Source organism: Cyclobacterium sp. SYSU L10401, assembly GCF_010993705.1.
Classification (GTDB): Bacteria; Bacteroidota; Bacteroidia; order Cytophagales; family Cyclobacteriaceae; genus Cyclobacterium.
Window position 1 is genome coordinate 433,014 of the sequence record NZ_WOFO01000001.1, and the last position, 53,490, is coordinate 486,503.

A 53,490-nucleotide genomic window follows, 5' to 3' on the forward strand; every position below is an offset into this window, starting at 1 on the left:
GAACTGGTATTGGCCGCCAATTAACCCTAGGTAGATTCTAAGTTTCCCAGGATTTTCATCAAAAAATATATTTTGATCCCTTTTCAAGGAAATTTGGACAGAATGAATTATCGGTCACGGGTATTACCGGTAAGTTTTTTCTGGCCATTTCAATGAAACCAATTGAGCTTAAACCGAGTCATTCGGCAAATCACCCTTTAAGGGCGTAGGGGATTTTTTCGTTTGTTTTTATGATTAACTCAAGTTCCGAAAAACGTGCTCTATTGAGCAGATAGGGCCATTAAGTTTGCTATGTTAACAGCTTTTCACCCCATTTTATTCAAAGTGAGGTGAAAAATTAACAAGGATTGCTCGTTTACAATACAATAAAGCCAAATTCGTAGCAACTATATTGCTGTTTTGAGGAATATGAATTAAGGGGATAGCGTGTGCGTATCCATTCAGACTGCCAGGGGTGCCTGGGATGTTTTCAATAGGTTTTATTATTCAAAACGGCACTCAGCGTGATCTTGTCTTCAGATAAGCTACTATTCTGGGTGCAGATTGCATCTTCCACACTTTTATCAGGAATAAAGGTATCTGCGGCATTTGTAATGCCGGTACCCATTAGAAATACGTAATGAACCGTTTCTGGACACGGATACAATTGGCCATAGGACAAGTTTTAGCTGTTTAATGTGCCGAAAATATTTGGGTGTATTTTCAACACCCTTTCCCGCCCGGCCTTAAAATGGCAAAAAAATAAAAAAATCCGTGAAAATCTGTGCGAATCTGTGGTTAAAAAAAAGGATGCACCACAGATTACTCAGATTAACACAGATAAATAATAGAAAAATGGGTCGATTTTGGAGCCAAAAAAATCTGTGAAAATCTGTGCGAATCAGTGGTGAAAAAGCTTCACAAATAAAGCACAAACTCCGTCTCCCCCTAAAAATACAATACATGCTTAAAAAAAGATTGTTTTTAATTTTTTTTATATTTTTTTAAAAATATATTTGCAACTAATGATTTTTTTTTTGCAGCTTAGCCTCCATAAAATATTTAGTTTACAAAAACCTAAAAAATTATGGAAAGATTATTTAAAAATTCCAGAAAATTATTGGCTTCTTTTGGAGTGGTGGCTTTTTTGATGGTAGCCGGCTGGCAGTTTGGTGTCGGTGCAACGGGTGCTGTGTTCTCGGAGTCGGAACTGGCATTGGAAAATGCGGTGGCGGGGAGTGATACTATTTGCCAGTTTATTGACAAAAAAAATATGACATTTAAAAAAGGATGTAAACCTGCTCCAGGATGGGTTTGTCACCCATGCTAGATGATTATTATAGAACTGTCTTAAAAAGGCAGTTCTATATTTTTATAATTATAATTATAATATGAACAAGTATATTTCAATATTTTTAATTATTCTTTTAATTAGCTGTCAAACCAATAACGACGGAAATTCGAGATCGCTTAATTCAAAAAACTCAGAAATGGTGGTGAATATTAATATTAATAATATTGCCAAACCATTGAAATTTTCAAAAATATTTGACTCTCTTTATTATGTACCTATAGAAATACCTAAGAATATTCCCGAAATTGCTGAAATATATAAAATCAAAGTTTTTGATAAAAAAATTGGGATTCTTGATGATTTTAATGCTGCACTTCATATAGTTGATTATTCAGGGAATTTAATCAATGCATTCTATGCTGATGGAAGTGAAGGTAAAGGTACATTTCAGGATTTGGAAGATTTTGAGATTTTGGGGGATACATTATTTTTATATCAAAGAAGTACTCAGGTAATTCATAAGTATAATATCTATAGCAAAATTTATTATGGAAATTTACCAGTTAATTTGTTATTAATTGAATTGAATTTTTTTCAAGACAAATTTTTTGTTTATGCTGATGAAGATCGTTTTGGACTTTCAGATCAGAGATCTAACAAACTACAAATTTTTAACAAAAGTTTTGATCATTTAATTTATTCCTCAATCCCGTATGTTCCTGGTAGAGATGAATTTGATACTCCTCAAAGGTTTTATAAATACGCTGACAGGATTTATTTTTCGGACATATTCAATGATACAATTTATTCTTTTAAGGGAGATGATATCTTAGCGGAATATGTTATAAATTGGGGTTCCTACCATATTCCCAAACAGCTTCTATTTACTAATGATCAAGAAACTATAGCAGGAAAATTTTTTGAACAGAAATATAGGGGATTTAAACATTTTTTGATGGCTACTGAAGATTGGTTGTCCTTTTGGTATCGACAAGGATTGGATCAGAATTTTTTTTTCTATGATAAAAATTCCGAAAAAGAATTTAACATTTCTTCCTTTGTTGATGACAAAAATGGAGGTACACTTCCATTTCCCATGACGTTTGATTTTAAGAATGACTTGTTTATATCCGTAATCCCAAAAGAATACATAGAGTATGAACAAAAAGAATTTGACGTTAAGTCTAACTTAGGAGATGTATTTAGTGAAGAAAATTTAAATTACTTGCTTTTCTATCAGATTAAAAATTAAATCATGAAATTATTGTATTATTTAACGCTATTTTTTCTTGGATTTTCGAGTGCTTATTCTCAATCGATCAAAATTAAACTGGTTGACGATACTACAAATGAAGCTTTACCTAATCGTAAGATTTCGTTTTTTCCAAGTAAAGAATTTTTAATAACCAATTCCGAAGGTATAGTAGGATTTAATCCAGACAGTATAGTTACTGATGAAATTTTAATTTCAGGGTTTGCTATTGATGACACACTTATTTCTATTGATAAAATAAGTAATTTAGGTGAAATAAAGATAAAGGTTAATGATATATTACTAGAAACTTTTGAGGTGAAAACTAAAAGATTGGAAACATTATTAGTTGGAGATTCAAGCTACTTAGTGAAAGAAGAGAAAAGAGCAAGAAAATTAGGGTCTTTTAGTGATTCGGGTGAAATGTATTTAAATGATATGAGGTATGGTTCATTTGTAAAAACTCCTAAAAGAGAAGAAATATTCATTTCTAAATTATTTTTTCATGTAGGATCTTCATTTATAAAAGACAGTATTTTGATTGATATAAGAATATTGGGTAATAAAGAAATGCTTCGAATTAAACCAATGAAAGTCTATACCCTTGATAAATTTATGGATTTGGCACCCAAAGCAATGTTATTTGAAGTTAATCAGATTGGGTGGAACGAAGTAGTATTTGAACCACCCATATCTATTCCTGATTACTTGGATTCTATATTTATATTACTTGATCAATGGGAAGAATCTAATTCATTCACCATTTCAAAACAGAATTTCTCGAAGTCTGGGATAAAATCAATTTTCTTTAGCCACCCAAACAGGGTGTGGGTGGCAGATCTTCCTGATAACAGTTTTGCTGCGTTCATGGTAGAGTTTTTGGTTGATTAGATACTTTAAAAAATCGTATATTGTGGACCGAGAACTCTAGACCAAACTGCTGCAATTCTTATCGAAGGAGAACATATTTAATCTCCTAGTTTGTTATAAAAGTTGTTAACAAACAATGAATAGCTTCATTCATGCTGCTTCACAATTTTTGTGTCTGGTTAAGAAACACAGGAAACATGTTAGAAATATTTGGTGTTTATTTTTATTCTAGCCTGTACGTCTGAAATACCCTGTATCTACGAACACGGATACTAAACATCTCCGGCTGATCAAAGGGAAACTCCCCCCGGGTAAATTCCCGGTATTCCTGCCCGGACCGGAAATTAAACAAGGTCACGAAAAATTGCGCCTCCTCGATGCGGTCTACAAATACCAGCCTTTCAGCTTCTTTTTTGGGAAAGTTCATCGTATTGATCTTGCCGATAAAATCCCGGCTGTAGATCCGGAGTTTCCTTTCCGGATATTTTTCCAAAAGCCGCATCAGCCCCTGCCGGTAGGATACCCCGTAGTAATCCCGCTCAAAGTTGCGTTCCACATCGCCTGCCAAAGCGTTGAAGTAGACGCTCTGATGGGGATGGTAGCGGACTATTACGTAGACGGTATGTACCAGGTCTATTGCCAGGAGCAGGAGTAATCCGGCCAGCAACAAACGGACGGAGCGCAACCGCTTTTTTTTCCGGTACCAAACCCAAAATATATGCATCCCCCATACACCGGCATAGACTAGAAAAGGGTACACAAAATACAGGTGCCTCCAGCCATTGTAAAGCACAGAGCCCAAAACGATCACCGACCCCAATGGGATCGCCAGTGCGCCCATTGCGACCAGGTCAATTCCCGCAGTCCGGTTTTTTAGCCACCTCCATTTCCACTTCAGGTTCCGTTTTACCATCCCTGTTATACCCAATGCCATCAACACCAAAAAGGAAAGCGGCGTGGTAACACCTATCCATACCGGAATGTAATGCCAGGGCAGGTCAGTAGATCGCACCAGCTCCCCCATGTACAGCATCTCCCCATACCAGCGGAAACGTTTCATGCTGTTGAAGGAGTGCAGAAAGCTTCCTACCGGATCCTCCCACAATACCGGCCATAGCAGGAAAGTGAACAGCAGCAGAAAAATCAGGTAACTTGCCGTGCGTTTCAGAAAAGCGAACAGGTAGCCTTTTTCATTCCTAAGGACCAATAAATGCAAACTCAGGTAGCCCAGGCTTATCAGGGGCCATACCACTCCTACTACCCTGCTGCCTATGGCCAGCCCACAGGCAAGGCCGTGGAGCACAGGACCGTAGCGGTCCCGCCAGTCTACAAAGCGGATATGGGTGTAAAAGGCAAACACAAACCAGCAGAGCAGGGGAATGTCCTTGGGATTGTACATGCTGTCCCCAAAGATGCGGGGGCTGAGGATGAACATCAAAACCCCCGCCATCGCAAGGGCGACGGACCCAAACCTGCGGTACAGGATCCGGTAAAAAACCACACAGGCAGCCCAGAACAACACAAACACCATCAGGTGCCGGAGCCGGAATACGTCCCGGCTATTGTCTATACCCAGGGCAAGCTCCAGGCCGTAAGCCAGGGTCTGAAATAGCATCCCATAATCCCGGTGGTCATAGGTAGGCAGGTGCGCCCCGGTCTGGTTGGGCACATCCGGAAATAAGCCTGAGAGGTCCCTGATATATTCAAATGCCACCATGCCATGCCTGCGTTGTATGGGTTCGTCCATGCTGATTCCGTAGTCGGCTATCAGCCAGGTGCCCAGCAGCAGGTAGGCAATAAAAAACAACCTGAGCCAATCATTCATCGGCAATTACGGGAGAAGGTCCGCTTTCCGGCAGGGGCAGCAGTGAGAGTGCCAGGCCGGCCAGGGAAGAGACTGCCAGGGTGCTGAAAAACAAAAAAGTAAAGGCAATGGCAAGCCGCTCTTCTATAAGCAGGTACTGATAGCCGTAAAGGAAAACGAGCTCCCTGGCGCCCACGCCACCCAGGGTAAAAGGCAGTACCGCTACCACGGAGGATACCATAAACAAAATCAGGTAGTCCAGATATCCTACTTCAACACCAATCGCCAGCAGAATAAAGAAAGCACAAAGCAACTGCCCCAACTGTACCCAAAAGGAAAGGTGAAGGGTAGGCAATATCACGGTAAACAGCTCCGGAAAAAACCGGCGGTTGACAATCCAAAACAGGGGCAGGGTAAGCAGCAGCCCGGAGAAGCTGAGCGGTCCGATATAGGGCATGTCCATCAGCCGGCTGCTGAACAAAACCAGGCCAAAGGTAAGCAGCACCAATAAGGCCAGACCGCTCAGTCGGTCCATGAGGGTGGCCAGCAGCAGCTTTTTGGTGCCTCCGAGGCCCTGCTGACGCAGCAGGTAGACTTTGTAAGCATCTCCACCCACGCTGCCGGGAAGAAAGAGATTGTAAAACATCCCGATATAATAGAGCAGCAGGTTGTATTTTTGGGAAATCTTCACCCCAATGGCGGAATAGTAATGGTTTAACCGAAAAGCGGACAAAACTTTGGAAAGATTAAAGGCCAGAAAAGCCAGGAGCAAATAAAAAGGATCGGCTGAAAAAATGGCGTCAAAAATAGCATCCGGATCTACGATACGGAAAACAAAAAAAAGTGCCGTGGCTGAGAGTACAAATTTCAGCAGCCACTTGGCAATATCCTTCTTTTTGAGTTTATTCATGCACTAACTAAACAATAAATATGATAAAATCCAATAGCCTGGCTGTATTATTTGTTTATTTTCTGATCCTATTTTGCCCGGGCTGTGGGGATAGCTGCCTGTCCTATGCCCATTTTACCGGCGGATTTTCCGAATTGACACCTCTTGAGAGCCGGCATATCGTTTTACTTTATACCAAAGGAGATTATGCTAAGGATACTTTGGCCTCGATGTTAGAGACCTATGACAGGGCCTATGCACTGGCGGCTGCGCTCATGGGCAGGGAACCGGCACCCGCTGCCTTTAATACAGAGAAATTGCCGCTGGCCATTGTTCCACTGACCTGTGGCCCGGGCTGCGGCAGGATCGGTCAGAAAGGCATGGAGATTACCGAAGAAAAATTTGAGCGGGTCTACAGGGAATTTGTAACCAGCGGCCGGCATGACCACCTTTTTTTCTATGAACTGGGGAGGAATTTTTGGTTTTTTGATTCACCATCCGAAAACCCGGGTCTGTCGGATATTCGTACGGGCTTTGCGGTATTTTTCAGGGACCTGCTGCTTCGTGAGCTGGAGATAGAGAGGGCACCGATAAATGGAGATCCATACGCAGCCTATTTGCGCAAGAAACGAGAAAAATGGGAAGCCTTCCGGGCCGGGGCTGCTGACCGGGACTGGGAGGAAATGCAAGAGGCTGTGCAGCGGCATTTTCCGCATGGACCACTTTTCTGGTCTTCGCTATGGGAGGAGGCCTTTCTCAGGCGGGAAGATCTGATACAGGAAACCCTACAGGAAGGAAAGCCCCATCCCATGAAGGATGAGGCATCCTGGTGGCGGTTTCTAAATCGTGGGTACGAAGCGGACGAGTAACTGTCCTTAAGAAAAAAGGTGCACCACAGATTACGCAGATTAACACAGATAAAAAAGACAAAAAAATGGGTCAATCCTGACACCTAAAAAATCTGTGAAAATCTGTGCGAATCCGTGGTAAAAAGACTTCGAAAATAAGCACAAACTCCGTCTCCCCCTAAAAACACAATACATGCTTAAAAAAAGATTGTTTTTAATTATTTTTATATTTTTTAAAAAATAATTTGCAACTAATAGTTTTTTTTTGCACATTGTCTCCTGTAAAACAGTTAGTTAAATTAAACTCAAAAATTATGGAAAGATTGTTTAAAAATTCCAAAAGACTAATGGCCTCACTGGGAGTGGTAGCTTTTTTGATGCTACCCGGCTGGCAGTTTGGGGTCGGTGGTACTGAGGCGCAGTTTTCGGAGACGGAAGTGGCTTTGGAAAATGCTTTAGAAGGAAGCGGAGGATCAGGAAGCTGGACGTGCTATTCTACTTATAGTGAATGTTGGTTTTGGGGTTGTTCTACAATTTATCGATGTGGAAGTACCTGTGACACAGTGAGTGCAGATGCTTTCATGGATGCTTCGACTTGCCAATAATATTTTTTCAACAAAAGAAAACCTGTAGATTTTATTTAAGGTTTTCTTATATCATAAATTTATTTTTCAAATAGCTTGATATTTTGATGAAAAAAATAGTGTTTTTAGCAGGACTTTTTCTGTTTTTTATTTCGTGTCAATCCAAGGATTCAAGTAAAAGGATACTGGATGAAGTTCCTAATGCTGTTGGCCTTGAGTCCAAGGAACTTTCTTTAGATAATTTTCCTTTATTACCGTCCAAATTAATATTATTGTCGGAAAAAGCTGTCATTTTTAACAATGCTAAAAAAGACCTTTTTAAAGTATATAGTTTACCCTCCTTTGACTTTCTTTTCAGTTTTGGTGAAATAGGAGAAGGGCCGAATGAATTTAGTTTTGTTGATCCAAATTCCGTGCAGACTTTGAACGAAAATTTAGTTATATTTTCCGGTTCGCAAATCACTAAGGTTAAACTTGAAAACGAAAAGGAGAAGTTTACTGAACGGATAGAGGTACTTGAAGGAAGTTCATCGCCCATAAACAGACTTGTTTTAATCAATGACTCCATTTATGTGTCAGATATTTGGGAAGCAACTCCTGGGGGAGAAGAACACCTATTGGTGAATTTGGTGAGCAATGAAGAGATAGATAAATTTGGGAGATATCCCCAAGATCCTTCTGGTGATCAATTGAAACCTGGTGAGAGGTACCGCCAGTATATGAAGACATTAGTATCCCATCCCGGAAATGGTAGGCTGGCGACTTTTTACATTTATCAAAACTTAATAAAATACTATAGCGAGGATGGAGAATTGCTTCAAGAAATAGAGGTGAATAGTGACTACGCTAATGATTCAGACGGTGATGACTTTACATACCGTGTGGAACCTTTTGCTACCAAAGAATTTATTTATGTCCTTCATGTAGGAAAAACAAAGAAAGAAGCAATTGAACAACCTGATGCTTTTCGACCGCATTTGGAAATTTGGGATTGGGACGGGAACCTAGTAGAACGTTATTTACTGGATCAACCCATTACTACATTTGCCGTCTCCCCAAAATTTGAGAAATTATATGGGATGTCCTTTTTTAAGGAAGATGTTATTTTTGAGTATAATTTAAAAAATAGTAAGAATTTAAATTTGGGAGACAGTGAAAAGAATCAAATTGAAAATGATTATTATCAGATTGAATTGCCAGCTGGATGGAATTATGCAACCAATATTGCTGAAGAAAAAAATGTAATTCGAGAAAAAAATGACTTTTATATAAATTATGGTGGCTTTGTCAGGGAAAGGACTAAAGATTCTTCTGGCTGCGGTGCTTCTATTCAATTATGGCTTTCTAAACCAATCAATGAAGATTTTGATATTTCCGCGTATATTGAATCAAAGTTTGCTGATTTTAAGTCAAATAGCGATCTAGAAGAATTGAGCGTTCAGCAATTTTCTAACTCCATGGGGAAGGGGTATATTCTCAGATATGATACCCGGTCTGTTGATCCAAAAGGTAGAGAAAATCACCATAAATGGGAAAGAACTATCTACGAAAAAGAAGGGATAATAATCGAGACTTCATTCGGCAGTTGCGACTTGTTTGAACGTTATTATGATGAGGTGCAATTGGCTTTCGCATCTTTGAACTTGAAGGGAGAATTACCTTGAAAAGAAATTCGTCCTTTCGTTCATTCTCAATTTCAAAATGAAAAGTTTTAGGGTCTTTTGTCTAATAATAGGCGTGATTTTCGCTTGTGCCGACGACAAGCCATTTGAACCCTATTTTCAGAAGGAAAACGCCTGGGAATGCAACAAGTCCAGGGACCTAATATCCCGGGAGGTACTGGAATTCCCCCTGGATTCCAGCCTTCGGTTTTCAACCAATTCTCTTGGAGTAACGTCTATCAGGGGAAGGGAATATTTGAGCTTTCTGGATGCCGATCTAATGACACTGGTGATATTTGACTATAAGGATCCCGATAAGTTACGTAAAGTCCAATTCGAGTACGAAGGGCCAAATGGAGTGGGGAACTTGTCTAATTCAGCGCATTACCTCCATACCTTTGACTCCATTTACCTTTTCCATCACTGGTCGGGAGCTTTATTGCATATGACGGATTCCGGTAAAGTCGCCAATCGCTATCCGCTTACAGATTATAGTGATCCTGCTAATTTTCCTATGCCCTTCCCTTCCACTACCTCCCCTATACTATATTCACAGGGAAAACTATTGATTCCCTGCACAACTACACTGTATCAAAGTGATTACCGGAACTATCCAAGCTCATTAAGCGTGGATTTGACGACGAATAAGGTTCAATTCCTTAGCCTGTTTCCGGAATTATATAGCAAGGCACATTGGGGGCCGAAATTCAAATACGAACCAGGTATGGCCTATAATCCTGCCACTGAGGAATTGGTGCTGAGCTACCCCGTGGATCCTTTTCTCCAAATCGTTAATCTTCGGACAAAGGAAGTAAGCCAACACTTTGTAGGCTCTGAGTACTTTGAGGCCATTCCCCCTTTCAAGCAAGACCCCTCTCACTATCTCAAGAGGGTCAAGGGTACCATATACCCGGAAGAAGACGACCATGGCTTGTCTACCTCTGATTATAGGGGAATATATTATGACCAAAATCAAAATCTCTTTTACAGGGTGGCGCTAATCCGGCCTTCGTTGGAAAAGCTATCCGTGTCCAGGGCACCCGACTTTTCGATTATCGTTCTCAATGAGCGTTTCGAGAAGTTGGGAGAGCGTTTATTTTCCTCAAAAGTCTATGATCCGTCAAAAATTTTCCTTTCTTCCACCGGGATCAACCTTTTCCGCAGGGATATGTACAATGAAAACGAAAACAAAATAGCCATTGAGGTATTTGGGCCGGCTGAAATCCGGGATAATTAGGACTCTATTTTTAACAATTCATGCTGGTGGAAAAACAGGAGCACCACAAATTACTCAGATTACCACAGATAAAAAATGCTACTGGGTGAAGTATGTCACTTCACCCTGCTATCTTCGCCTTCGTAAATAGAAAAGAGCCGGTCGAAAGCCATTTGAAATGGCTAATCGTGCAGGTTTTATATAACCATTTTTACGATCTAACTTTAAGAAATGGCATTATAAATACCTAAGGTTTCGTATTGCATGGTATATTAGGGATGTAGTTACAAACTCGAGCATGACTCAATTAATCTTGTAGCACTTCACATCGATCGTATTGTGGATCAATATCTATAAATACTTCTTCCTTTGCCAAAACAAACCAGTTGGATAAAATTTCTTCTTCTTTTTTTCGGCGGGCCGCTGCCTTTAATTTCTCATAATCATCTGAGAGATTGGCTCGGTGGGCAGGAAACCGCTCTTTATAATACAAGATGCGTACACCAGGTTCGGATCGGTTGGTTCGCTGGTCCACATCCTCGTACCTGATGGGTTGGGTGATATCGCCTATTTCCATGCTGTCAAGGGTGAAATAAAGCACCGGATCTTCCAGTGTCCGTAAGGTTAAACGATTGGAACCGGTACCGGGATCGGTAAAAAAACCTCCATTGTCTGAAGTTTCCCTGTCGTCAGAATGTTCTTTGGCAGCTTTGGCAAAACTTATTTTTTCATCGACGATTTGCTGGCGGAGACTGTCCAGGTACCTTTCGGCTTTCTTGATGTCATTTTCCGAAGGGGTCGGAATGATCAGAATATGGCGGGAATTGAAGGTATTTCCACGTGTTTCCAATAGCTGTATCATGTGAAATCCAAACATGGTCTCCACAGGATCACTGATTTCTCCCTGTTTCAGGTTAAAAGCGGTGGCTTCGTATTCCGGTGCAAGCTCACCCCTTCTGAAGAAACCCAGGTCTCCTCCCTGAGCTGCCGATCCGGGATCATCTGAATATTGCCGGGCCATGCTGGCAAAGTCAGCATCTCCAGAAAGTATCCTTTCTTTAATCGATAGCAATTGTTCTATTGCCTTGTCTTTTTCTTCCTGGCTCACTTCCGGTTTTTTGACAATCTGACCAACAGATACTTCTGCAGAGAAGAAGGGCAGGGAATCACTGGGTATGGAACCAAAAAACTTCCGAACATCATTGGGAGAAACCTCCAGGCCTTCGGTAATCACTCCCTGCATTTTTTGCACAACCAACTGCTCCTTAACGGCATCCTGAATTTCACTTTTCAGCTGGTCCCCGGTTTTGCCATAGGCCTCGATTAGGGTTTCTTCGTCTCCTCCGAATTGCTGCAATACCATATTGAATCGCTGGTCGGTCTGGATAATCACTTCCGCTTCCGAAACGACTACTGAATCTATTTCAGATTTGGCCATCATCATTTTGTTGATCAGCAAGGATTCAAAAATTTGGCAGCGGCTGGGTGTTTCCACTCCTTCCTGGGCCTGGGAAATGGCCTCCAGATAAGCTTTTTGAAGGTCTGATTCCAGGATGATATAATTATCTACCTTGGCGATTATTTTATCCAATACCTGTCCGCTGGGCTTCTCTTCCGGCGTTTCGGGACTGCTGGAGGCAGTAGCTAGCGAATCCTGGGCAAAGCCTATCTGTTGACACAGCAGGCCGAGGAGTATAAACAGGCTTACCTTTTTTCCCCATTCATTCATATATGGTAAATTCATTGTTTTCAAGTGCATCGTTGTAAATATCTCTTTTTAGTTTTTCTGCTATTTCCACCCTTCTTTTGTTAACGATAATTTTGGAGATTTCGTCTCTGACAAACTCAAGCGGAGGTACCTGATCCCTCAAGCGGTATTCCAGGATTTTGAAATAGTAGGAAAAGGTTTCATCATCCACACTGATCAATTTTTCATTCCGGAGTAGCTGAACCTGATTGTTGTTTTGGGTAAGTGGGGTATTGATGATAATGTCATCAAATTTTATCCAGGTAGAATCTTCGATAAAGTAATTGTTGGCATAACGAATAGCGAAGTCTTTTAGTTCTTCTTTCTGACCTTCCTGTTCGCTGTTCAGCAAGCGCTCCAATTGCCTTTTTTGCGGGAGTGTTTTTTCCAGTTTGATGAAATTGGTCCGCACAATGATTTCCTTCAAGGCGAAGTTTTCCTTATTGGCCTCGTAATAGGTTTGTATTTCCGATTGGGTCACCTCATTGTCCAGGCTCTTTTCTACAAAATTTTTCTCATACTCATAGGCAATCAGGGCATACCGGTAATCCAGTAATTTTCGGTTGATTTCCGCTTCATTCAATGTGAGGTTTTTTGATGCCTCTCTGATCATCAGCTGTTTTTTGACCCAGCTTTGGATGTACCTGCCAACCAATTCCGAGGAATCCAGGGATGATGTTGTCATTTCCTTACTGATATGGTCAATGTCTGCATGATACAGGTTGGCTGTTCCCACTGTGGCTACAATGGGATTGTCAGGGTCCTCCTCTTCAGTTTTAATGCTAAAAAGGTCACAGGAGGCCATCAACAGCACCGTGCCTATGGCTAATAGGGCCTTACTTTTCAAGGGATTGATAAATTTTTTCTTTTTCATCCTCATTGATTTGGATGGTGTATTTTTCATTTAAGCGTGACAGCAGTTTTTTTTCCAGGTATTGCTGGTAATCCTGAATCAATTTGCCCCTGGTTTCTTCAAATTTTTTGGGAGTCGAAGGAATAAGCTCCCCTATTAAGACCAAAGTGGTTTCTCCCCCTACTTCTGTTTTATGAAAGGACTGGTCCAGATCAAGGGAAGCTAACCATTCATTTTTATGGATTTCTACATCCTTCTGCTCAAAGGTAAACAACAACGGATCATCCTGTAGAAATTTTTCTTTTAATGTTGATGCCATCTCTGGTTCGTAAGTGCGACCGGAAAGCCAATCGGCTACTCCTGAAAGGTCTTTTCCGGGCTGTGCCTTTAAAATCAATGCCGGTACACGCTCCTCCCAAATGTAATCGTGACTGTTTTGCCGGAAATAGTCCTGCTGACCAGCGCTGTCTTCCACTGCTTTTTGCCAAACCTCCTGATTCATCAGTTCAAAAAGCAACATGCCGTTTTTGTACTCATTGATCAGTTGCCGGTAGTCTGCATTATGGGCATACAAATACTCTTCCTCCCAGGTGGCCAGCAAATCCTGTAGGTAGGGGTTATACATGGCTTCAAACGTATCATTCAATGGGCGCTCTTTATCCGGAAAAGCGGACTCCATGAAGGAAATAAAGTTTTTTAGCCCCGCTGTTTTCCAGTCGGAGTGAATCAGTTGATCGCTATTCCATGCTGCTTCAGATAGTTCGTTTAATAATTCCCGTACAGGCTTGCCCTGAAAGGTGTTAAACAACTTATTGAGCCCGGCTAGCAGGGATTCATTTTCTTTCACCTGTAGCTTGTCTTTTTGCAGTGCCAGGACCTTGTCCCGGAGCATATTTGATTTACTTCCCCGAATGATCCTTGACTGTATCACAGGCTTTACTTCTTCAAAGGAGGGGACAGGCCGACGTCCTTCCAGCCGTATGATGTGGAACCCATATTCCGTTTTGACCGGAGGGGTAAAATCACCTGCTTTTTCCAGAGAGAAAGCAGCTTTTTCAAATTCAGGAACGATGGAGCCTACACCAAACCAGGGGATCAGCCCCTGATCGGCTTTACTGCCCTGATCCTCGGAATAGGAAGTCACCAATTCCGACCATTGCTCCGGGTCAGCTTGTAAGGTTTGGTAAAGTTCGACTATTTTTTTTTCGGCCATGGATTCACTCTCCGGTTGCTCCGCATGGGTTCTGATCAGCAGGTGAGAGACCCTGATTTGCCCCGGATTCTTTTTCCGGTCTTCCAGCCGGATAACATGGTATCCAAAATCAGATAAGACAGGATCAGATATTTCTCCTGTTGAAAGCCCAAAAGCGGCTTCTTCAAAGGGTAAAACCATCTGAAGGGCTGTGAAATACCCCAAACTGCCTTTATTGCTTTCCGCTGAGGGATCTTCTGAATACTCCTGTGCCAATTGGCCGAAATCTGCCCCATTTTCTGCCTCAGCTTTTATTTTATGAGCCATTCTGAAAACGGCCAGGGAATCCTCTTTGCTGGCATTGGGAGGAAATTGCAGCAAAATGTGGCTGGCTTTTACCATTTCATGCATCCGCTCGTAGACCTTTTGCATTTCTCCCTCTTCCAGCTGGTTTTCCAACAGGTATGGTTTGATGATATCCGCTTTAAAAGTGTCGAATTCATCACGGAATTCCTTGGATTTATCCAGACCCAAATCCATGGCATATTTTACCTTGAGCTTGTAATTTACAAAAAGCTCGAAATTCTCTTCAAATTGGCTTTTAGATAAGGGTCCTTCAGCTCTTTGGCGGTTCTTATTCAATATGTATAAAAACTCTTCCCTATCTGAAACGGTGCCATCTATTCTGATGAGGTAGTCTGTCCGGGACTGACTTACCTTGTTTTGATCAGTAACCTGAAAAGCACCTGCAAATAAAATTCCCGACAAAAGGAAATATATATGCTTCAAATTCATAGGACAATGGGTACAAATTAGGCTGCAATGTTACGAATTTTACCCCACAATTCTGGAAGAAGCTGTGGATAAGTAAACGGATTTAACATTTATTTGGATTTCAGCTTTTTGATCAAGCGGCAGGTATTGAAAGTAGGTTCGGTTTCAAATTCGATTTTATCCATGATTTTTCTGACCAGAAGTAGTCCCAGCCCTCCTTTGCGCTTCTCTTTGATCACCGCATTGATTTCCGGGGATTTATATTCTATGATATTAAAAGCTTTACCCGAGTCTTTGATTTCAAAAATAATGGTGTCCTGATTGATGTGGACTTCCAGCAGAATATGATTCAGAGGATTACAATCATGGGAATGAATGATCAGGTTGGCGCAGACTTCTTCCACTGCCAGGATCAACTGATTTTGAATGATTTCACTCAAACCGCTGGCTGACAAAACTCCGGATAAAAAACCCCTAAGCTCCGCCAGTCGGCTTTTCTCACAATATAGCTTCAATTCATGCTTCATAAAGCGCTTTTTCGGCTTCCTCCCTGGTGTTTTTGATGCTAATCAGTTGGTCCAAACCAAGTATATGGAAAACATTCAATATTTTTTCATTGAGTCCGAAAATAACGAAGGCAACCTCTTTTTCATGAAAATCTTCCAGATAAGACATGAATACGCCCAAGCCGGCGGAAGAGATGTATTCCAGTTCCCTGCCATCCACCAAAATTTTGGCTACATTTTCAGAAATAGCCTGCTGGATAACTTCGTCCAGTTCTACCGAATTGCTGGCATCTACCTCGCCATTCAATGCAATCACCAGGTGATCTCGCTCAGACGCTTTATTGATTGATAACATACCCAATTATACGCTTTAAATGTTTTTAAGTTTATGCTTTAAATTTGATCACCAACAAAGAATAGTCGTCATCTGGAAGTGTTTCCTTTCCCACAAAGGAATAAACCTCTTCGATGATTTTTAAGCGGATCTCCCGTGCAGGTAATTCGTGAAAATTACCCAAAAGCATCCGAAGATTTTCGTACCCAAATTCTTCTCCTTTTGCATTTTTGGCTTCCACAATCCCGTCGGTATACATGACCAGGACATCTCCGGTATGGTAAACCAAAGTCCCCTCCTCCAGGTATTGGTCAAAGGTGTCATTCCTGACGATACCCAGTCCCATCCCCTTGATATCCAGGAATCGGGAGTCTCCCATTTTCCAGTCAAAATAGAGGGTAGGGCAATGTCCTGCACGGGCAAAGTGGATTACTTTTTCTTTGGTGTTGACCGTGTAATACGTGGTGGTGATAAAATTGTTCTTTTCCAGGCAACGGCTCAGGGCACTGTTGGCCTTGGATAAGAAGACTTTGGGGCTGAAATTCAACTGCACCAGGCTGTGGAATACCCCTTTCATCTGGGACATGTTAAAGGCCGCAGAGGTCCCCTTACCGGAAACATCTCCAATGATCAAGGCGAAATTGTCCTTGTCAAACCTAAAAGTTTCATAGTAATCTCCTCCGACCTCATCTGCTGCTGCCGAGAAACCGTCAATCTCAAAGCACTTATTGTGGTGCAAGGCAGAAGGCAACAAACTCCTTTGTACACGCTGGGCGATTTCAAGCTCTTCCCGATATCGCTCGTTTTTAATCGCCTGATTGAGCAGGCGATAATTTTCAATGGATATGGACGTTTGTCCTACAAAAGTGGAAATGATGTTGATCATCTCCTTATTAAACCCATCTTTTACCTCCTTCAGCAAAAACATGTCTCCAAGTATTTTTTTATTGGCCCTGACGGGAATGATCAGAACCGATTGGTAGATTTCATGAGCTATTTTTCCATACAGGTATTCTATTCTGGCATCCGTCTGACTTTTGAGGTAACCTGAAAAAGGTTCCGTCTTTTTCAGCAAGCCCATGATTTCCTGCCTTTCTGCATTGCTGATGAATTTTTGGTAAAGCACCGTTCCTGTCCGGCGGTCCTCCTCATCGGCATGCAATTCCAGCCAGGCGGCATCCACATAGGCTGCACTCATACAGCTGTCCATTAAAATGTCCAGCACCTGGTCCTCATTCTCTCCGGGCTGTATGGACTGGCTCAATTTTTGGAAACTGATGGCTTCGGTCAGCTTTTGCTCGAAGACAGAGGAAGTGGGCAGGTTAAATAAAGTGACCAAAAAGCTGAATACCGCATAAATCAGTACAAAGGCAAAAAGGCCCAGCAAAAAGAGGTTTTCGCTCAGGTTGACAAAATGGACATTTTTCTGGGTATAGGAAACCAATTGAACCAGCAGATAAATGGTGCAGGATACGATGATGGCGAGAAATAATATGGACTTCCATTTCTCCCGGAAGGTCAGGTAAGGGATCCATTTTAAATTTACCGATAATATGATACCGTAAATGATCAGGAAGATCAAACCAAACATGAAACCATAGTTGAAGCTTTCCTGATTGATCAATACGAAAAACATGCTGATCAGCAAAATGACTTCATAGGCCTGCCATTGCTGAACGACTGCTTTGTTTTTTTGATAAAGGATGAGATGCTTCCAAAGTAGTGCGGTAGAGATAAGGAAAATCGCTGTCAGGGCAAAATTCACATGATAGAAAAAATTTCTTAACAACGGATCATCAGACAAGCGGGTATCCTGAAGGATCTGGTAAAAGTAAATGATCAAAAATGAGGTACCCGTCGCGATCAATCCGGTTGAGGCTGCCCTCCAGATCAGGTTGAGAAAATTGCTGTTTTCCTTCTTATTGATTGAATCATTGAAAAAAAGGTAGAGCAAAATAAAAAAGATAATCTCCAGTATCCAGGTAATTTCCCTGTTGATCACCCCTTCCATTTGGTTGATTTCACCGAAAATCCTTACCAGGTCTACAAACAACAAGGCAAACCAGGACAGGATGCTCAGCAGGATATAGATTTTGCCTCTTTGTATGTTGGGTGGTTTTATCATAGAAAATCATACAATAATAAAAATAGAATGGCAGAATTCATTGAACCATTCAAAAAAGAATGGAGAACATAAGATTTTAATTCGGTGGAAGGTGTCCCTGATGCATATGTTTCAGGGATTTTACTCCTTTTATGCCAATTACAGATCAAATTTTTTAATTTCGTCTCATGAATTTTAACTTGATCACTATAAAGCCAGGGCTAAAGTTATTCCTGGCAATTATTGTAGCTACAGGCCTGATGGCAGAGGGATATGGCCAGACCAAAGCTTACCTTAGGGTAAATCAGCTCGGTTACCTGTCAGCTGATGAAAAGGAAGCCCTGATATTCAGCCAGGCCCCATTCCGCGGAAGGGTTCAACTCTTGCGAGCTTCTGATGATAAGGTAATGATGGAGTTAAAGCCGGAAAGGAGAAGAACTTCCAATTGGGGAAAATTCGACTATTATTATACCCTCAATTTTTCCTCCTGGACGGAGCCGGGGGAATATTACCTGCAAACCGGAAAAACACTGGATGCATCTGACACCTTTACCATCGGTCCTGAGGCCTATGGACATCATCAGGAGACCTTGCTGACTTTCATGCGGCAGCAGCGTTGTGGGTACAATCCTACCCTGGATATGGTTTGTCATGAGAAAGATGGACGGAGTTTTTATGGTCCCATGCCGGATAGTACCTACGTAGACCTGAGTGGGGGCTGGCATGATGCAGGAGATCAACTCAAATACCTGATCACGGGGAGCTATGCAACTGCCCATATGCTGTTGGCCTTCGAGTTGTATCCCGAGAAGTTTGCGGATCAATACAATGTCCTGGGACAGCCAGGCAGCAACGGTATCCCGGATGTATTGGATGAGGCGAAGTGGGGGTTGGATTGGATCCATAAAATGCACGCTACTCCGGAAATGCTTTTTCATCAGGTAGCAGATGACCGGGATCACAGGGGGTTTAAGATCCCCAATCAGGATAATTCAGATTATGGCTGGGGAGAAAACAGCTACCGGACAGCTTATGTGGCTACGGGAAAACCCCAGGGTTTGGGCCAGTATAAAAGCCAGGCAACCGGATTGGCCAACCTGGCTGGGAGGAGTGCTGCAGCCATGGCCATTGCCGCCAGGATATGGGAGGAGCATCTGGATGATCCCATATATGCTGCAAAATGCAGGAAAGCTGCTATTTCACTTTACAGGCTGGGCAGGGAGCATGAGGGATACCAGCAGGGTAATTCCTATGGAGCCCCTTACCGGTACAATGAGGATACCTGGGCAGATGATATGGAATGGGGGGCAGCAGAGCTTTTTGCGCTGACCGGTGAAAAAACTTACCTGGATCAGGCCAAGGCTTATGCCTTAATGAGTAGTAACGAAGATGCATGGACCGTAAGAGATTCTGCAGCGCATTACCAGCGCTATCCCTTCATAAACATGGGGCATTTTGCCCTTCATCGGCATGTGGATCAGGATTTTAAGGAAATACTCGAAGGCTACTATCAGGAAGGGATAGACTACACCCTGAAGAGGGCCGGCCAAAATCCATTTCATATCGGAGTGCCTTTTATCTGGTGTTCCAATAACCTGCTGACTAGCTTGGTCACTCAAATCATTCTTTATGAAAAGATGAGTGGTGACAGGCAATACGGACATTTTTTGGCCACCCAGCGCGACTGGTTGTTTGGCAGAAATCCCTGGGGAACCTCCATGTTTACCGGATTGCCTGAGGAGGGAGAGGTTCCGGATGATGTACATACCAGTGTTTTTGTGATGCTGGGTATCAAGGTACCTGGCGGGCTGGTAGATGGCCCTATTTACCGCAGCATTCACGACAGTTTGCTTGGTCTGACGCTAAATGATCCGGATGAATTTGCCCATTTACAAAACGATCATGTAGTTTACCAGGATGATGTGGGCGATTACAGCACCAACGAACCTACCATGGATGGTACAGCAGGAGCTATTCTGATGATGGCCCATTTTGGGATGGAAAAAGACCCCGGCACTCAGGAAAAATAAATGATTGAAACCGTTACCCGAAGGTTTGCCCGCCCTTGTTCTTGATTGCCGTCCTGATAAATGATATTTGCAGGTGAATTTCCTTCCAGGTAAAAGGAAGAATCGTTTGAGAATGGGCAAGGGCATCCCTAAGTTTTCCAATATTCCTGGTGATGTTGTCATATTCCTGTCTGTTTGAAGAAGGAAGGAACCTTTTGAAACGCTGCTTTTTGGAAAAAATGCTGCCCAGGTCAGCCAGCTGTAGACACTGTATCAAGTCAATTTCTTCATTCCGGGCGGTTTTTAGTGCAAAAAGTTGCCTGGCATCCTCAATTCGCTTTTGAGACAGGCTTTGTTCCCAATCAGGTATCTCCAATTTAACCAATTCCCTGAGATAAGTCTCCCAAACGCTGATAAAGCCGATCATGGCCAACCTCATTGGGATTTTATCCAGGTCACTTTGGGTAACAATATGGGTGATGTGTTTGCCCTCTTTCAGGAAAAACCTTCTCTGGTAAGCCAATTTTTCAAAAGCTGTAAGTAATGGGGTTTCCCCAGACATGATATCAGCATCAGCCAAAGGGGAGGGTCCGTCAGATCCCAAATCGTATTTAAGTAATCCAAGTGGTGAATCAATGATCGCAGTTTGAAAATTCCTTCTTTTCATTTCTTCTTTGTAATCCTTTTTGGAAAACACCATTAGTTTTTCACCAATGCTGATCACGGGAATATACCTATCAAACAACCGGAATAAAATTTGGTGCTTGCTTTGAGTCATTTGGCTTCTTGAGGAAATGTAGATAAGTAAGTTTTCAGCATGCTGAAAACGCTTCGTTAAAGTAACAGGAATGGGTGATAATTAAAACCAGCCGCTCAATTTTTCACATTTCATGGTTTGCCGAAATTCATCGGATTAGCTGGTAGAATGATCATTCTAAATTTCGGATTTGGTTTTCCTGACAAAGTTTATTTCAGTTCAAAACCGTAATTGGTTCCATAAATAAGGGGAGTTATGGTTTACTCCCGGGAAAGATTATATTTGTCGCTTAAATTTAAACTTTTACCTATGCTTCAGGAAGATCAGCCAAAAATTGACTCAAAGGTGCTTGAATTGGCCCGGATTTTATGGGACTATCACCAGCTCAACCATGGCCTTCAACCATCAGATGCCATATTTGTTTTAGGCAGCCATGATACCAGGGTGGCCAGGCGCGGAGCCGAATTGTGGCTGGAAGGCATGGCCGATCACCTCATTTTTTCCGGAGGTTTAGGCAATTTTACGCAGGGAATTTGGGATGAGCCTGAGGCAGATAAATTTGCCAAAATTGCACGGGAAATGGGTGTTCCCGGGGAAGCGATATGGGTTGAAAACCAGTCCACCAATACCGGCGAGAACATCCGTTTTACCCAGCAGTTGCTGGAAAGAGAAGGCCTGGACCTGGACCGTTTTATCGTTGTACAAAAGCCATATATGGAGAGGCGATCCTATGCGACATTTAAAAAGCATTGGCCAGACAAAACGGTTATGGTCACCAGTCCTCAGATTTCATTGGAAGCCTATCCCAACGAAGACATATCCATGGCCATTGTGATTCAATCCATGGTAGGGGATTTGCAGCGCATCAGGGAATATCCCAGGAAAGGCTTTCAGATTTATCAGGAAATCCCGGATCCTGTTTGGGAAGCCTTTGAAAAACTGGTGGCGCTTGGCTTCGATCAGCATTTGATTGGCTAAGTTTATTTCCCCAAAGCCTCCTTATATATCTTTAAGGCCCTTTCCCTGGCCGTTTTGTGGTCTACCATGGGTTTTGGGTACTTTTCGGTCCCATATTCTGGAATCCATTTTTTAACGTATTTTTCTTCTTTATCAAATTTATTGAGTTGGGATTCGGGATTGAAAATCCTGAAATAAGGCTGGGCATCTGTACCTGTCCCAGCTGCCCATTGCCATCCACCATTATTGGAGGACAATTCAAAATCCAGAAGTTTTTTAGCAAAATAAGCCTCTCCCCAGCGCCAGTCTATCAACAGGTGCTTGGTCAAAAAACTGGCGGTAACCATCCTTACCCTGTTGTGCATGTAGCCGGTTTGGTTAAGCTCCCTCATGCCTGCATCTACCATGGGGTACCCGGTTTCGCCCCTGCACCATAGCTCAAATTCTTCCTCCTTATTCCGCCAGGGTATCTGGTCATACTGGGATTTAAAAGCTTTGTCCACCACCTGCGGATTGTGATAGAGGATCATCATGTAAAACTCCCTCCAGATCAGCTCATTCAAATAGGTTTCATTAAGTTGGGCAGCTTCCAGTACAAGTTTACGGATACTGATGGTACCAAATCGCAAATGGATGCCCAGCCTGCTGGTGCCATTCAGTGAAGGGTAGTTTCTTGTTTTATCGTATTTTTTGATCAGGGGTTTATTAATATCAAGTGGGGGGATTTCTATATGGCTTTTTTGGAAACCAATCTCTTCCAGGCTGGGCAGGGGCAGTGGTTTTGTTTGATAAAAGCTGTTTTTGCGGCCATCCAGGCTTACGGTATCAACTTTTGATGCCTTAAATTTTTTCAGCCACATCCTGCTGTAAGGCGTGAACACCTTATAAAACTCTCCCTTTTCAGTGGTTATTTCCTTCTTTTCATGGATGACCTGATCTTTGAAATCGTAAAAAGGGATGTTTTTCTCCTTCAGAAATGATTCCACCTCCTGGTCCCTTTTCCGGGCGTAAGGCTCATAATCCCTGTTGGTGTATACGTTTTTAATCTCAAATTCCCTGGAAAGGGATTGGAAAACTTCCAATGGGTTACCTTTTCTGACTAAAATAGAGCTGTTGTATTTCCGAAGCTCCTCATGAAGTATTCGGATCCTTTCGTGGATAAACTGCACCCGGGCATCAGCCTTGTCTTCCAGTTTGTTCAGGATATCACTGTCAAAAATAAAAAGCGGTAAAACCTTTTCCTCATTTTCATAGGCGTAGTACAAGCCCATGTTATCTTCCATGCGCAGGTCTCTCCTAAACCAAAACAATGTTATTTTTTCCATGAAATAGTAAGTGGCCTTGTGCAGATATTGTTTAATTTTCAACCGGTTTTTCCTGTTCCAGTATCCGGATACCAGATGGCTCTTCAATGGGGTCGGGTTTAAATAATTCGGGAGCTACTTCGTCCAGGTCAATATTAAAATCCCCTCGTAAATATTCATCGGAATCATTCATTGGCAGGGATCTTTTCCGGCTGAAATTCTGGAAAAGTTCTTTTAATGAGCTGAAAAGCAGGTTTTGTGATACCGAAACCCCATAGGTATTCGGACCCCGGTTATTGATACCGAGGGCTGTCAGGGTATTGAAATTGTTGCGGTTATACACCCGGACCCGGTACCTTCCGTCTTCAGTAAGCAGGTATTCGGCTTGCCAGTCACCGGCTATGGTATTAAAATCCGCATTGCCTTGCAAGTCTGTAAAACCACCATCTCTGGTCACCCGGAGCCTGCCATCAAAAAAAGTGTAGGCAATCCTCAACTGAAAGGTTTCCAGGGCTGTTTCATCCAGTCCCAGCAAATCGAAATCTATTTCCAGATTTTCATCTACCTGAGCGATCAGGTTGTTGAGTTGAGAGGAAATCAGCTGGCTGAGGTTGGAAAAACCAATACCTGCTCCGCTAAACTGTCCTTCCGGCGAAAACCTGCGCAGCATGATCAGCGAGAACACCTGCCGGTTTTTTTCCTGTTCGTCATTGGCAATCCTGTTACTGAAAGCTGAAATGGTGGTTTGCAATTCCCCGTCCTCAGGAAACTCGGAAAAGTCAAAATCAAAAGCGATGTCCGGAGACAATAAGGGGCCATCCAGGTCCATGATTACTTTGACGGGAAAGCGCCGTTTCAACTGGTTGCTTTCAAATTGCCCATTATTCGTATTGGGTTGAAGGGATGCCAGGGATACGTTTTCTTCATAGACCGCTGAAATATCCATCACGCCTTCATAGGGATCCCCGTACCAATTGATGACCCCTCCGGGCTCAATCAGGAATTTTTTATTGATGACATTATAGAGCGAAAAATTGTACAGGGCATCTACTATTTCAAAATTGCCAGCCATGTTGAAATTGCCCTGGGTATCGATGTTCAGGTTCAATACTCCCCTTCCCCTGCCCTGAATATTTTCCTCCGTTTTTGGATCAATCTGTATTTCCACATAAGCATCGGGTGTGATGTCCAGGTTCAGATTCATCCTCAGGTTATTGATGGTCAGTTTTTCTACACTTTCTTCAAAGCTTACCGATTGGACGGTATCCCTTACATTGATGATGTTGATGAAATCTTCCTGAGCCTGTCCGTTGCTGTCTCCAATGGGTATGTATACCCTGGTATTGGGCTGGGAAGTAGCATTTGCGGTGAGGTCCAGGTTATTGGCAGCACCAAAAACGTTGATATCTCCCGTGGCGTAGGCTGTTCCGAAAAATAAGTCGTTATCAGCTGCGCTGGTATTCATTACCTGAAAATTGCTGATATTGGCGGAGAGGTCCAAAACCAGGTTGTCAAAATTGTCATGGCTGATCCCCCCTCTCAACCTTGCAGTATTGTTATTAACATCCCGGAGTTCAAGACCCCGGAAGCTGATGTTATCGGGCTCGAAGATGACATTTCCATCTACGTTATAGCTGGTATTCATGTAGTTGAAGCGAAAAGTGGCATTTTCCAGTTTACCCAGTCCTTCTACAATGGGCCGGGTAATGCTGCCCCGAATACCCAGGTTGCCATTCAGGTTGCCATCAATATTGCTGATGTAGTCTGCAATAAAGGGTTCTATTACAGACAGGTTGGCATTTTCAAAATTGGCATTGAGGGCCATTTCCTTTTCCTCAGAAGACAGGTTTCCACTGATTTCTATTACTTTATTGCCTTCCCGGTAGTTTTCCAGGGAGAGGTTGATGGCCTGGTCAGCAAAATAGGCACTGGCAGTTATATCCCCGACCAGGAAATTGTTGATTCGGATGCCATCCATGTTCAGTTTGCCTTCCATTCCTTCCTTGTTCCAGCCTTCTGTCAGCCCTACCCTTCCATTGGCGGTACCCTCAAACTCCCTTGAGCCAAAGGAATTCAGAAAATCCAGGTTTAATTCGTGGACATTGATTTCCATCTGATCTCCGGGGTCCAGGTTGATTTTACCATCTGCTGAAATATATTGGTTTTGGTGGAATATTTTTAAATTTTCAAAAACCGTTTCATTTGCGCCGATGCGGATACTGTTATCGGGTTCAAATTGCCAGTAGTCTTCCAATAATTTGATTTCTGAAGGCAAAAACTCAATGGTGGTAATATCCCTGGAGAGGTTGATGCCTGCTCCAATGTCCAGGTAGCTTTCTGTGAGTAACTGGTCCATGTAAAAGGACAGGTTTAACCGGGATTGATCCCAAATCGTTTCCATGGATAAATTGTGAAAATTCAACCCGGAATTCAACTGAATTTCCCTGGAAAGTACATAGAAAGAAGCCAATACTTCATCGCTGTTTTTGTACTTGGCCGTATTGAGGTCAATGTTGTTGTCGATGAAATAATGGTTGTTGTAATAAATGGTATCTATTCCCGTGAAGAAGTTAAATACCGTGTTCTGTTCTGTTTGATAGAAGGCTCCTTCGACCTGGGTATTGCTGGAAATAAATAGCCTGGGGTCAATGAGATTTAAAATGGGATTGGGATCCCTGAGGTCCAGGCTGAGGTCAATCTCATAGGGTTCGCTATCCGGCGGGGCATTGGTTATTGGCCCCTTATAGTCATTGGTCAGTATGGCATAATATTCCTCCCATAAGCGTTCCAAATCCTGCCCCAGCTGTTGTACCTTGAAGTTGCCGCTGATTCCGGCTACCAGCAAGTCGGAATTGAGTGAGATTACCCTGGAATCGGCAGTGAAAAGGGATTGGAAAAGAAAATAGTCCAAAAATAGGTCTCTTCCATCGTAGCTGACCAGGACATCTCTAAACCGGGAGACTCCTTCAATATTATCCCAGTGAATACCTTTGGTGTCCAATTCAAAATTGCCGCTGAGAAAAACGGCTTTTTCCGTTAGGTTGATATTATTTAGAAATGCTGTGTCCAGTTTCATTACCAGGTTAGCAGAGTCCTTGTTATTTCTCAGGTCAAGCGTGCCTTCCACCTCCATCACCAGGTTAGGATCCTTAATGGTAAGTTGTCCCTGAAAGAGGTCTTTTCCGTAAGTAGCTTTGGTATCTATATTGGTATATTCATACTCATTGATGCCAATTTTGCTGATATGGGCATCAAGGGCCACAAGTGCCCCATCCACCGTAAGTCCGGTACCTTTGATATCACCTTTAAAACTGGCCTTTTGAAAGTTTTCAGATTCCTCCGTCAAGACTCCCAGGTCAAAATTTATCGCTTCAACCTCTCCCTGATAGGTTGGTAAGCCATTTTCATTGACATAGTTCAGGTTTCCTTTCAAGTCCCCAATGGCGGTTCTGAATTCCCCTTTGGCAGTAAAGTCATTCAGATAGCCATCAAAATCTGAATCAAACCGGATGATTCCGAATTTGTCCACCTCTCTTCTGGATGTTTCGGCAATGTAGGGATAAAGGTCTTCAGGCTGAAGCGTAGAATTCATCAGGGATAGGTTGAAATAGGTGTCAGCCACCTGGGGGAGACCTTCTATGTTGAATTTCCCAAATAAGGCACTTCGTTCTCCAAATCTGAGTAGCAATTCCTCAGAAAAAATGGAATTGACCTTGCCGATGATCTGTCCGCTAAGGTAAAGGCGGTCGTCTATGGGTGGAATATTTTCGGAAAAATAACCCAGGTCCCGTATATCCAGCACCGCCTCATCCAGGCGGGCGAGCAGGTCTACCCGTCGGTTAAAATCCCTGAGGTCGGCCACATTTTCATAGTCAAACCGCAGGTAGTTTTTGATTTCCGTTTCGTTTGATTTCAGAAAAAGGTATTTGAATTCCATCCCTGTGCTGGAGTAGGTAAAATCAGTCTGGAGTTGCTGGAACACCATCCCGGAATTGGTTTCTACTCCTTTCATGTATTCCAGGTCAAAGGCTACTGTGTCCCTTCTGACATAAAAATCTGAAGCATTGGCCACCAGGTCCCGAAATTGTAAATTGGCGTAATCAAATTTCAGGTCAATATCCGGCAGGGTATAATCGATGATATCCAGGGAAGTCTGCTCAAAAGAAATGTTAGAGATATTAAATGTTGATGCCCGGATTGGTTTTTCCCTGGGTTTGGTAAAAAAGGTGGTCCTGAGTCGTTCTAAAAATACCGAGATATTCAGGCCTTGCCCGTCTGTATGGGTAAGCAGCCGAAGGTTACCATTTCTGAGGTTGACCACATCCAGCCCCGGTTGGTCCTTGTCCAGGAGCCCTTTGACTGAAAAGTCGATGTAAACTTCATCCAGGTCTATCATCAGGCTATCCTGAAGGTCGTACACCGTCACTTCCCGGAGACTGATGGCATCCCACCAGCGGAGGTTTACCCTTCCAATATCTGTCACATAACCAGTACTAGCGGAAATCCTGTTGGTGATGAAACCGGCCAGGTAGGTTTGAATCCCAGGAATCTGAAGCAGCAGGGTGAAAGCTACCAGAAATACCAGCAGGTAACGCAGGATCGCATACAGCCGCCTCAGGGCATTCAGCAAAATTTCCTTAACTTTCGGTTTATTTTCCAACAGGCACTAAATGAGTTGTAATATATTAGCTATAGAATCTTCTTGTGATGAAACGTCAGCAGCCGTGATTTCTGATGGCAAAATACTTAATAATATTGTGGCCACGCAATCCGTACATGAGAAATATGGGGGAGTAGTACCTGAGTTGGCTTCCAGAGCCCATCAGCAACACTTGATCCCGGTGGTAGCGGAGGCCTTGAAATCCTCTGGAATAGACAAGACGGCTTTGTCTGCAGTGGCGTTTACCCGTGGTCCGGGTTTAATGGGAGCCCTCCTGGTAGGGGGATCCTTTGCCAAATCATTCGCCTATGCCCTGAATCTTCCGCTGATAGACGTCAACCACATGGAGGCCCATGTCCTGGCCCACTTTATTGACAGGCCCAGTCCCACTTTTCCCTTTATCTGCCTTACTGTCAGTGGAGGACATACTCAGTTGGTGCTGGTTAACAGCCACCTGGACATGGAGATTTTGGGAGAAACTTCGGATGATGCGGTGGGAGAGGCCTTTGATAAAATTGCCAAGATCCTGGGACTTCCCTATCCGGGAGGGCCTGAGCTGGATAAATTGGCAGCAAAAGGAAATCCGGAGGCTTTCTCTTTTCCTTTGTCAGACATGAAGGGACTGGCTTTTTCCTTTTCCGGCATAAAAACTGCTGTTTTGTATTTTCTCAGGGAAAACATCCGGAAAGATCCTGATTTTATCGCCCGGCATCTGGAGGATATTTGCGCATCAGTACAGCATACACTGATCAAAATGTTGATGCAAAAACTGGTCAGGGCGAGCCAGGAACTAGGCATACGTGAAGTGGCCATTGCCGGGGGAGTATCTGCCAACTCCGGCTTGAGATCTGCGTTAAACGATGCAGCGAAAAATTATAACTGGCAAGTATACCTGCCCAGGCTGGAATATTGCACAGATAATGCAGCCATGGTGGCCATGGCTGCCCATTACAAATACCAGGCAGGCCAGTTTTGCGGGTTGGATATCAGTCCGCAGGCAAAAATGAAAATTGGAAATCATGGCAAAAAACAATAAGTTCGAAAAGATCATCAATATCCGAAACAAAAAGGCGAGTTTTGAATTCGAGTTTCTGGACAAGTTCAAATCAGGGATAGTGCTTCGTGGTACCGAAATAAAATCCATACGAGAAGGAAAGGTCTCACTTACAGAAGCCTATTGCTATTTCAAGGGAGACGAGCTTTTTATCAAACAAATGCATATCGCTCCCTATACCCTGGCCGCCCATTTTAACCATGACCCGGTACGGGAGAGAAAGTTATTGCTGCAAAAGCAGGAACTAAAAAGACTTCAAAATAAGTTTTCCGAAAAAGGCCTTTCCATTATTCCTGTGCGTATATTTATCAATGACCGGGGATTGGCTAAGGTGGAAGTAGCCCTGGCCAAGGGAAAAAAAGTACATGACAAAAGGCAATCAATAAAGGAAAAGGATGCAAAACGGGACCTCCAACGTATGGCTTTCTGAGCCTTCCTACGGCATATGCAGGTTATCTTTGCTGAGTATTTACCGGGAACCTGTGGTAGGCTCAGGATTGACTTCCCAATTACTATTCGGGGAGTTGTACCAGGTGCTTCGAAAAACCAGAGACGGCCAATGGCTTTTTGTGGAAGGAGAGGAGCAGTCCGGGTCAGGATGGATACTGACTACCCAGCATCATGAATTGACAGCAGCATCATTCGATTTTTTCAGGCAGAGTCCGCTGCACATTACCACCGCCACCCTAAGTAGGGTGATTTGGGAAAAGTCTACCGTTTATTTACTACCGGGAAGTCAGCTTCATGCAGGGAACCACGAGATATTTGACTGGGAGGCCTCCTTTTCCTTCGAGGGCAGCAGCAGGCCTTTTTCACAAAAAGCGGGACGTGAAGAATTGCTGGAGACAGCAAAAGGATTTTTAAATGCCCCATACCTATCCGGTGGGCGGAGTATTTTTGGCCTGTATGAGGGGAGTTGGCTGCATTTGATTTTTAAGATTTGTGGCTATATCATTCCCAATTACCTTTCCCAATTGTTGACCGCGGGAGAAGAGGTGGGATTGACCGGTATACAAGGGGGGGATGTAGTGATTTTCAGCAATGAACATGGAATTCCATCCCGGGCCGGATTGTATGCAGGTCAGGGGCAGCTGCTGAGTATTCAGGGAAAAGTGAGGCTCAGTCCCTTTGACCCTGAGAATTGGATGTCGGCCCAAAACAAATCCAAACAGGTTCAGGTTCTTCATGTTAAAAATCTCATGAGATCATGAAGGAATGGATGGAAAAGAAAGTACTTGTGCTGAATTTGGATCATTCCCCTGTAGGCATTGTGAATGTGCAGAAAGCATTGGTACTCACCCTGCTCGAAAAGGCTGCTCCATTGGCTCATTTTGACTACCTGAAAATCCGGACGGTGGATAGGGACTTTGCTTATCCGGCGGTGATCCGCCTGTTTGAGTACAAGAATATTCCTTATAAAGGAGTAATGCTTAACAGAAACAACCTGTACAAAAGGGATCAGCATGCTTGTCAGTATTGTGGGGCTGATAAGAGTTTGACCCTTGATCATGTAGTGCCGCGCTCCAAGGGAGGCAAGACGAGCTGGAAAAACCTGGTGACTGCCTGTCACCGCTGCAATACCCTGAAGGGAGATAAAACCCCGGAACAAGCAGGCATGAAGTTGAAAGTGTTACCCTTCAGGCCTACCCTTGCCTATTTTTTGGCTGAATATGCGGAACTACATGCCGAAGAGTGGCTGCCATTTTTAGCCGCCAAAACGGTGGGCTGAGCTTTGTAGCGATCTCGTAAAGATCTTGATTTTTTGTGGGTTACCGGTTTCTATTCCTAAAATATTTCGTAAATTTGCAGTCCGTTCGGGTGAACGGTTCTTCCCAAGGGAAGGTATTCTTCATAAAAACCTCAGCCAGATGACCCTAAGGCTGTTGAAAATCAGGGTTATATCATTTAATATGTCAAATCAAGAAGATTTTAACTGGGAAAAATTCGAAACCAAGGGTTTTGGAGAAGGCTACACCAAGGCGGAAAGGGCCGAAATGGAAAAGCTGTATGACAAAACGCTTACGGAGATCACCGAAAAGGAAGTCATTACCGGCACGGTAGTAGGCATCAACGACAAGGACGTGATCATCAACATTGGTTTCAAATCCGATGGATTGGTACCCTTGAATGAGTTCCGTGATGTAGAGGACTTGAAAATCGGTGACGAGGTAGAGCTTTTCATTGAGGAGCAGGAAAACTCATTGGGTCAATTGGTGCTTTCCCGAAAAAAGGCCAAGATGGTCAAAGCCTGGCAGACGATCGAGGAGGCCCTGGAGCAGGACAATGTCATAGAAGGATTGGTGAAGAGAAGGACCAAAGGTGGTTTGATCGTAGATATTTATGGGGTAGAGGCATTCCTTCCCGGTTCACAAATAGATGTGAAGCCTATCAGGGATTTCGATATCTATGTAGGTAAGAAAATGGAAGTGAAAGTGGTAAAAATTAACCACGCCAACGATAACGTGGTCGTTTCTCACAAAGTACTGATCGAGAAAGACCTTGAAAAACAAAAAGCCGAAATCCTGAACAACCTGGAAAAAGGTCAGGTACTGGAAGGTGTGATCAAAAACATGACCAATTTCGGTGTATTTATCGATTTGGGTGGTGTAGACGGACTTTTGCACATTACCGACATTTCATGGGGCAGGATCAACCATCCCGAAGAAGTGCTTAACCTGGACGATAAGGTTCAGATTGTGGTGCTTGATTTCGATGATGACAAGAAAAGGATTTCTCTGGGCATGAAGCAGCTGACTGCCCATCCCTGGGATTCACTTTCTGCCAACCTTGAAGTGGGATCAAAAGTCAAAGGGAAAATTGTCAATGTGGCCGATTATGGTGCATTCCTGGAGTTGGCTCCCGGCGTAGAAGGATTGATCCACGTATCAGAAATGTCCTGGTCTCAACACCTGAGAAATCCGGCCGACTTTGTGAAAGTAGGTGATGAAATTGATGCAGTGGTATTGACCCTGGACAAAGACGAAAGAAAAATGTCCCTGGGAATCAAACAACTGACCGAGGACCCCTGGACCAAAGCAGAGATGGGTACCAAATATGCCATCGGTACCAAGCACAAGGGTATCGTCAGAAACCTGACCAACTTTGGCCTATTCCTGGAATTGGAAGAGGGAATCGATGGTCTGGTACACGTATCTGACCTTTCCTGGACCAAAAAGATCAAGCATCCTTCTGAGTTTGTGAAAGTTGGCGATGAGCTGGATGTTATCGTATTGGAGTTGGATCTGGACAGCAGGAGACTGGCACTGGGTCACAAGCAGTTGGAGGAAAACCCCTGGGATACCTTCGAAAGCGTGTTCCCGATCGGATCTACACACAAATGTTCCATCATTTCAAAGAATGATAAAGGAGCCGTGTTGGAGCTACCTTACGGCCTGGAAGGATTTGTCACCGCCAAAAACCTGGAGAAGGAAGACGGAACCCAGGCTGAGGCCGGAGAAAGCCTTGATTTCAGGGTGATTGAATTCTCCAAAGAGGACAAGCGCATTGTGCTGTCTCATACCGCTACTTTCAAGGAAGAAGCCATGCCTAAAGTAGCGGCTAAGAAAGCGGCTACAGGCACCAAGAAGAAAGCTACAGGATCAGATAGCAGTGCCGGAGGAGAGAAGTCTACCTTGGGTGATTTGGATGCCCTGACGGCCCTGAAAGAAAAAATGGACCAGTCCAAAAAATAATTGCAATAGAATTTTGATTAAAAAAGCGCTTCCCGGTTTCGGTCAGCGCTTTTTTTGTTTTTGGGACTGAAAATAGGTGAAAAAAATAGTGCACCACAGATAGCACAGATTCCCGCTGATAAAATAGTGAATAATAGGTGCCAATTTCTTGACTTACACGTGTTTTATTTTTATACGTAAAAAGACCACTATGAACACCAAATTGACCTTGAACCTTAAAAAGTCTGTAATCGAAAAAGCAAAAGCTTATTCAAAGACGCATAAAAAAAGCCTGTCGAAGTTGATAGAATCTTATTTATCTACATTAACTGACAGCAATGATGAAGATCCTGAAATCTCCCCTTTGGTCAAAAGCTTGTCAGGTATCATTGAGCTGGATAGGGATTTTAATTACAAAGAGGCCTATTCTGATTATCTGTTAAATAAATATAAGTGACAAATCTTTTTATAGACACCAATATTGTTTTAGATGTATTGGCTAAACGCCATCCATATTATTATTTCGCCGCAAAACTACTTACCCTGGCTGATAGAAAGTTGTGCGTACTATCGGTTACATCATTGACTCTGGCCAATACCCATTATGTATTGGCAAAATTGAAATCGGCTAATCAATCAAAGGAAGTTTTGAGAAAGTTGCGGTTAATGCTGCAGGTTTTATCGCTTGATGCTAAAGTGGTGGATTTAGCATTAAACGACGAGGATTTTAATGATTTTGAAGACGGGCTGCAATATTATGCCGCGTTGGAAAACCGACAGGATGTGATCCTTACCCGGGATATAAACGGGTTCAAATCATCCCGGATTCCCGTAATGACCCCTCAGGAATTCCTGGCTTCCTTACCCTAGATAAAAATCCCAAACTTTCATGAATAAAAGGTAATAGGAGGGAGACTGAAAAAAACCAGGCTTTATATTAGCCGGTACTTCAAACGTCGAATTAGGAATTACTCTATAAAATCAAATGCATGTTATTTTTAGGGCAATAAAAAAGCATCCCTTTTGGGGATGCTTTGGAGGTCGAGAGCGGATTCGAACCGCTGTACAAGGTTTTGCAGACCTCTGCCTAGCCACTCGGCCACTCGACCTTTTACTTAAACGAAGCGCAAATTTAGGCATAATTACTTCCGAATTCAAATACCTGCTGTTAAAAATATTAATTTCATGAACAGGGTACTTTTTTGATTTAAATTTCAAATTTTCAATTTCCATTCAATAACAGGTAAATTTTATTCGGCAAATATTGACAAATAGAGGTTATTTATAACGGTTCTAAATTAAATATTTACATAGAAGCCCCTTTATAAGATACTGAAATACAAATAATTACAATGATTATACAATTTTAACCCGATGATTTGGAGCCTGCTTCAGCAAGTTTGAAAAATAGAACTTGGGTAGTACATTTGTGGGGAATTTGAATTGCACTGAGGTAATCTGAAAAAAGTATATATAACTATGTCGATCAAGCGCTCATTAAAAGGGGTTTCAATTCGCCAATATCACCTGCTGGTTCTGTTTTTCCTGTTTCTGGGAGCGCAAGCCTATGCGGTAGACCCCGAAGTTCCGGAAAGCGAAGATGCTATCTCCGCCGGGGAGTCAATTTTTAATGCCAACTGTAAAACCTGCCATAGGCTGGATCAAAAACTTATCGGACCGGCACTCCGCGGGGTTACTGACCGCAGGGAATTGGACTGGACTAAAAAGTTTATCCTGAACTCTCAGGCCGTCATCCAAAGTGGAGATGCTACCGCAGTTGCTCTTTACAAGGAATACAACAACACGGTCATGCCAGCCATGGACTTTTTGAGTGATGGTGACCTGATGAACCTGTTGGCTTACATCGAATATGGAGATAAGGCAGATCCGGAAGCGGAAGCAAGTGCAGGTGGCTCAGCTACCGGTGAAGGCGGTTCGGGAGGGGGAATCCCCAGCGAATACCTGACCATCATTCTGGTAGTATTGGTTATTGTGCTGATCCTCGTTCTGGTGGTTTTGGGCCTGATTGTTTCTGTATTGACCAAGTACATGAACAACAGCGACAAGCTGGATGAGGAAGACAAGGAGTTTATTAACCAGAAAACTGACTACCTGGGGATATTGAAGAGCGACGGTTTTATCCTGATTGTCACCACCATTGTCCTGGCATTTGTAGTCAAGACTGCCATTGACGGGTTGTACACGGTGGGTATTCAGCAGGGATATGCGCCTGCCCAGCCCATCGCCTATTCCCATGAATTGCATGCCGGCCAATATGAAATTGAATGCCAATATTGTCATACCGGGGTTGAAATTGGCAAATCTGCCAATATTCCCTCTGCCAATATCTGTATGAACTGTCACATGCACATACAGAATGTGGAGGGTAAGGAAGGTATCTCCCCTGAAATAGCCAAAATTTATGATGCAGTTGATAACAACCAACCGATCGAGTGGGTAAGGGTACACAATCTTCCCGATCTGGCTTACTTTAACCATTCCCAGCACGTAGCTGTAGGAGGCGTAGAGTGCCAGACCTGTCATGGTCCCATCGAAGAAATGGAAGTGGTATATCAGCATAGTGCCCTGACCATGGGTTGGTGCATTGACTGTCACCGCAATACCGAGGTCACTACTCAGGGAAATGAATATTACGATAAACTCGTGCAATTGCATTCCGAATCCAAAGATGCCTTGAAGGTCAAGGACATTGGTGGCCTGGAATGTGCAAAGTGTCACTATTAAATCTTTACGAACATTCTTTTCTTTAATATACAATGAAAGAAAATAAAAAGACATATTGGAAAGGGTTAGAGCAGTTGACAAACGATCCCGAGTTTGTAAAAAACGCCGATCAGGAATTCCCTGGCTTTACCTCTAAAAAAAATCAGACCGAAGAAGGATCTTCCTCCAGAAGGGACTTTCTTAAAATGATGGGCTTCAGTGTTGCGGCTGCTTCTCTGGCGGCTTGTGAGGCTCCGGTAAGAAAGGCGATCCCTTATGTAAATAAGCCTGTCGATATCAATCCTTCCATACCCAATTATTACGCATCTACATTTGCCAATGGTGGCGACTATGCTTCAGTGGTAGTTAAAACCAGGGAAGGACGCCCCATTAAAGTAGACGGCAATGCGCTTTCTCCTATCACCCAGGGAGGGACCAGTGCCATTGTGGAAGCTTCAGTGCTGTCACTATACGATAAGGCCAGGCTCACCGGACCACAGATCAACGGCCAATCTGCTGATTGGGCCGCCCTTGATGCCGATTTGGGTAGCAAGCTGGCATCTGCTGGATCCATAAAGGTCGTTTCCAATACCATTTTATCTCCAGGTACCGAAAGGGCCATCAGCCAAATGGCAGAACGTTTTGGGGATGTGGAACACATTACCTATGATCCGATTTCCAGCTACGGTATCACAAAGGCCAGCGAGACCTATTATGGGACTAAAATGCTTCCTTCCTACCACTTTGACCGTTCGAATGTAATCGTTAGTTTTGGAGCGGACTTTTTGGGCAGCTGGATTTCTCCCATAGAATTTGCCAAACAGTACAGCAAGGGAAGAAAGATTTCCAAGGAAAACCCCAATATGTCCAGGCATTTCCAGTTTGAATCCACCCTTTCCCTTACCGGAGCAAATGCAGATTACCGTACGCCCATCACAGCTTCTCAAAGTGGACTGGCTGTTTTGACCTTACACAACCTGATCGCCCAAAAAGCTGGTGCCAGTACCGCAGGGGGAAATAACCTGGATTTGCCATACCTGAGCAAAGCTGCAGAGGAACTTTGGGCCAACAGGGGTAACACTTTGGTGGTGTCCGGATCGAACGATCCTCATGTGCAGGTGCTGATTCATGCCATCAATGAATTGTTGGGCAATACCGGAAGCACGGTAGATTTTGAAAATCCCGTACATTACCGAAAGGGGGACGATAGCCGCATGAGTCAATTTATTAGCGAACTCAACGCAGGTCGTATAGGAGCAGTGATCTTTTACAATTGCAACCCGGTATACGATTTCGGAGGAGGACAGGCATTGGCTGAAGCCATAGCCAAGGCTAAGGTATCCGTGTCTACTTCTGAAGTGAAAAATGAAACAGCTGCCCTGGTACAATACCTTGCTCCGGACCATCATTACCTGGAGTCCTGGAATGATTTCTACCCAAAAAAGGGCATGTACAGCCTGGCTCAACCGACGATTTCTCCCCTGTTTAATACAAGGCAGGCACAGGAAAGCTTTTTGAAATGGGCAGGGAATAACACGAGTTATTATGATTTTCTACAGGAAGACTGGCAAACCCTTTTTGAAGGGCAGCAGGAAATTGCCGACTTTCAGTCTTTCTGGGACAAATGCCTGCATGACGGGGTTTACCAGGTAAGCACCACGGAAGAGGAAGCCTCCGAAACCTTGACTCCTGCAGGAGATATCAGTGCAGCGGTTTCAGCCATAGGCAGCACCTACAAGGCGCAGGGCTCTGGTGCTGAATTGGTGGTCTACACCAAGGTTGGAATTGGCTCAGGAGCCTTTGCCAACAACCCATGGTTACACGAAATGCCCGATCCCATCTCCAAAGCCACCTGGGACAATTACCTGACGGTATCCCAGAAATGGGCCAATGAGAATGGTTTGAGTATGAAGGAAGGAGCCACCCAGATGGCCAGTGTTACGGCAAACGGTGTTTCCTTTACCGTACCTGTATTGGTACAGCCGGGTCAGGCTGAAGGCACTTTCGGCCTGGCATTGGGCTACGGGCGTACTGCTGCAGGCAGGGTAGGCGATGGTCTTGGTGTCAATGCCTATGCGCTATTAGATGCCGGTAAAGGTTTTGTAAGCTATGACATTACAGAAGGGGTAGAGATTAGCCTGACCGGCGAATCCTACAGTATCGCACAAACCCAGACCCATCAAACCTACATGGGCAGGGATTTTGTGATCCAGGAAGCTACTTTGGGAGAATATAAGGAAGATGCCAGCGCCGGGCGTTACCGCCCTGAAATTTATAAAGACGGAGAATTTATAAAGCCAAGTAAAATCTCCCTTTGGTCCGGGCACAAATACAGCCAGCACCATTGGGGACTGGCGATCGATATGAACTCCTGTATTGGATGTGCAGCTTGCACCGTGGCCTGCCAGGTAGAAAACAATGTGGCCGTGGTAGGTAAGCAGGAAGTGCTCAACCGAAGGGAAATGGCCTGGATCAGGATTGACAGGTATTACAGCTCGCCGGTGGAAGCTACCTCCAATAAAGAACTGGAACAGGCGGCCGATAACCCGGAAGTTACTTTCCAGCCGATGATGTGCCAGCATTGTAATAATGCACCATGTGAGACGGTTTGTCCCGTGGTAGCCACCACTCATAGCTCTGAGGGTTTAAACCAGATGACCTACAACAGGTGTATCGGTACCCGCTATTGCGCCAACAACTGTCCCTATAAAGTACGGCGGTTCAACTGGTTTAAATACCATGATAACAAAGACTTTGCTGGCGTGAATACCGCACAGAATGATGATTTGGGTAAAATGGTATTGAATCCTGATGTGACGGTAAGGGCAAGGGGAGTGATGGAAAAATGCTCCATGTGTGTACAGCGCATTCAAGCCGGTAAACTGGCTGCCAAGCGTGATAAAAGGAAAGTTAAGGATGGCGATATAAATGTGGCCTGTGCGGTAGCCTGTCCTACAGAAGCCCTTGTGTTTGGTGATATGAATGATCCGGAGTCTAAGGTATCCAAAATGCTGAAGATTGAAGAAAATTCAACCGAGGCGATCAAAGAGGTGAATGAAGAGCGGGCCTATCATGTATTGGAAGAAATCAACGTCAGCCCGAATGTTTGGTATTTTACCAAAATCAGAAACAAGGACAAAAACGAAGCTTAAAAATAAATCAGATAAATATGCAGGTTACTTCACCCGTACGCGAGCCGCTGGTTACCGGCGGTAAGACATACAAGGACGTTACCAATGATATTGCCAGGCAGGTCGAAGGAAAGCCGACCGTAGGCTGGCTGCTTGGACTGGCGGTTTCACTTGGTGCACTTTTGATTGGCAGTCTGGCCCTGGTAGCTACCCTTTGGGAAGGCATAGGCATGTGGGGATTGAACAAGACCGTTGGCTGGGCCTGGGATATCACCAACTTTGTTTGGTGGGTAGGTATCGGTCACGCCGGCACGTTGATCTCAGCCGTATTGCTGCTTTTCAGACAAAAATGGAGAACTTCCATTAACCGTGCAGCGGAGGCCATGACTATTTTTGCCGTAATTTGTGCGGCACTTTTCCCCTTGATTCACATGGGCAGGCCTTGGATAGGAGCCATTTGGGCCCTTCCACTTCCCAATACTTATGGATCGCTTTGGGTAAACTTTAATTCTCCCCTGCTTTGGGATGTATTCGCCATATCTACTTATTTTTCTGTTTCCCTGGTTTTTTGGTACATCGGTTTGATTCCCGATTTTGCTACCATCAGAGACAGGGCTACCGGATTGAGGAAGACGATTTACGGGGCATTGAGTTTTGGATGGGACGGTGCTGCCAGGACTTGGATGAGGTACGAAAGTGTCTCCCTGATATTGGCCGGTCTTGCGACTCCTCTGGTACTGTCTGTACACACCATCGTATCCTTTGACTTTGCCACTTCGGTGATTCCCGGTTGGCATACCACTATTTTCCCTCCCTATTTTGTGGCTGGAGCCATATTTTCCGGTTTTGCCATGGTATTGACCCTGATGATAGTTACCCGCAAGGTCTTTAAGTTGGAGGATTACATAACCATTGGCCACATAGAGCTGATGAATATCGTGATTATCATTACCGGTTCCATTGTAGGTATCGCTTATATTACGGAGTTTTTTATGGCCTGGTATTCCGGGGTTGCGGCAGAGCAGTATGCCTTTGTAAACCGGATGTTTGGTCCCTACTGGTGGGCTTACTGGTCCATGATGACCTGTAATGTGATTTCTCCACAGCTTTTCTGGTTCAAAAAAATCAGAACTTCCATAGCTGCTACCTTTATTCTTTCATTGGTGGTAAATATTGGCATGTGGTTCGAAAGGTTTGTAATCATTGTTACCTCCCTACACAGAGATTTCCTTCCTTCTTCCTGGGTAATGTTTTACCCCACGATTACGGATGTGGGCGTTTACCTGTTTACCTTTGGCTTTTTCTTCACAGCATTCTTATTGTTTGCCAAATTTTTCCCGGTGATCAATATGGCGGAAGTAAAGGCTGTTCTGAAATCTTCATCTGAAAAAACAATTAAGTAATCATGGAAAGAGACAAGCATTTTATCCTGGGGATTTTTGATGACGAGGATATCCTTTTGTCCGCCGTCAAAGAAGTAAGGGCTGCAGGAGTTAAGATCCACGAAGTATTTTCTCCCTATCCTGTACATGGCCTGGATGAAGAATTGGGTTACTCCAGAAGCCGGCTTCCTATAGCTGCATTTTTGTTTGGCTTGTTGGGAACCACCCTGGCTTTGACCATGCAGTTTTACATGATGAAATTTGACTGGCCGATGATCATTGGGGGCAAGGATTATGCTGCTTTCCCTGATTTCATTCCTGTTACCTTTGAGTTGACAGTGTTGCTGGCAGCCTTCGGTATGGTAGGTGTTTTTATGATCAGCAGTAACCTGAAGCCCTGGGGCCAACCGCGAATATTTGATTTGCGAAGCACCGACGACAAACACATCATGGCCATAGATATTGCCAGTAATGGATCAGTAGATCTGGAGCAAATCAAAGATGCCCTGAAAGCATCTGGAGCGACGGAAGTGAACAGTAAAAGTTTTGAATAAGTAATCTGTAGCAAATGAAAAGAATAGCATTCATATATTCCATAGCTGTAGCAGGCATATCGCTGGGATTGGCTTCCTGTAATGCTGAAGGTGATTACCCGGGAACCGAGTATGCCCCTCAGATGTATCACTCGATTCCTTATGAGCCGTTATCCCAGATAAGAAACGAAGAAGAAGGTATGTGGCTTTCCAACCGGGAAGATGAAAAGGGGGAATTTTATAATAGCAATCCCAATAATCCTTATGGAATGACCATGAGAGAGCCTGTTGCCAATACGGTGCCCAGGTCCACAGACGGCAGCTTGCCGTACAGGTTGAGGGTGGCAGATCTGGAAGGAGCTGCTCTCGTTGAAAACCCCATAGAACTTGACGACCAGGTATTGGCGGAAGGACAACAACTTTATTTGCAATATTGCACTTCCTGTCATGGTGCAGGCGGGGAAGGTGACGGAAAAGTTGGAGCAGTGATTGGCGGTGTAGCCAACCTGAAAGGCGGAGCGTATATTGACTTGCCGGAAGGCCATATTTTCCATGTGATTACACACGGCAAGGGTAGAATGGGTGCACATGCATCCCAGATTCCTGCAGACAGAAGGTGGAAAATCGTACACTATGTTAAACAAGAAATTCAAGCGCAATAATGGCACAGGCAAGCAACTATAATTTGGATCAAAAATTTGATTTTACCCCGGCGGTAAAAAAGGTTATTTTCTTCCTGGGAGGTCTGGGTGCAGTACTTTTACTGGTTGGCATCATTGCCGCTGCTCTGGGAGGAGACCATGGTGCCGGGGAAGATGGCGGACATGCTTTTCACTGGACCAAAAGACTATACGCTAACCTGTGGATCAACAACGTGTATTTTACAGGCATCGCCATTATAGGAGTTTTCTTTTTTGCTATTCAATACGCTGCTCAGGCAGGCTGGTCAACTGCCTTGCTCAGGATTATGATTTCATTTGGCAACTGGCTGCCTATCGCAGCGGTACTGATGTTGGCTACTTTCTTTGTTGCCAACCACGACTTGTTCCACTGGACCCATAGTTATATTTTCGATAAGGCAGATCCGGCTTATGACAGAATCATTGATGGAAAAGGAAACTTTTTCTACTGGCCCATGGAAAAGGGCAGCTTTCCCATCTTTTACATTGTCAGGATGGTGCTGTTCTTTGGTTTTTGGATTTTCTTTTTCAACAAATTGAAAAGCCTGTCCTTTGAAGAGGATTTAAATGGTGGTACTTCCTATTGGTATACCCTTAGGAAATGGTCTGCTATTTTTCTTGTGTTTTTCGCCGTATCCTCCTCTGTGAGTGCCTGGGATTGGGTTTTATCGATTGATACCCATTGGTTTTCCACTTTGTTTGGCTGGTATGTATTTGCTTCCTGGTTTGTTGCCGGTTTGTCTGCCATTACGCTGGTTACCATCTTCTTAAAAGACCAGGGATACCTGGAAATGGTCAACCAAAACCACATCCATGATCTCGGAAAATTTGTTTTTGCCTTTTCTATTTTCTGGACCTATATCTGGTTTTCTCAGTTTCTTCTGATCTATTATGCCAATATTCCTGAGGAGTCCGTGTATTTTATCGAAAGGCTATCCAGCGACGTGTATGGACCGTATATATTTGTAAACATAGTATTAAACTTTGTTTTACCCTTTCTTGTTCTTATGACAAGAGATGCAAAAAGGCACAACATCTTTCTCAAATTGGTTTGTACCCTCATCATCTTTGGTCATTGGGTTGATTTCTTTCTAATGGTTCAACCGGGAACACTCGGTCATAACGGAGGAGTTGGATTAATGGAGTTGGGAATGTTGCTGGTTTATGGAGCTGCCTTTGCTTTTGTAGCTTTGAGTAATCTTGCCAAGCAGAATCTGGTTCCTAAAAACCATCCCATGCTGGAAGAAAGTTATCATCATCACATTTAAAAATTACCGAAACAGTTATAAATTATGTACGGACTTCTTATTTCTATAGGTGTAATACTCCTGATCCTGGTGATTTGGATGGTATATAGGATTCAAACCTTGATTTCGGTAGCCAAGGGTTCTGATAAAAAGATTGCTACCACCAGTAACAAGGTAAATGCCTTCTTGATGATGTTTTTCCTGATAGGTTGTGGGGTACTGATGTTTTGGTATTCCATTAAGGAATTTGACAATTATCAGTTGCCTATAGCTTCTGAACATGGTCTGGTGACTGACAAGCTTTTTTGGATCACCATGGCGGTAACCGGCTTTATATTCATTCTTACCCACATTTTACTGTTTTGGTTTAGCTATCATTACCAATACAGTGAAGACAGAAGAGCATCTTACTATCCTGACAATAACAAATTAGAAATCATTTGGACCCTGGTGCCGGCGGTAGTTTTAACAGTTTTGGTCGTATCCGGCTGGAAAGCCTGGTCAGACATTACCGCTCCTGCCCCTGAAGAAGCCCACGTGGTAGAAATTATGGGATACCAGTTTGCCTGGGATGTCAGGTATGGGGGAATGGACAATACTTTGGGAGATTATGATTATCGGCTGACCAATGCCACCAATTCCCGAGGAATTGATTTTACAGATAAAAATTCCTTTGATGATTTCCCTTCACAAAATGTGGTGATACCTAAAGGTGAGCCGGTCTTGTTTAAAATCCGGGCCAGAGATGTATTACATTCTGTTTTTGCCCCGCACATGCGTTTGAAAATGGATGCGGTACCTGGTATGCCTACCCGTTTCTGGTTTGTGCCTAACAAGACTACAGAGGAGATGAGAGCTGAGCTGGGAGATGAAGAGTTTGAATATGAAATTGCCTGTACCGAGGTCTGCGGAAATGGTCATTTTTCCATGAGAAAGGTAATACGTGTAGTAGAACCTGATGAATACAGGGCCTGGGTAGCTGAACAGACACCATTTATCAAGAGTAATCCTGATTTGATAGCTGATCTACCTGCTGATTTGAAAGAATTAGCGGAAATATATATAAACGAAGAATAATATCATTGATAAAATTTAGATAACATGGCAGTAGCAAACGTATCGGCTCACGATGTGTCCAATCATGACCATCATGACCATGAGCACAAAGATAACTTCATCACGAAGTATATATTCTCCACTGACCATAAGATGATAGCCAAGCAATACCTGATTTCAGGTATGTTTTGGGCCTTCATTGGGGGTCTGCTTTCTGTGCTTTTCAGGTTGCAATTGGGTTTTCCTGAGATGGACCTTTCTTTTTTGAGGCCCATTTTAGGTGGCTGGATTGATGCCTCCGGGAAACTGGATCCAAATTTCTACCTGGCTTTGGTCACCATGCATGGTACCATCATGGTATTCTTTGTATTGACAGCAGGTTTGAGTGGTACTTTCTCTAATTTTCTGATTCCGCTTCAGATAGGTGCCAGAGATATGGCCTCCGGATTCATGAACATGCTTTCCTACTGGTTCTTCTTTGTTTCCGGAGTGATCATGTTTGCTTCCCTTTTTCTTGAAAAAGGACCGGCTGCAGGTGGATGGGTAGTATATCCTCCCTTGTCTGCCCTCGAACAAGCCATTCCTGGATCCGGGATGGGAATGACACTTTGGTTGATTGCCATGACCTTTTTTATTGCGTCTTCATTACTTGGAGGGATAAATTACATCACCACCGTAATTAATTTGCGAACCAGGGGCATGTCATTTTCCAGGTTGCCGCTCACCATTTGGGCTTTCTTCCTGACAGCCGTTATTGGTTTATTGTCATTCCCGGTATTGTTTTCTGCTGCACTTCTATTGGTCTTTGACAGGAGCTTTGGTACCAGTTTTTATCTTTCAGATATTTACATAGGGGGTGAAGCACTTCCAAATACCGGAGGCAGTGCGGTGTTGTACCAGCATTTATTCTGGTTTTTAGGTCACCCTGAGGTATACATTGTATTGCTTCCGGCACTGGGGATTACTTCAGAGATTATCGCTACCAATTCCAGAAAACCAATATTTGGTTACAAGGCCATGATCATTTCCATGTTGGGCATTACCATATTGTCCTTTGTAGTATGGGCACACCACATGTTCGTATCGGGCTTGAATCCTTTTCTGGGTTCCATATTCATGTTCCTTACCCTGATTATTGCTGTTCCGTCTGCGGTTAAGGTATTTAACTACCTGACTACCCTTTGGAGGGGAAATTTGAGGTTCACACCTGGAATGTTGTTTTCTATTGGCCTGGTATCTTTCTTTATCTCCGGTGGATTGACAGGCATTTTCCTGGGTAATTCCGCTATCGATATTCAGTTGCACGACACCTATTTCGTTGTAGCGCACTTTCACCTGGTCATGGGATCCGCGTCTTTCTTTGGCATGATGGCTGGAGTGTACCACTGGTTCCCCAAAATGTTTGGCAGGATGATGGATGAGAAATTAGGTCATGTTCACTTCTGGCTTACTTTCGTTGGGGTATACATGGTATTCTTTCCCATGCATTACATTGGTATCGCTGGCTTCCCCAGAAGGTATTACAGTTGGACAAACTTCTCCTTTTCGGACATGTATACTGATCTGAACATGTTCGTTTCGGTAGCTGCCATCATCACCTTTTTTGCCCAGTTTATATTTGTATTTAATTTCTTCTACAGCATGTACAAAGGAAGAAAGGCATCGGCCAATCCATGGCAGTCCAATACCCTGGAGTGGACCACTCCAATTCATCCTGGCCATGGTAACTGGCCAGGAGAGATTCCTGCGGTGTACAGGTGGCCGTATGACTATAGCAAGCCTGGAGCAAAGGAAGATTTTATTCCTCAAACGGTACCTTTATCAGCTACGCCTGAGTCGAACCTTCCCCATGAGAATAAGCTCGTGCAACTGGAGAAAGAAATCATGGCTGAGGAAGGGGATGTATTGGTAGCCAATGAATCAAAAGAATCTTAATCATATTCAAAGTTTCCGTAGGATAAGTTTTATCACCACGGCAGCTGTTTTCTTTCTTATTCTGGTCGGGGGAATTGTCCGAAGCACTGGTGCTGGCATGGGATGCCCCGATTGGCCAAAATGTTTTGGGAGCTGGGTTCCACCTACTTCGGTGGATCAGCTCCCAAAAAATTATGATGAAATTTATGTGGCCCAAAGGGTGGAAAAGAATGAACGTTTTGCTTCCCTTTTGGATAATTTAGGTTTCTCAGCCCTGGCTGAAGAAATCGAACAGGATGAAAGTATCCTGGTACAAGAACCTTTCAATGCGACCAAAACCTGGATTGAATATGTCAATCGGTTGATTGGTGCACTTATTGGCTTATTGATCATTTTGACATTTGTCTACTCGGTACGATTGCGTAAGATTGATCCCAAAATATCCCTTCTGGCTTTCATTTCCCTTGTTTTGGTGATATTTCAGGGTTGGTTGGGATCTATAGTGGTTTCTACGAATTTGTTGCAATGGATGATCAGTGTTCACATGATCGTTGCCCTGGTTTTGGTTTGTTTGTTATTGTATATCTATTTCCGATCCGGGACGCTTATTAGTGGAAATAAGGAACAAATTGTTTCCGTAGGGAATAAGTTTTCCATTTATCGGTTGGTGATGGGTTTGGGAATTTTCTTAATGATAGTTCAAATCATATTGGGGACACAGGTAAGGGAGCATATTGATGTGATTGCGGCAGACTTCGGCTATTCGAATCGGTTTTCCTGGATAGCGGAATTGGGTTTTACCTTTTATGTTCACAGGTCCTTTTCGCTGGTTTTGCTTGGTTTACATTTGTTCCTTGCTTATCAGTTTTATCGAAACAAGGATATTAGCCATACAATCCAAAAGCAATTTAATTGGTTGTTGGGTTTGTTGTTGTTGGTTATCCTGTCAGGCGTCTTGATGGCTTATTTTGGTATTCCTGCGTTTATCCAGCCTTTACATTTGCTTCTTGGTTCTCTGATCATTGGATTTCAATATTACATTTGGCTTGAATTGGGTTTGCTAAAAAGGCAGCCTAAAAATATTGCTTTGGTATGAGTACATTAGATTTATCTGAAAAAGTTATTTTTGACACCATTGCGGTGAGGTTACGTGCTTACATGGACTTGCTAAAGGTAAGGTTATCGGCATTGGTGACCTTTTCCGCCGTGTTTGGATTTATATTGGGTCATTCTGGTCAGGTATTTTCCTGGAGCACTTTTCTGGCATTAATTGCGGGAGGTTTCCTTGTAAGTGGTGCCTCCGGTGCTGCCAATGAGATCAAGGAAAGGGATTATGATAAGCTCATGAAGCGCACGCAAAACAGACCCCTTCCCATGCAAGTCATTTCCGTTAGAGAGGCTTATTGGTTTACCATTATAGCTGCCACTCTGGGTATATTGCTTTTGGGCTATTTTACCAATTGGCTGACTACAGGATTGGGTGTCTTGAGCATGATTTTGTACGTATTCGTATATACTCCATTAAAAAGAGTTGGCCCTATAGCTGTATTGGTTGGAGCTATACCGGGAGCCATGCCTCCGCTTTTGGGCTGGACGGCTGCTACAGGTAGCATATCCTATGAAGCGCTGATCATATTTGGTATACAATTTATCTGGCAATTTCCTCATTTCTGGGCGATTGCCTGGGTGAGCGATGAAGATTATAAAAAAGCGGGCTTCAAATTGTTGCCTTCCGGAGGACAGAAGGATCTGAATACGGCGATTCAGATCATGATTTATACCTTGTTTTTATTGCCGCTTGGTTTACTGCCTACCTATTTTGGTTTTACCGGGCTAAACTCAGGCGTGGTGGCTACAATATGTGGGGTGTTATTTCTGGCGCAGACCTTTTCATTGATGAAGGATTGTTCCAGAAAATCAGCCCTAAAAATCATGTTCGGGTCTTTCCTGTATTTGCCGATCGTACAAATTGCTTATTTATTGGATAAAATTTAGACTGGAATGGAAGAGAAATTAGCATTTGTAGAAGGGGCCGAACAGCCCCTGTCCATGCATCCGAAGAAATTTGCCCTGTGGCTTTTTATCGTAAGTGTGGTGATGATCTTTGCTGGAATGACCAGTGCCTATATTGTCCGGCAGTCTGAAGGCAACTGGCTTGAATTTGACTTGCCTGACGTTTTTTGGTACACTTCAGCCATCATTGTGCTCAGTAGTATCAGCATTCACTGGTCTTTTCTGTCAGCAAAAAAGGACGATTTCAACTCACTTAAGATTGGATTGATCGTTACTACAGTTTTGGGATTGGGTTTCCTGATAGGGCAATGGTACAGTTGGGTGGCTCTGGTAGCACAGGATGTTTATTTTGTGGGTAACCCGGCAGGGTCATTTATGTATGTTTTTACCGGATTGCATGCAATACATCTGATTAGCGGTGTGATTTTTCTAATTATTGTATTAATTTCGTCTTTAAGAAATAAGATTCATTCTCAAAATATGCCACAGTTGGAAATGTGTGTGACCTATTGGCATTTTTTGGGGGGCCTTTGGCTGTATTTGTTCATGTTTTTGCTTTTAAATCATTAAAATATAAGTTAATTTATACCATATGTCTTCGACTGCTATTGAAATCCAATCAAAAAGAGGTGTTTGGGGTGGTGGAAATGAACCGCTAAAGGCCAGCTATGGAAAGCTCATGATGTGGTTTTTCCTGCTCTCTGATATTTTTACCTTTACGGCCTTCCTGATTACCTACGGAGCCATCCGGGTCAGTTATCCTGCTTACGGAGGAGAGGCGGCTGATTTTGTGAGCTCCAATGAATACTGGCCCATTCCAGAAATGATCTTTGATGCCATTCCTTTGGTTCATGGAGGGCATTTTCCATTGGTCTTCGTCGGACTGATGACCTTTATTTTGATACTTAGTTCTGTGACCATGGTACTGGCAGTGGAAGCCGGACACCGTAATGATAGGAAAGATGTGGTGAAGTGGATGCTTTGGACCCTGTTGGGCGGGATTACTTTCCTAAGCTGTCAGGCCTGGGAGTGGTCGCACTTTATCCATGGTACAGACGAAGGGTCCATGCTTACCTATGTTAATTCTTTGGGCAACGTGGTTTCCGAAACCGTCTATGGGGCAAACCTGCTTGTGAATGAATACGGGCCTGCTCCTTTTGCTCAATTGTTTTTCTTTATCACCGGATTTCATGGTTTTCACGTGACCATTGGGGTGTTCTTATTGTTTCTCGCCTTCTATCAGGCAGCTGTTGGAGTCTATGAAGAAAGGGGACATTATGAAATGATTGAAAAGATCGGACTATATTGGCACTTTGTAGACTTGGTTTGGGTATTTGTATTTACCTTTTTCTATCTGATCTAGCATATTTAAAGCATATTTGACTTATGGCACAAGAAAATAAACACGGACTGGAAGTAATTCCAAGAGATTCCGCTAAAATCAAAAAAATCTGGATGACAGCTTTGATCCTTCTGGTGGTAACAGCTGTAGAATTTTTACTTGCCTTTACCATGGAAAGGGGGATGTTGCTATACATCATCTTTATTGTACTTACCATAGTGAAAGCCAAGTATATCATGATGGAATTCATGCACCTCGGGGATGAAGCCAAGCCTTTGTTTTATTCCATTATTGTTCCATTGATCTTTTTGATTTGGTTGATAATCGCCCTTTTCAGGGAAGGTACAGACATCTTTTTGATGCGCTGGTAAATGCGGTAAATAAATGTCAATATATGAATGGTTGGAGTGGAATCTTCAACCATTTTTTTTGTTATAACTTATATGAAAATGTTGCGGTTTATTCAGGTCATGGTGTTGATCTGTGTGTTGATGATTCCGGTATTGATTATCCTGTTTTTAAGGGGGTTCACATCCAATGAATATGATATTCCGATATTGTATGAGCAAGGCGTAGAAGATCCCTATCAGGAATGCGATTATGGGGATAATACCGGGCAGCATTATATTCCTGAGTTTTCTTTTACTGATCACCTGAACAGACGGGTGGGAAAGGAAGATATGGAAGGGAAAATTACCATTGTTGACTTTTTCTTTACCAGCTGCCCCAGCATTTGTCCGGTGATGTCAGCTGAGATGGAGCGGGTTCAGGATGCGTTTCGGGAGGAGGATAAGGTACAAATTTTCTCTATTAGTATAGATCCTGAATACGATTCCCCTGAGATTCTCGCAGATTATGCTGAACGGCACCTGGCGGAAAAAGACAAGTGGTATTTTCTTACTGGAGACAAAGGACTGACTTATGAATTGGCCCGTTGTGGTTTTGTTTTGCCTACCATTGATGGGGCAGGTAATCCGGAGGACTTTATTCATAGTGATAAATTCGTATTGGTAGATGAATTGGGAAGGATCAGAGGTTATTACAGTGGTACACAGAGGGAAGGTGTTGACCAATTGATATTGGAAACAAAAATTTTGCTATATGACAAATGACAATGCAAGCATTGAAAAGCAGGATACTGCCATTACTGGATGGATTACCTTCATTTCTGTTTTGGTGCCTATCCTGGTGGCTATTCTGCTGTTCATGCCATCTAAGGTAAACATTGGCGAGGAATGGGTATATTTCCTTCCTCATCTTAATGCTGTGATCAATACCGCTGCTACCATAGCTTTGTTGCTAGGTGTATATTTTATCAAACAGGGTAAAATCACCTGGCACAAAGTGTCCATGACTACAGCCTTTGGTCTCGGAGCAGTGTTTCTTATCAGTTATGTGATATATCATGCGGCAGCAGATAGTACTTCCTTTGGAGGAGAAGGTTGGATCAGGGGAGTTTATTATTTTCTCCTGATTACCCATATCATTCTCGCTGCCGTAGCCTTGTTTCCTATTTTGTGGGCCTATTATTATGGCTACACCGGCAAATACAGCAAACACCGGGCTGTAGTCAGGTATGCCTTTCCCATTTGGTTATATGTGACCGTTACCGGAGTGATTGTGTACCTGATGATCAGTCCTTACTATAACCATTGATTCCGGTGGCACATGTTGAAAGAACTTTATTTAACCCGAAACCGTTTATTTACCGATGAATAAGCTCAAAAAATTTCTGTTTGGTCTGTTTTTGTTTTTGGTAGGCACACTGCAAGAATCTATGGCCCAATGTGCCATGTGCCGGGCTACCATAGAAAATAATGTTAGCAATGGTGATACCACGGTTGGAGCAGGGTTAAATCTGGGGATCTTGTACCTGTTTGTTGCTCCTTATATTTTATTGTCCGTTCTGGCCTATATTTGGTATAAAAATGCCAAAAGAAAGAAGAAACTTTCTTTTTGATATTTGTGTGCACTGAATGCCTGATAATTTTTCTTTTTTATTCCTGTCGAAGTTTTTTTATTGATTTGTTTTTGATGAGCAGATTAGAACAGATTTTGCTTGTAAGCTGCTAAATAGAGTTTTGCTGATCCTGTATGCTTAAGAAAAGAAGGTTAATTCTGATCGTTTCTATTCTCCTTTTGGGGACAGTGCTATCATTGAATTTTTTTCTGGATAATGGGAAATCGGATGAGCCGGAATTACACCTGTCAAAATTGGAAGAAAGATTGGCTGAGGTAATCAAAGGATTTGATGCCGATTACATCAGTATTATAATGGAGAACAGGTACAACAGTGAGATCGCTTTTTCCTCTTTGAATGTTCCGCACGAGTACCCCTTTTACCTTTTTTCTGAAGAGGGGGAGCTTGTTTACTGGTCGGATATAGAAATGGTACCGGATTTTGAGAGCATCTCGGTTTCCAAAAAGTACCAGCTTATAGACAATAGCCGGGGCGTATATTTCAGCAAACTAAAAAAAATCACCCGCAACGATAATCCCTATTGGCTGCTGCAAGTGCACCCATTGATCAGCAAAGTGGCCATAGAAAATGAATACCTGAACAATGGGATCAATGAGGATACTTTCGGGAATGACCGTTTCGTCTTATCCAATCAAAGCAAGGAAGACTATCAGGACGTCCATTTCGAAAAGGATTATTTATTTTCCATCCTTTTCCGGGTAGGGTACAGTCCGCCCGGCTACTCCATCAATTCTACCCTTCTGGTATTTTTCTTTTCGCTTTTGGGCCTGGCTTTGATTATCGGGGGCGACTTTGTATACACGATTTGGACCAAAGGAAGGAAATTATTGGCCACACTTTATACCTTTCTGATTCTGGGCTGTATCCGGGTTTTGATGTTGCTATTCAACTTTCCCAATGATTTTTTTCAGGCCGGAATATTCGATCCTGGATTGTATGCCTCCTCCAGAATCAACCCCAGCCTGGGAGATTTGCTGCTAAATGTCATTTGTTACCTGATCGTTTTGAGCATGGTGATTGCCATCTTGGGGCATAAACGGGTACTATTTAATTTTATCCAGTTCAGGAAAAAATATGCAGATTGGATTCATTTATCCGCTGCCTACCTGCTTTCCACCCTGTTGATGTTTTCATTTTTTTTCCTTTACATGAATATCGTGGAAAATGCACAGTGGAACCTGAATATTGAGTCCATTCCCAATTTCAATTACCATAAAGCCATCAGTCTTTTTGTTGTTTTTCTGGGTGGAGCCGGCTACCTGTTATTTTCTATAATCGGATTAAATATGGTCCTCTATAAGAAGGACAATGACATATTTTATCCCCTGAAGGTCCTGCTGGTTTTCTCACTCCCTGTCTTGGCCGTTTTGGTGGCCTGGAATTTTATTTTACTGGTTTCTTTTATTGCTCATTTGATCCTCCTGGTCTCCATCATAAGTTTCAGGTTGTATGACAAATTGTTTAAGCTGGAATTCAACACCTTCTTAACCTTCTTTTTTGCCTGCCTGGTGGGGGCGGTGATTACCGGAGCAGCATCCTTTCATCACGAAAGGAATGATGAAGTCCGGTCCAAACAGAAATTTGCCAACAACATCATGCTTGACAAGGATGTAATGGGTGAATTTTTATTGGAGGACATCATGAGCAGGATTGAGGCTGATCTTTTTATCCAAAACCGGATTGCAGATCCCCTGCTGTCCAAAGAACCGATTGAAAGAAAATTAAGGAAAATTTACCTAAGCGGATATTTTGATCAGTATAGCCAGAAAATAGCCCTCTACAATCCTTCGGGCCAGCACTTTTCTAACAAAGAGGATGAACCGGATTTGGAGGAGTATAAAATTAAATACATGAATAGCGATTATGCTACTCAGGTACATAACCTTTTTTATGTCAGGTCTACGGAAACCAATATGGGGAACAGGTTTGTATCTTTTATCAAAATTCAAAAAGAAGATGCTTTTCTGGGTACCCTTGTCATAGAATTGAATCAACAACAGATGGAATCAGGAAAAGCCTTTCCCAAATTGTTGATGGACAATAAATATGCTTCCAACTACATAGAAAATGATTTTGATTTTGCCATTTTTGACAATGGGGTGTTGGAATACAGTTCGGGAATGTACAGCTACCGAAGTGCAGACATAGAGGAGATCCTTCAAAACCAAAACCTGTATAAAAAAGGAGTACATGCCAGTGGATTCCACCATTTTGGCGTACAATTCAACGATAAGGTTATTGTCATTACCTCTTCCCAATACCCTAATAATTATATCCTTGCTGATGTGGCCTTCTTTTTTGTTTGTTATTTGATTTTTACACTGATTTCCATCAGTATTTTTCTCCTATTGGCTGGAATCAATCAGCTTCGTTACAACTATGCCACCAAACTTCAGTTGTACCTTAACTTTGCTTTCTTTTTCCCCATGTTGATCATCAGCGTGATTTCGGTGGGCTTTCTGAGCCATTCCTACACAGAAGACCTGAACCGTCAATATTTTCAAAAAGCGGGTATCATTCGTGACAACCTGGGCAGGAGTCTTAGCGGAAATCAGTTTGACGGTTTGAATAAGGAGGAACTCAACGATGAACTCTATGCGCTGGCTAGTGCAACGGATACGGACATCAATCTTTACCTTCCAGAGGGGAAGTTGATGGCCACCAACCAACCCGCCATCTTTGACAAGAAAATTCTCTCCCAATACCTGCATCCCAGCGCTTACGCAGCCATTATTGAATCCATGGAAAACCGGCTTTTGCAAACCGAATGGGTGGGTAACATGCAATTTAAAACGGTCTATCTGGCGCTGAAACATGCGGAAAGTCAAAAACTGCAAGCCATCATTGCCATTCCCTTTTTCGAGGCAGAGGAAGAATTGAACCTGATGATTACTGAAGTATTTAGTAATATCCTGATCATTTTTGTGGTAATGTTCCTTATATTTTTGGTAATCTCCTACTTCGTTTCCAAACACCTCACCCAGCCATTCCGATTGCTTACCCAAAAGCTGAAGGAAACCAACCTGGAAAACAATGAATACATGGTTTGGCCTTCGAAGGATGAAATTGGTTTGCTGGTCAACGAATACAATAACATGCTGTTCAAGCTGGAAACCAGTAAAAAGGTACTGGCTTCCAATGAAAAGGAATCTGCCTGGAGAGAGATGG

45 protein-coding genes and 1 tRNA gene (1 of these 46 cut by a window edge) are annotated in these 53,490 nt (G+C 43.1%); 34 read left to right on the top strand and 12 right to left on the bottom strand.

Translation table 11 applies throughout. The features are described from left to right. The 4 genes from GL182_RS01785 to GL182_RS01800 all read left to right on the top strand — a co-directional run. Nucleotides 1–24, top strand: the final stretch of a protein-coding gene (locus GL182_RS01785) for a hypothetical protein (RefSeq protein ID WP_163377848.1). Its footprint begins 738 nt before the window's first position; 24 of the gene's 762 nt are visible here — the last part of the coding sequence; its start codon lies off the left edge, out of view; the stop codon is at nucleotides 22–24. A 1,042-nt stretch (nucleotides 25–1,066) separates the two neighbouring features. Next, nucleotides 1,067–1,309, top strand: coding sequence for a hypothetical protein (locus tag GL182_RS01790; protein ID WP_154855643.1), 243 nt, complete (start codon nucleotides 1,067–1,069; stop codon nucleotides 1,307–1,309). A gap of 61 nt (nucleotides 1,310–1,370) precedes the next feature. After that, the gene (locus GL182_RS01795) at nucleotides 1,371–2,525 is read left to right on the top strand and encodes a 6-bladed beta-propeller (RefSeq protein WP_154855645.1); all 1,155 of its coding nucleotides are present in this window, start codon (nucleotides 1,371–1,373) and stop codon (nucleotides 2,523–2,525) included. A gap of 3 nt (nucleotides 2,526–2,528) precedes the next feature. Next, complete coding sequence (locus tag GL182_RS01800) at nucleotides 2,529–3,416, top strand: hypothetical protein (protein WP_154855647.1); 888 nt, start codon at nucleotides 2,529–2,531, stop codon at nucleotides 3,414–3,416. Nucleotides 3,417–3,618: 202 nt separating this feature from the next. Here the strand turns inward: GL182_RS01800 and GL182_RS01805 are convergent, their stop codons facing one another. Both GL182_RS01805 and GL182_RS01810 read right to left on the bottom strand, forming a co-directional pair. Continuing rightward, entirely contained in the window at nucleotides 3,619–5,220 is a 1,602-nt protein-coding gene (locus GL182_RS01805) for a hypothetical protein (protein WP_163377849.1), read from the bottom strand. After that, nucleotides 5,213–6,109, bottom strand: a complete 897-nt coding sequence (locus tag GL182_RS01810) for a lysylphosphatidylglycerol synthase transmembrane domain-containing protein (RefSeq protein WP_163377850.1) — start codon at nucleotides 6,107–6,109, stop codon at nucleotides 5,213–5,215. The genes GL182_RS01805 and GL182_RS01810 overlap by 8 nt, the downstream gene beginning before the upstream one ends. A 20-nt stretch (nucleotides 6,110–6,129) precedes the next feature. Between GL182_RS01810 and GL182_RS01815 the strand changes: the two genes are divergently transcribed. The 4 genes from GL182_RS01815 to GL182_RS01830 all read left to right on the top strand — a co-directional run bounded on the left by GL182_RS01815 (nucleotide 6,130) and on the right by GL182_RS01830 (nucleotide 10,418). After that, a complete protein-coding gene (locus GL182_RS01815; RefSeq protein WP_163377851.1) occupies nucleotides 6,130–6,957 on the top strand; it encodes a hypothetical protein in 828 nt (275 codons plus the stop codon). A 293-nt stretch (nucleotides 6,958–7,250) separates the two neighbouring features. Next, nucleotides 7,251–7,541, top strand: a complete 291-nt coding sequence (locus GL182_RS01820; RefSeq protein ID WP_163377852.1) for a hypothetical protein — start codon at nucleotides 7,251–7,253, stop codon at nucleotides 7,539–7,541. An 86-nt stretch (nucleotides 7,542–7,627) separates the two neighbouring features. Next, complete coding sequence (locus GL182_RS01825) at nucleotides 7,628–9,184, top strand: BF3164 family lipoprotein (RefSeq protein ID WP_163377853.1); 1,557 nt, start codon at nucleotides 7,628–7,630, stop codon at nucleotides 9,182–9,184. Nucleotides 9,185–9,221: 37 nt separating this feature from the next. Then, nucleotides 9,222–10,418: a DUF4221 family protein gene (locus GL182_RS01830; RefSeq protein ID WP_163377854.1), complete on the top strand. Its 1,197-nt coding sequence runs from the start codon at nucleotides 9,222–9,224 to the stop codon at nucleotides 10,416–10,418. A 286-nt stretch (nucleotides 10,419–10,704) separates the two neighbouring features. On the opposite strand, the gene GL182_RS01835 is transcribed toward GL182_RS01830, so the two are convergent. From GL182_RS01835 to GL182_RS01860, 6 genes are all read right to left on the bottom strand, one after another. After that, nucleotides 10,705–12,141, bottom strand: a complete 1,437-nt coding sequence (locus GL182_RS01835) for a peptidylprolyl isomerase (protein WP_163377855.1) — start codon at nucleotides 12,139–12,141, stop codon at nucleotides 10,705–10,707. Continuing rightward, complete coding sequence (locus GL182_RS01840; RefSeq protein ID WP_163377856.1) at nucleotides 12,119–13,018, bottom strand: peptidyl-prolyl cis-trans isomerase; 900 nt, start codon at nucleotides 13,016–13,018, stop codon at nucleotides 12,119–12,121. Before GL182_RS01840 ends, GL182_RS01835 begins: the two co-directional genes overlap by 23 nt. After that, the gene (locus GL182_RS01845) at nucleotides 12,981–14,984 is read right to left on the bottom strand and encodes a peptidylprolyl isomerase (RefSeq protein ID WP_163377857.1); all 2,004 of its coding nucleotides are present in this window, start codon (nucleotides 14,982–14,984) and stop codon (nucleotides 12,981–12,983) included. The genes GL182_RS01840 and GL182_RS01845 overlap by 38 nt, the downstream gene beginning before the upstream one ends. 89 nt (nucleotides 14,985–15,073) lie before the next feature. Further along, entirely contained in the window at nucleotides 15,074–15,490 is a 417-nt protein-coding gene (locus GL182_RS01850; RefSeq protein ID WP_163377858.1) for an ATP-binding protein, read from the bottom strand. Next, nucleotides 15,480–15,824: an STAS domain-containing protein gene (locus GL182_RS01855; RefSeq protein ID WP_163377859.1), complete on the bottom strand. Its 345-nt coding sequence runs from the start codon at nucleotides 15,822–15,824 to the stop codon at nucleotides 15,480–15,482. Before GL182_RS01855 ends, GL182_RS01850 begins: the two co-directional genes overlap by 11 nt. Nucleotides 15,825–15,855: 31 nt before the next feature. Then, complete coding sequence (locus tag GL182_RS01860; protein ID WP_163377860.1) at nucleotides 15,856–17,928, bottom strand: GAF domain-containing SpoIIE family protein phosphatase; 2,073 nt, start codon at nucleotides 17,926–17,928, stop codon at nucleotides 15,856–15,858. Between the two features lie 167 nt (nucleotides 17,929–18,095). Here GL182_RS01860 and GL182_RS01865 point away from each other — a divergent pair, with 167 nt between their 5' ends. Beyond that, nucleotides 18,096–19,937 carry a glycoside hydrolase family 9 protein gene (locus GL182_RS01865; protein WP_317167770.1) on the top strand — a complete coding sequence of 614 codons (1,842 nt, stop codon included), beginning with the start codon at nucleotides 18,096–18,098 and terminating at the stop codon, nucleotides 19,935–19,937. Nucleotides 19,938–19,950: 13 nt separating this feature from the next. On the opposite strand, the gene GL182_RS01870 is transcribed toward GL182_RS01865, so the two are convergent. Next, nucleotides 19,951–20,661, bottom strand: a complete 711-nt coding sequence (locus GL182_RS01870) for a hypothetical protein (protein ID WP_163377861.1) — start codon at nucleotides 20,659–20,661, stop codon at nucleotides 19,951–19,953. A gap of 321 nt (nucleotides 20,662–20,982) precedes the next feature. On the opposite strand from GL182_RS01870, the gene GL182_RS01875 reads away from it, so the two are divergent. Beyond that, the gene (locus GL182_RS01875) at nucleotides 20,983–21,651 is read left to right on the top strand and encodes a YdcF family protein (protein ID WP_163377862.1); all 669 of its coding nucleotides are present in this window, start codon (nucleotides 20,983–20,985) and stop codon (nucleotides 21,649–21,651) included. A 2-nt stretch (nucleotides 21,652–21,653) separates the two neighbouring features. Here GL182_RS01875 and GL182_RS01880 read toward each other — a convergent pair whose 3' ends face one another. Both GL182_RS01880 and GL182_RS01885 read right to left on the bottom strand, forming a co-directional pair. Further along, a complete protein-coding gene (locus tag GL182_RS01880; RefSeq protein ID WP_163377863.1) occupies nucleotides 21,654–22,955 on the bottom strand; it encodes a cryptochrome/photolyase family protein in 1,302 nt (433 codons plus the stop codon). A gap of 31 nt (nucleotides 22,956–22,986) precedes the next feature. Next, the gene (locus GL182_RS01885; RefSeq protein ID WP_163377864.1) at nucleotides 22,987–27,594 is read right to left on the bottom strand and encodes a translocation/assembly module TamB domain-containing protein; all 4,608 of its coding nucleotides are present in this window, start codon (nucleotides 27,592–27,594) and stop codon (nucleotides 22,987–22,989) included. A gap of 10 nt (nucleotides 27,595–27,604) precedes the next feature. Here GL182_RS01885 and tsaD point away from each other — a divergent pair, with 10 nt between their 5' ends. From tsaD to GL182_RS01920, 7 genes are all read left to right on the top strand, one after another. Further along, nucleotides 27,605–28,630: a tRNA (adenosine(37)-N6)-threonylcarbamoyltransferase complex transferase subunit TsaD gene (tsaD, locus tag GL182_RS01890; protein WP_163377865.1), complete on the top strand. Its 1,026-nt coding sequence runs from the start codon at nucleotides 27,605–27,607 to the stop codon at nucleotides 28,628–28,630. Continuing rightward, complete coding sequence (gene smpB / locus GL182_RS01895; RefSeq protein ID WP_163377866.1) at nucleotides 28,614–29,078, top strand: SsrA-binding protein SmpB; 465 nt, start codon at nucleotides 28,614–28,616, stop codon at nucleotides 29,076–29,078. Before tsaD ends, smpB begins: the two co-directional genes overlap by 17 nt. Continuing rightward, nucleotides 29,044–29,859: an NlpC/P60 family protein gene (locus GL182_RS01900; RefSeq protein WP_163377867.1), complete on the top strand. Its 816-nt coding sequence runs from the start codon at nucleotides 29,044–29,046 to the stop codon at nucleotides 29,857–29,859. The genes smpB and GL182_RS01900 overlap by 35 nt, the downstream gene beginning before the upstream one ends. 8 nt (nucleotides 29,860–29,867) lie before the next feature. Continuing rightward, a complete protein-coding gene (locus GL182_RS01905) occupies nucleotides 29,868–30,377 on the top strand; it encodes an HNH endonuclease (RefSeq protein WP_163378491.1) in 510 nt (169 codons plus the stop codon). 181 nt (nucleotides 30,378–30,558) lie between these two features. Beyond that, nucleotides 30,559–32,340: a 30S ribosomal protein S1 gene (rpsA, locus tag GL182_RS01910; protein WP_163377868.1), complete on the top strand. Its 1,782-nt coding sequence runs from the start codon at nucleotides 30,559–30,561 to the stop codon at nucleotides 32,338–32,340. Between the two features lie 190 nt (nucleotides 32,341–32,530). Next, entirely contained in the window at nucleotides 32,531–32,776 is a 246-nt protein-coding gene (locus GL182_RS01915) for a DUF6364 family protein (RefSeq protein WP_163377869.1), read from the top strand. Beyond that, complete coding sequence (locus tag GL182_RS01920) at nucleotides 32,773–33,189, top strand: type II toxin-antitoxin system VapC family toxin (RefSeq protein WP_163377870.1); 417 nt, start codon at nucleotides 32,773–32,775, stop codon at nucleotides 33,187–33,189. Before GL182_RS01915 ends, GL182_RS01920 begins: the two co-directional genes overlap by 4 nt. Nucleotides 33,190–33,354: 165 nt before the next feature. On the opposite strand, the gene GL182_RS01925 is transcribed toward GL182_RS01920, so the two are convergent. After that, nucleotides 33,355–33,428 (bottom strand) — tRNA-Cys (locus tag GL182_RS01925). A gap of 370 nt (nucleotides 33,429–33,798) precedes the next feature. Here GL182_RS01925 and GL182_RS01930 point away from each other — a divergent pair. The 17 genes from GL182_RS01930 to GL182_RS02010 form a co-directional block, all read left to right on the top strand. Beyond that, on the top strand, nucleotides 33,799–35,064 hold the full coding sequence (locus GL182_RS01930; RefSeq protein ID WP_163377871.1) for a c-type cytochrome: 1,266 nt from the start codon (nucleotides 33,799–33,801) through the stop codon (nucleotides 35,062–35,064). 32 nt (nucleotides 35,065–35,096) lie between these two features. Next, complete coding sequence (locus GL182_RS01935) at nucleotides 35,097–38,195, top strand: TAT-variant-translocated molybdopterin oxidoreductase (RefSeq protein ID WP_163377872.1); 3,099 nt, start codon at nucleotides 35,097–35,099, stop codon at nucleotides 38,193–38,195. A gap of 17 nt (nucleotides 38,196–38,212) precedes the next feature. Then, nucleotides 38,213–39,577 carry an NrfD/PsrC family molybdoenzyme membrane anchor subunit gene (gene nrfD / locus GL182_RS01940; RefSeq protein WP_163377873.1) on the top strand — a complete coding sequence of 455 codons (1,365 nt, stop codon included), beginning with the start codon at nucleotides 38,213–38,215 and terminating at the stop codon, nucleotides 39,575–39,577. Between the two features lie 2 nt (nucleotides 39,578–39,579). Then, on the top strand, nucleotides 39,580–40,110 hold the full coding sequence (locus GL182_RS01945) for a DUF3341 domain-containing protein (RefSeq protein ID WP_163377874.1): 531 nt from the start codon (nucleotides 39,580–39,582) through the stop codon (nucleotides 40,108–40,110). A 14-nt stretch (nucleotides 40,111–40,124) separates the two neighbouring features. Continuing rightward, a complete protein-coding gene (locus GL182_RS01950; protein ID WP_163377875.1) occupies nucleotides 40,125–40,751 on the top strand; it encodes a c-type cytochrome in 627 nt (208 codons plus the stop codon). After that, nucleotides 40,751–42,037, top strand: coding sequence for a quinol:cytochrome C oxidoreductase (locus GL182_RS01955; RefSeq protein WP_163377876.1), 1,287 nt, complete (start codon nucleotides 40,751–40,753; stop codon nucleotides 42,035–42,037). The genes GL182_RS01950 and GL182_RS01955 overlap by 1 nt, the downstream gene beginning before the upstream one ends. Before the next feature lie 24 nt (nucleotides 42,038–42,061). Further along, the gene (locus GL182_RS01960; RefSeq protein WP_163377877.1) at nucleotides 42,062–43,093 is read left to right on the top strand and encodes a cytochrome c oxidase subunit II; all 1,032 of its coding nucleotides are present in this window, start codon (nucleotides 42,062–42,064) and stop codon (nucleotides 43,091–43,093) included. A 24-nt stretch (nucleotides 43,094–43,117) separates the two neighbouring features. Beyond that, nucleotides 43,118–45,007, top strand: a complete 1,890-nt coding sequence (locus GL182_RS01965) for a cbb3-type cytochrome c oxidase subunit I (RefSeq protein ID WP_163377878.1) — start codon at nucleotides 43,118–43,120, stop codon at nucleotides 45,005–45,007. Next, nucleotides 44,988–46,082 carry a COX15/CtaA family protein gene (locus tag GL182_RS01970; RefSeq protein ID WP_163377879.1) on the top strand — a complete coding sequence of 365 codons (1,095 nt, stop codon included), beginning with the start codon at nucleotides 44,988–44,990 and terminating at the stop codon, nucleotides 46,080–46,082. Before GL182_RS01965 ends, GL182_RS01970 begins: the two co-directional genes overlap by 20 nt. Beyond that, nucleotides 46,079–46,981 carry a heme o synthase gene (gene cyoE / locus GL182_RS01975; protein WP_163377880.1) on the top strand — a complete coding sequence of 301 codons (903 nt, stop codon included), beginning with the start codon at nucleotides 46,079–46,081 and terminating at the stop codon, nucleotides 46,979–46,981. The genes GL182_RS01970 and cyoE overlap by 4 nt, the downstream gene beginning before the upstream one ends. Nucleotides 46,982–46,987: 6 nt before the next feature. Continuing rightward, nucleotides 46,988–47,569, top strand: coding sequence for a heme-copper oxidase subunit III (locus GL182_RS01980; protein WP_163377881.1), 582 nt, complete (start codon nucleotides 46,988–46,990; stop codon nucleotides 47,567–47,569). Between the two features lie 22 nt (nucleotides 47,570–47,591). Beyond that, nucleotides 47,592–48,362 carry a cytochrome c oxidase subunit 3 gene (locus GL182_RS01985; protein ID WP_163377882.1) on the top strand — a complete coding sequence of 257 codons (771 nt, stop codon included), beginning with the start codon at nucleotides 47,592–47,594 and terminating at the stop codon, nucleotides 48,360–48,362. 23 nt (nucleotides 48,363–48,385) lie between these two features. After that, on the top strand, nucleotides 48,386–48,712 hold the full coding sequence (locus GL182_RS01990; RefSeq protein WP_163377883.1) for a cytochrome C oxidase subunit IV family protein: 327 nt from the start codon (nucleotides 48,386–48,388) through the stop codon (nucleotides 48,710–48,712). A 72-nt stretch (nucleotides 48,713–48,784) separates the two neighbouring features. Continuing rightward, on the top strand, nucleotides 48,785–49,453 hold the full coding sequence (locus GL182_RS01995) for an SCO family protein (RefSeq protein ID WP_163377884.1): 669 nt from the start codon (nucleotides 48,785–48,787) through the stop codon (nucleotides 49,451–49,453). Further along, nucleotides 49,443–49,997 carry a DUF420 domain-containing protein gene (locus tag GL182_RS02000; protein ID WP_163377885.1) on the top strand — a complete coding sequence of 185 codons (555 nt, stop codon included), beginning with the start codon at nucleotides 49,443–49,445 and terminating at the stop codon, nucleotides 49,995–49,997. The genes GL182_RS01995 and GL182_RS02000 overlap by 11 nt, the downstream gene beginning before the upstream one ends. Before the next feature lie 55 nt (nucleotides 49,998–50,052). Next, nucleotides 50,053–50,301 (top strand): hypothetical protein, encoded by a 249-nt coding sequence (locus tag GL182_RS02005; protein ID WP_163377886.1) that lies wholly within the window; start codon nucleotides 50,053–50,055, stop codon nucleotides 50,299–50,301. Nucleotides 50,302–50,435: 134 nt separating this feature from the next. After that, nucleotides 50,436–53,490, top strand: a 3,055-nt coding sequence (locus tag GL182_RS02010) for a methyl-accepting chemotaxis protein (RefSeq protein WP_163377887.1), incomplete at its 3' end; no start/stop codon positions are given.

What these genes read in the sequence shown, in the direction of transcription:
- GL182_RS01860 (WP_163377860.1), bottom strand. Translation starts at nt 17,928, where the DNA reads ATGATAAAACCACCCAACATACAAAGAGGCAAAATCTATATCCTGCTG.
- GL182_RS01980 (WP_163377881.1), top strand. Translation starts at nt 46,988, where the DNA reads ATGGAAGAGAAATTAGCATTTGTAGAAGGGGCCGAACAGCCCCTGTCC.
- GL182_RS01825 (WP_163377853.1), top strand. Translation starts at nt 7,628, where the DNA reads ATGAAAAAAATAGTGTTTTTAGCAGGACTTTTTCTGTTTTTTATTTCG.
- GL182_RS01950 (WP_163377875.1), top strand. Translation starts at nt 40,125, where the DNA reads ATGAAAAGAATAGCATTCATATATTCCATAGCTGTAGCAGGCATATCG.
- GL182_RS01970 (WP_163377879.1), top strand. Translation starts at nt 44,988, where the DNA reads ATGAATCAAAAGAATCTTAATCATATTCAAAGTTTCCGTAGGATAAGT.
- GL182_RS01830 (WP_163377854.1), top strand. Translation starts at nt 9,222, where the DNA reads ATGAAAAGTTTTAGGGTCTTTTGTCTAATAATAGGCGTGATTTTCGCT.
- GL182_RS01800 (WP_154855647.1), top strand. Translation starts at nt 2,529, where the DNA reads ATGAAATTATTGTATTATTTAACGCTATTTTTTCTTGGATTTTCGAGT.
- GL182_RS01810 (WP_163377850.1), bottom strand. Translation starts at nt 6,109, where the DNA reads ATGAATAAACTCAAAAAGAAGGATATTGCCAAGTGGCTGCTGAAATTT.
- GL182_RS01945 (WP_163377874.1), top strand. Translation starts at nt 39,580, where the DNA reads ATGGAAAGAGACAAGCATTTTATCCTGGGGATTTTTGATGACGAGGAT.
- GL182_RS01840 (WP_163377856.1), bottom strand. Translation starts at nt 13,018, where the DNA reads ATGAAAAAGAAAAAATTTATCAATCCCTTGAAAAGTAAGGCCCTATTA.
- GL182_RS01805 (WP_163377849.1), bottom strand. Translation starts at nt 5,220, where the DNA reads ATGAATGATTGGCTCAGGTTGTTTTTTATTGCCTACCTGCTGCTGGGC.
- GL182_RS01915 (WP_163377869.1), top strand. Translation starts at nt 32,531, where the DNA reads ATGAACACCAAATTGACCTTGAACCTTAAAAAGTCTGTAATCGAAAAA.
- GL182_RS01875 (WP_163377862.1), top strand. Translation starts at nt 20,983, where the DNA reads ATGCTTCAGGAAGATCAGCCAAAAATTGACTCAAAGGTGCTTGAATTG.
- GL182_RS01790 (WP_154855643.1), top strand. Translation starts at nt 1,067, where the DNA reads ATGGAAAGATTATTTAAAAATTCCAGAAAATTATTGGCTTCTTTTGGA.
- GL182_RS01850 (WP_163377858.1), bottom strand. Translation starts at nt 15,490, where the DNA reads ATGAAGCATGAATTGAAGCTATATTGTGAGAAAAGCCGACTGGCGGAG.
- GL182_RS01815 (WP_163377851.1), top strand. Translation starts at nt 6,130, where the DNA reads ATGATAAAATCCAATAGCCTGGCTGTATTATTTGTTTATTTTCTGATC.
- rpsA (WP_163377868.1), top strand. Translation starts at nt 30,559, where the DNA reads ATGTCAAATCAAGAAGATTTTAACTGGGAAAAATTCGAAACCAAGGGT.
- GL182_RS01795 (WP_154855645.1), top strand. Translation starts at nt 1,371, where the DNA reads ATGAACAAGTATATTTCAATATTTTTAATTATTCTTTTAATTAGCTGT.
- GL182_RS01835 (WP_163377855.1), bottom strand. Translation starts at nt 12,141, where the DNA reads ATGAATTTACCATATATGAATGAATGGGGAAAAAAGGTAAGCCTGTTT.
- GL182_RS01960 (WP_163377877.1), top strand. Translation starts at nt 42,062, where the DNA reads ATGTACGGACTTCTTATTTCTATAGGTGTAATACTCCTGATCCTGGTG.
- GL182_RS02005 (WP_163377886.1), top strand. Translation starts at nt 50,053, where the DNA reads ATGAATAAGCTCAAAAAATTTCTGTTTGGTCTGTTTTTGTTTTTGGTA.
- GL182_RS01935 (WP_163377872.1), top strand. Translation starts at nt 35,097, where the DNA reads ATGAAAGAAAATAAAAAGACATATTGGAAAGGGTTAGAGCAGTTGACA.
- GL182_RS01985 (WP_163377882.1), top strand. Translation starts at nt 47,592, where the DNA reads ATGTCTTCGACTGCTATTGAAATCCAATCAAAAAGAGGTGTTTGGGGT.
- GL182_RS02000 (WP_163377885.1), top strand. Translation starts at nt 49,443, where the DNA reads ATGACAAATGACAATGCAAGCATTGAAAAGCAGGATACTGCCATTACT.
- GL182_RS01855 (WP_163377859.1), bottom strand. Translation starts at nt 15,824, where the DNA reads ATGTTATCAATCAATAAAGCGTCTGAGCGAGATCACCTGGTGATTGCA.
- GL182_RS01990 (WP_163377883.1), top strand. Translation starts at nt 48,386, where the DNA reads ATGGCACAAGAAAATAAACACGGACTGGAAGTAATTCCAAGAGATTCC.
- GL182_RS01880 (WP_163377863.1), bottom strand. Translation starts at nt 22,955, where the DNA reads ATGGAAAAAATAACATTGTTTTGGTTTAGGAGAGACCTGCGCATGGAA.
- GL182_RS01845 (WP_163377857.1), bottom strand. Translation starts at nt 14,984, where the DNA reads ATGAATTTGAAGCATATATATTTCCTTTTGTCGGGAATTTTATTTGCA.
- GL182_RS01965 (WP_163377878.1), top strand. Translation starts at nt 43,118, where the DNA reads ATGGCAGTAGCAAACGTATCGGCTCACGATGTGTCCAATCATGACCAT.
- GL182_RS01955 (WP_163377876.1), top strand. Translation starts at nt 40,751, where the DNA reads ATGGCACAGGCAAGCAACTATAATTTGGATCAAAAATTTGATTTTACC.
- GL182_RS01865 (WP_317167770.1), top strand. Translation starts at nt 18,096, where the DNA reads ATGAATTTTAACTTGATCACTATAAAGCCAGGGCTAAAGTTATTCCTG.
- GL182_RS01900 (WP_163377867.1), top strand. Translation starts at nt 29,044, where the DNA reads ATGCAAAACGGGACCTCCAACGTATGGCTTTCTGAGCCTTCCTACGGC.
- GL182_RS01930 (WP_163377871.1), top strand. Translation starts at nt 33,799, where the DNA reads ATGTCGATCAAGCGCTCATTAAAAGGGGTTTCAATTCGCCAATATCAC.
- smpB (WP_163377866.1), top strand. Translation starts at nt 28,614, where the DNA reads ATGGCAAAAAACAATAAGTTCGAAAAGATCATCAATATCCGAAACAAA.
- nrfD (WP_163377873.1), top strand. Translation starts at nt 38,213, where the DNA reads ATGCAGGTTACTTCACCCGTACGCGAGCCGCTGGTTACCGGCGGTAAG.
- tsaD (WP_163377865.1), top strand. Translation starts at nt 27,605, where the DNA reads ATGAGTTGTAATATATTAGCTATAGAATCTTCTTGTGATGAAACGTCA.
- GL182_RS01905 (WP_163378491.1), top strand. Translation starts at nt 29,868, where the DNA reads ATGGAAAAGAAAGTACTTGTGCTGAATTTGGATCATTCCCCTGTAGGC.
- GL182_RS01995 (WP_163377884.1), top strand. Translation starts at nt 48,785, where the DNA reads ATGAAAATGTTGCGGTTTATTCAGGTCATGGTGTTGATCTGTGTGTTG.
- cyoE (WP_163377880.1), top strand. Translation starts at nt 46,079, where the DNA reads ATGAGTACATTAGATTTATCTGAAAAAGTTATTTTTGACACCATTGCG.
- GL182_RS01820 (WP_163377852.1), top strand. Translation starts at nt 7,251, where the DNA reads ATGGAAAGATTGTTTAAAAATTCCAAAAGACTAATGGCCTCACTGGGA.